Origin of the sequence: Lentzea albidocapillata (genome assembly GCF_000719115.1) — a bacterium.
GTDB classification, from domain to species: domain Bacteria; phylum Actinomycetota; class Actinomycetes; order Mycobacteriales; family Pseudonocardiaceae; genus Lentzea; species Lentzea albidocapillata.
This window is the reverse complement of record NZ_JOEA01000012.1, coordinates 1-55,561: the sequence shown is the minus strand read 5'-3', so window position 1 is coordinate 55,561 and position 55,561 is coordinate 1. Positions and strand designations below refer to the sequence as shown.

Sequence of the window (55,561 nt, the reverse complement as noted above, 5' to 3'; positions counted from 1 at the left end):
CGCTGACCGGGTTCATCTCGACGTCGACGGCGAGCAGGTAGTTGCAGCCCTCCGCGGAGTGCCCGAGAACCTCGTCGAGGAAGTACTGCGCGGCGCACCGCTTGCCCTGCAGGCGGCCCTGCATGTCCACGATCGCGACCAGGACGGTGTCGATCTCACCGGCGTCCACGGCCTCGCGCAACTCCTCGACGGTCAGCATCCCGCGTTCCTCCAAAGGTATGTCTGCGAGCCATTGGCTGCACCATCTTGACACCACCGGGTGACGAGCGCCACCCTCAACCACTGCTTAAAGGACTATTAGGAGTCCATATGGCCAAGCATGTCGAGTACGAGAAGGTAGGCAGCGACTACCTGGAGCACCGTCAGCTCAAGCGTGGCGCAGCGGGCTGGGTCCTGCTGGCCGGGCTGGGTGTCTCGTACGTGATCTCCGGCGACTTCGCCGGGTGGAACTTCGGCCTCGCCCAGGGTGGCTGGGGCGGGATGCTGGTCGCCACGATCCTGATGGCGACGATGTACACCTGCATGGTGTTCGGTCTCGCCGAACTGGCGTCAGCGCTCCCTGTGGCGGGCGCGGGCTACGGTTTCGCGAGGCGCGCGCTCGGCCCGTTGGGCGGGTACGCCACAGGTATCGCCATTCTCATCGAGTACGCCATCGCTCCCGCGGCGATCTCGGTGTTCATCGGCGACTACGTCAAAGCTCTCGGTCTGCTGGACGCCACGTGGCCCGTGTACCTGGTGTGCTACATCGTGTTCGTCGGCATCCACCTCTACGGCGTCGGCGAGGCGCTGCGGGTGATGTTCGTGATCACCGGTGTCGCGGTCGTGGCCCTGGTCGCGTTCGTGGCGGGCATGATCCCGAAGTTCGACTCCGCGAAGCTGTTCGACATCGGCGACGGCTCGTTCCTGCCGATGGGCGTGACAGGGGCGTGGGGCGCGATCGTGTTCGCGATCTGGTTCTTCCTCGCGGTGGAGGGCGTGCCACTCGCCGCCGAGGAAGCGCGCGATCCGAAGCGGGACATGCCTCGCGGCATCATCGGCGCGATGGTCGTGCTGCTGGTGTTCGCGGCGGCCATCCTGCTCGTCGCGCCCGGCGGTGCGGGCTCGAAGGCACTGCAGGCGTCCGGAAACCCGTTGCCCGAGGCCGTGCGCGCGGCCTACGGCGGCGACACGTTCCTGGCGCAGCTGGTCAACTACGTCGGCCTCGCGGGTCTGGTCGCGTCGTTCTTCTCGATCATCTACGCGTACTCGCGGCAGCTGTTCGCGTTGTCGCGCGCGGGATACCTGCCGCGCTGGCTGTCGAAGACCGGCAAGCGCAAGACGCCCTATCTGGCTTTGATCGTGCCCGGCACCATCGGGTTCGCACTGGCCACGATCATGAAGTCGGTCGACCCGGTGACGGGCGGCGCGCGGCTCATCAACATCGCGGTGTTCGGTGCGGCCCTGTCGTACGTGCTGATGATGGTGTCGCACATCGTTCTGCGTAAGACGGCGCCGGACCTGCCTCGCCCGTACCGGACTCCTGGCGGTGTGGTGACCACGAGCGTGGCGCTGGTTCTGGCCGTGGCCGCGGTCATCGCGACGTTCTTCGTAGACGAGATCGCTGCTGCTGTGACGGCGGGCATCGTGTTGGTCGCCGTTGCGTACTACTGGTTCTACAGTCGCCATCACCTGGTCGCGAACGCTCCGGAGGAGGAGTTCGCGGCGATCGCGAAGGCGGAGGCCGAGCTCGACTGAGCAGGCGAGCGTTGATCATCGGCGGCACGGGCCTCATCGGCCGTGCCGCCGCTCGGCGTCTGCGGGGCCCCTAACGAGGTACGGCATCCCCCTAACGGGTGACCTTCGGCCCCTAAGGAGTTCAGCCGCCCGAAGTATGGGGATCACACCCGATGTCAGGGGGATGTTGATCTCAATACGGTTCCTGCGATATCCCTCGACCCGCCGTAGGAGCTCCACTCCCATGATGCAGCAGGACATTCAGCCGGCCACCCCGCAGCAGCCCGTTCAGCCCGCCGCGCCCGCCGCGCCCGAGGCGACCGCCCCGGCGGCTCCGGTGGCCGTGCCGCAGGAGGCCGAGCCGGCCACGCTGCAGGAGTTCGCCCTGAACCTCCTGAACGACCCGACGGCCATGTCGGCGTTCGACCTCGACCCCGAAGGCGTCCTCAGCGCCTGCGGTCTGAGCGACATCACCCCCGCTGACGTCCAGGAGATCCTCCCGCTGGTGCTCGACGCCGCCTCGATCGCGGACGTCGACGGCCTCTCGTCCTACAGCGCCCTCACGGGCCTCGCGAACCTCGACGCCGCCAACGGCTTCGCCGGCGACCTGTCCGGCCACTGCGACGTGTCGAACACCCTCGACGGCGTCCCTGGCCTCGGCGACGTGGCCGGCCTGGGCAACGTCACGGACCTCGGCAACGTCACGGACCTCGGCAACGTCACCGACCTGTCCGGTGTCACGGGTCTCGCCGACACCGGCGACGTCCTCGGCACGGTGACCGGGGCGGCCGGTGTGGCGGACGTCAACGGCGTCCTCGGCACCGTCACCGGCGTGACCGACGTCGTCTCCGTCGACGGCGTGCCCGGCGTGCTCGACGCCGTCACCACCGACGTCACGACCGTCACCGACGTGGTCCACGAGGTCGTCCCGGACGTCGCGCCGGTCAGCGGCGTGCACGACACCGTCCACAGCGTCGTCGACGGCACCGTCGGCAACGTGCTCGGTGGCGTCACCGACCTGGACCCGCTCGACGGCGTCGGCGGCCTGACCGAAGGCCTCGGCCTCGGTCTCTGATCTGACAGCCCGACCTCGTTTCGAGCAGCTCGTGGCAGGATCGGTCACGTGAGTGACATTCAACGTGTAGGAGTCGTCGGTTCCGGCCTCATGGGCTCCGGAATCGCCGAGGTGAGTGCTCGCGCGGGCCTCGACGTCATCGTCGTCGAGGTCAACGCGAGCGCGGCCGAGGCAGCGCAGGGGCGGATCGCCACCTCGCTCGCCAGGGGCGTCAAGTCCGGCAAGCTCAGCGAGGAGGACCGGGAAGCCGCCATCGGGCGCATCCGGTTCACCACCGACATCGGTGACTTCGCCGACCGGCAGTTCGTGGTCGAGGCGGTCGCCGAGAACGAGCAGATCAAGACCGACGTCTTCACCGCGCTCGACAAGGTCGTGAAGGACGACGACGCGATCTTCGCGTCCAACACGTCGTCCATCCCGATCATGAAGCTCGGCATGGCCACCGGTCGCCCGGAGCAGGTCATCGGCGTGCACTTCTTCAACCCGGTGCCGGTCCTGAAGCTCGTGGAGATCGTGCCGTCGCTGCTGACCGGCGCCACCACGCAGGACCGCGCGGAGCAGTTCGTGCGCGAGACCCTGCACAAGGAGGTCATCCGCTCGCAGGACCGCGCCGGTTTCGTGGTCAACGCGCTGCTGATCCCCTACCTGCTCTCGTCGATCCGCATGCTGGAGTCCGGCTTCGCCTCGGCCGACGACATCGACAACGGCATGGTGCTCGGCTGCGCCCACCCGATGGGCCCGCTGCGCCTCACCGACCTGATCGGCCTCGACACCACGAAGGCCATCGCCGAGTCGATGTACGACGAGTTCAAGGAACCGCTGTTCTCGCCGCCGCCGCTGCTGCTGCGCATGGTGGACGCGGGCCTGCTGGGCAAGAAGTCGGGCCGCGGTTTCCACAACTACGCGAAATGACGCGACGGCCCGCTCCTCGGAGCGGGCCTTCTCACTAGACGGCGGCCAGCCGGTTCATCGTGTGCAGGATCAGCTCGACCAGCACCGACTTCGACGACTCCCGGTCCCGCGCGTCGCACAGCACCACCGGGATCGCCTCGTCCAGGTCGAGCGCGTGCCGCACCTCGTCCACCGTGTACAGCTGCGACCCGTCGAAGCAGTTCACGGCGACGACGAACGGGATCGCCCGGTGCTCGAAGAAGTCGATCGAGGGGAACGACGAGTCGAGCCGGCGCGTGTCCACCAGGACCACGGCGCCGATCGCACCGGTCGCCAGTTCGTCCCACATGAACCAGAACCGGTTCTGGCCGGGCGTGCCGAACAGGTACAGCACCACCTTGGTGTTGATGGTGATGCGACCGAAGTCGAGGGCGACGGTGGTCGTGTCCTTGCCTTCGATGCCGGCGAGGTCGTCGACGTGCACACCGGCCTCGGTGAGCAGTTCCTCGGTCCGCAGCGGCGGGATCTCGGACACCGACGCGACCATCGTGGTCTTGCCGGTGCCGAACCCGCCGGCGATGACGATCTTGACCGCGGTCGGCACGGTCAGCTGGCCATCAGATCCCACGAACACCATCCAGTACGGCCTGCAGGAGATTCCGGTCGGGAATCTTGGGGGACGAGTTCTGCACGAGCACGTCACCACGCTCGATGAGGTCCGACAGCAGGACCTTCACCACGATGAGCGGCACGTCGAGGTAGGCGGCGACCTCGGCGATCGAGAGCGGGCGTGCGCACAGGGCCATGATCTCGCGATGTTCGACCGTCAGCGACGTCTGGTCGGACGTAAACGAGGAAGCTCGGACCTGCGTCACGAGGTGTAGGTCAGGCGCGTTCGGCCGGGTGCGGCCGCGCACCATCGCGTAGGGCCGCACCAGCGGCCCCGCGGCCTCGTCGTACCACCAGTCCTCGCGCGAGGTCATCAGCGCGACTCACGCGCCGAGGGCACTGTCGCGGTCTCCGCGCGCGGAGCCGACGAGAGGTACGTACCGACGCGCTTCACCAGCATGTTCATCTCGTACGCAATCATGCCCATGTCCGCATCTTCCTCGCCCAGCACGGCCAGGCAAGCCCCGTGACCCGCGGCGGTCACGAAGAGGTACGCGTGTTCCATCTCCACGATGGTCTGCCGGACGGCGCCACCGCCGAAATGCCGTCCGGTGCCGCGGGCGAGCGACTGGAACGCCGACGCCATCGCGGACAGGTGCTCCGAGTCGTCGCGGGACAGCCCGGCCGAACGGCCGAGCAGGAGTCCGTCCGCCGACAGCACGACCGCGTGGCGGGCGCCGACCACTCGCTGGATCAGGTCCTCCAGCAACCAGTTCAGTTCGCCGTGCTGGCTTGCGTTGTGCTTCATGACGAGGGGGCTCCTTCTGATCTCCAGTCATCGGTCAGCCGGGCGTCGCGGGTACCGCGCTGGAACGCGGCGAAACCGTCACGGGCCCGCTCTGCCGACCTTTCGCCGGTCACCGGCTCGGCGTGCGGCGGCTCCTCCGAGGACTGCATGAGCTGCGGCGCGAGGTTCTGCCGCTTCTTCCTGCGGGGAAGGGGTGCCTTCCCGTCCTGGGCCGGAGGTGCCGCGGAGGTTGGTTCTTCCACCGATGCGTCCGGTGCGGACACGGCCGCTGGGGCAACTGTGCTCATATCAGGTTCTACGAGCGCCTTCAGCCCTGCGTTCAGTGCCGCGCGCACTTCGGGATTCACCTTCACGGGAAAGCTCGGGTGTTCCTCGACGTGCCCGTGGTACGTGTCGTGGAACGACCGCACCGGCATCTGCGTGGTCTCGGTGATGTCGCCCGCGGTGTTGTGCGGGGCGACGATGTTCGGCGGCAGCACGCACAACGCGACAGTGCCGCCGTTGGGCGAGTCGCGCAACTCCACCTTGATGCCCCGCCGTGCGGCCAGCCGGGCGACGACGAACAGTCCCAGCCTGGACTCGCCGCGGAACGCCATCGTCTCGAAGTCGGGCGGGTTGGAGAGCTTCGCGTTGGCCTGGAGGCGCTCCTCCTGCGTCATGCCGAGGCCGTGGTCCTCGATCTCCACCACGAGGCCGTGCGGCGCGGCGCTGGAGTGGATGACGACCTCGGAGCGCGGTGACGAGAACGCCGTCGCGTTGTCGACGAGCTCGGCGAGCAGGTGGATGGTGTCGGCGACGGCCACGCCCGCCAGCGCGCGGTCGGGCACCGGGTTGACCCTGACCCGGACGTACTGCTCGGTCTCGGCGACGGCGGAGCGAATGACGTCGCTCAGCCGCACGGGCTTGCGCCACTGCCTGCCGGGCTGCTCGCCGGCGAGGATGATCAGGTTCTCCGCGTTGCGGCGGGCGCGGGTCGCCAGGTGGTCGAGCTGGAAGAGCTGGTCGAGCTGTTCGGGGTGCTCCTCCTCGCGTTCCAGCTTGTCGAGGATCTTGAGCTGCCGGTGCACGAGCCCCTGGTTGCGGTGCGCGATGTCGAGGAAGACCCGGTTCACGCCCTCGCGCGCCTGCGTCTCCTTCACCGCCGCCGCGACCGCCGTGTACTGGGCGGCGTTGAACGCGTCCGCGACCTGGCCGATCTCGTCGTTGCCGTAGTCCAGCGGCGGCATGTCGCGGTGCACGTCCACCTGCTCGCCGCCGCGCAGCCGCGCCACGATGTGCGGCAGCCGTTCCTGCGCGAGCCGCAGCGTGTCCTCCCGCAGCGACGCCAGCCGCATGACCAGGGCCTTCGACACGAGCCGGTTCGAGATGCGCAACGCCAGCACGATGCCGACGACGACGGCGAGCAACGCGATCAGGCTGCCGATCAGCACCGCGGCGACCCGGCTGTCGGCCTTGTCTACGCCGAGGTCGGCGGCGTTGCGGGCCTGCGTGACCGCGAGGCCGACGAGGTTGTCGTGCACGGGGCTGGCCACGCCGCGCCACTGCACGTCGGTGACGGTCGCGTCGCCGTTGATGATCCGGCCCTCGAGGTCGAGCAGCGTCCGGTACTCGGTGCTGCCACGCAACGAGTCGTACTGCGCGCGCGGCTGCTCCAGCGCGAACGGGATCGTGGAGTCGAGGCCCGAGTGGTAGGCACCGGTCAGCCGGGCGAACTCGACGCGTTCGGGCGCGGTGAACGTGCCGTTGAGCAGCCCGCGCGACCCGATCGTGGCACCACGCGAGAGCCAGTCGGCGGTCTGGAAGATCGTGACGGCCTGGACGCCTGCCTGGCTCGCCTCCGAGTCGGGCACGAGCCGCGCCTGCCGGGACAGCAGCGCGACGCCCGAGTCGAGGAGGCCGTTGTAGTAGTCGTAGAGCGCCTGCGGGTTCGCCGACCCCGAGTCGACGCGCGAACGCTGCTGCGGCAGTTCGTCCAGCACGGAGTTGAGCGCGTTGATCCGGTCGGCGGTGTCCTGCGGCGCGCTCTCGGAGAGTTCCGTGAACGCGTCCCGCATCTTGCGCACCGCTTCGTCGGTGATGCTGCGCTGGCGCCCCAGCCCGCCCCGGTCGACGCCCTCGGCGTTGCTGAGGACCTCCAGGGTCAGCTGGCGTTCCTTCTGCAGGCCGGCGAGCGCCTCGACGGACGGGATCGACGCGCCCTTCACCCCGGCCGCGACCGACCGCAGGTAGAAACCGTCAAAAAGGGTGTAAGAGGAGAAAACGGCCCACATGACCAGCAGCACCACGCTGGGAACGACCACGACACCGGCCAGCCGCGACCGAATGGTCCGGTAGTTGGTCGGTGTGTAACCGCTCTTCTCGTTCACAGCGCTCACGGTCTCCTGTGTCCCACGGCCAGCGCTGGGGCTACCTGAGTAACTCCTTCGGCTGTAATCAGGTTACGGCGAGAGATCATCGTTACCCAATGACAGCGATCACACGCAGTACGCGGTTGGCAGGCTACCCAGTCGAGTGAGTGGAGCAACACCCGGTACGAGGGTTCTCACAAGGCAAGAACCCCCGTACGGGCTAGTTCTGCCGTTCCGTTCTACGGCCGCTCGACCGCGACGACGGTGTAGGTCGTCTCGGGCGTCGGAGGCGTGCTGAACCGGGCATTCGGCAGGTAGAGGCGCTTGCCGAACGCGGCGACCGTCGTGGGAACGTCGAACCGCGCGTCCGTGCGTTCCGCCGCAAGCGTCGCGCCATCACGGCTGAGCGTGTAGCGCGCGACTTTGTTCAGCCGGTTTTGCACCACGTACAACTGACGTCCCTCACGCAACAGACCGTCGCCATTGGTCAGTGTTTGACCGTTCAAATTGATCTCGGTCGATTTCCCGCTCCGGGGATCGATCCTGAACAGCTTTCCGGTGTTGCTCTGCACGACGATCAGGCCGCCTTCGAGCCCGGTGACGATGCCGTTGAGGTTCGTCGCGCCGGGGGTGACGACGAGGTCGCCGGTCAGTGCGAGCGTGCGATGCGGTTTCAGGCTCAGCGGCACCTCGTAGAGCACCGCCTTGCGCGAGTCGGTGAACCACGCCGCCTTCTCGGTGAGCACGACGTCGTTGACGAACGTGTCCGCGGTCGCGAACTGGAACGTCGCCAGCAACTTGCCGGAACGCGTGTCGTAGACCCGTGCGTCGCCACCGACACCACCGGCGACCCACAGCCGTTTGCGGTCATCGACCTTCATACCGAGCGACGGCGTGCCCGGCCCCTTGGCGAGCACCTTGCCGTTGCCGGTGCGCAGGTCCGCCGCGTAGATCGACCCGTCGGCCCGCGACCCGAAGTAGGCCGTCGTGCCGCTGATCGCGATGCCTTCCGGTTGCCACCCGTTGGGCAGGGAGAACTCCGTGGGGAAGTGTGTGAACGCGCCTGCGGTGGCCGGCGCCGTGGCGGTGAGCGTGACGCCCAGGACCGCCGCGAGCAGGACACCGAATCTGCGGTACATGCCGCCTCCTTGCCAGAGGGGATATCTCGGATTGAGGTGCTCCCTGATCCTTCCCCCGCTGGGCGGCGAGCAGGAGTTTTCTCAGGAACCCGACATCTCTACAGGTCAGCGGCGGCCTCGGCGATGAGCTCCAGCGACTCACCGGTGCCCAGCGCGATCTTCTGCAGCCCCGCGAACCGCTGCGCGCACTCCTCGGTCAGCCCCGGCTCCTCGACGTACTCGCCCCTGATGAACGTCTCCAGGTACGCCACGTCGTTGTGCTGCCGGTGCGGGAACCCGAGCAACGTGAACGGCGACCCCATCGCCGGGTACGCCCCCGCGTCGCGCGGCACGACCTGCACGCTCACCGTCTCGTGCTCGCTGACCTCCATCAGGTGCAGCAGCTGTGCCTTCATCACCCGCAGGCCGCCGATCACGTGCCGCAGCACCGCTTCCGGGAACACGGCCTGCACCGTCAGCGGGTCCCTGTCGTTCAGGCGCGCCGACCACGCCTCCCGCACCATCGCGAGCCGTGCCGTCCGCACCGGGTCGTCGGACTGCAGGACGGCGTTCGCGTAACCGGGGAGCTGGAACACCGGCGGAACCAGATCCGTCGTGAACACCCGCAGCGACGTCGCCTCGAAAACCAGGTTCACGAAATCCGCCGCCGGGTCGAAAAGCGGCCCGTTGTTCACCGAGCGCGTGCGCACCTGTTCCGCGTACTGCGCGCGCAACACCACGGCCTGCCATTCCGGGGTGGGCACCTTGTAGACGTAGCCGAGCGCCATGACGTCCACGGGCGCCGACGGCTGCACCGCGTTCTCCATCATGGACAGCTTGGCGCTACTGAAGCCCACGCGCTGGCCCGCCTCGGTGAGGCTCAGCTCGCGCTCGTCGCGCCACCCGGCCAGCTGCCGCCCGATGGCGCGTTCGAGAGTCGTGGCCCGGAAATCCTTCGGCATGACGCGAAGGATATGACTGATTCGGATTCCCGAAAGGGACGGGTCGGTGTGGATAACCGTTCAACGCCAACAAAGTTCGTTCAACGGAGCGCTTTGCGTTAAACGGCCGTGGACCCTATTTACTATTGATAGCGCTTTGCGCGCGCATGGGCACGCACGAGGTCATGAAACCGAAACCCGTCGTCCCCCACCTCGGTCAGCAGCGACTTCTCCACCAGGTCGTCCAGCGCGTCCTCGACGTCGCACTCGGACTCCCCCGCGATCGCCGCCGCCATCGGTACGCCGAACGTGTCCGGCTCCCACGCGCAGAGCCGATAGAGCCGCGCCTGCCGTTCGGGAAGCTCCACATAGGACCGGTCGAGCAACGGCCCGAGCCGGCCGTCGTCGGTGAGCGAGCCGACGGCGATCTCGTGTGCCTGCGGCAGGTTCAGCCTGACCCGGCTGGTCACGAGCACCGTGCCCGACGGGGGCAGCAGCGGCGTCACCTGCTCGGCCGAGTCCGCGTTGTCCAGCAACAGGGTGAACTGCCGGCGCAGCACGAGACTGCGGAACACGGCACGTTCGTCCTCGGGCTCGGCGCTCAGCCCGAACGCCCGCAGCACGCGCCCCAGGTCGTGCGCGGCCAGATCGAGGTACAGCTGGTCGCCGGATCCCCTCTCCCGCAACCACTTCAGCGCCAGCGCGGTCTTCCCCGTCCCGCCCGCGCCGTACAGCACCGTCACCCCTGCCCTGATGCTCGCGAGCTCCGCGTCCCTGCCGACGAAGTGCCGCGGCGGCGCGGGTGGCCGGAATCTCGGCGGTACGTCGTTCCTGCCCCTGATCACTCCTGTGGCCCTGACAGCCAGCACGTCACTCATCAACCCGTACCTCCCCGACACGTTGAAGCTACGGGCTTTCCTCGTCTTACATCAGACGGCCATCGAGTGATCGCAGGTGAGTGCCGCGCCCGTGCTCGACGTCGACGACCGCACCTGCCGGCCGTTGATGATGATCTTGCAGGTGAGCTCGCCGTGCACTCCTTCGAGCCGCACGACGACCCGTCCCTTGCGCTTGCCCATGCGCTCGAACGGCAGATCGGGGTTGCGCAGCGTGCGTTCCTCCTCGCCGGGGAACGTGTAGGTGAGCCGATCGGTCGTGCCCGTTCCCTCGACCACCACACGGATGCTGGGCGCTGCCGCACAGCCGGTGATCCCGGCCAGCAGCAGGCCCACGAGTAAGGCGGCGGTCTTCATGCCCCGAACAGTAGGAAGCGGAGGAGTGTCCGAGCATCAGCCTGAAGGCTCAGGCGGTATCAGCCATCAGACTGACAAGCCGAGATCCCTCAGTCGTTCCTCGACCCGCAACCGCTCGATCTCGCGGTCCATCCCTTCGGGCAGGGTGAGCAACCGGTGCTCGACACCCAGCGCGTCGCACGCCTGCACGAGCAGCGCGTCGTACGCCTGACGCGCACCGATCTTCTTGGCCGCCGACGCGCCGGGCTCGAACCGGGCCCGCACCCGGCGCACACGACGAAGGTCGGCCGCGATTCGTTCGATCGGCCGATGGTCGGGCACCAGCCCAAGCTACCCCGCCTGCAAGGCCAGGAAGAGGTCCACGCGTGCCTCGAACTCCGCGAGGTCGACGCCGAGCAGTTCCTCCACGCGCCCCATCCGGTACCGCAACGTGTTCACGTGGACGTGCAGCTTGCCGGCCGCCGCCGTCCACGAGCCGGAGCAGTCCAGGAAGACCTTCAACGTGCCCACGAGATCCGAACCGTGCTCGGCGTCGTAGTCCAAGACGGGCCCGAGGAGCCGACGGCGCAACGAAGTGCGCAACTCCTCCGGCACGCCCGCGAGCAGCAGTTGGTGCAGCGCGATCTCCTCGCCCGCCACCACACACGTGCGGCCGCCACGGCGCTCTCCCAGCCGGCGCGCGTGCGTGGCTTCCTCTGCGGCGCCGCGCAGGCCGCGCGACGTGACGGGTGAGCTGATGCCGACGAGCACGCGGGAAGAGCCGAGGCCCGGTTCCATCACGCGCATCGCCTCACGGAGGTCGTCGGGCTGTGCGTCGCCGGCCACGGCCACCGCGTAGACGGCGTCGCCGACGGGGGTCACGAGCGCCTGGGGCAGTGCCTCCTCCAGCACGGCCGCCGCGAGGTCGGCGCGCTGGTCGGACGTCACCGCGCTGATCACCCGCAGCTGGGCGCGTTCCAGACCGGCCGCCGCGAGCCGTGACTCCAGGTCGGCCGAGCCGCTCAGCACCGCGGAGACCAGAGGTGCGGCGGTACGGTTCTCGATCTGCCTGCCCTGCGCCTCGCGCAGCCTCTCCAGCGCGACCAGTGACGCGAGCTCGGCGGCGGCCTCCGGTTGCACGGAACCGCCCACGACGAGAATCCAGCTGGTGAGCCGGTTGCCGCCGCGTTCGGAGACGGGCACGAGGGTGACGCCCTTGACCGTCTTCGGGAGGCGGTCGGCCTGCAGGAACTCCTTGACCAGCACGAGCCGGTCCGGCAGTTCGCCGCCCGCGACGACCCGGCCCGCCGTGGACAGCACCCAGCACGAGGCGCCGAGTTCGTGGCCGCCGGCGAGCAGCAGCGCGGGGAGGCCCGAACCCTCCGCTACGACGCTCAGCAGGCGGCGGTGGCGGGAAAGCCCCACCAGCTCCATCGAGACGCGTTCGGTGATGGTCGCGAACGAGAGGTCGATGGGAACTTCGAGCAGCGGCACGTGGTGGCGGACGCAGGCGTCGACGAGGTCTGCGGGCAGCGCGCGGTTCTCGGTCTCGGATGCGGCGAGGCCGGCGACGCGGGCCGCGGCGAGCGAGTGGACGAACGTCTCGGAGTCCTGCGGGCCGTGGTGCCAGAGCAGGCCGGACAGCACGAGCTCCCCTCCGGACAGGTACCGGCTGGGGTCGGGCAGCTCCGTTCCGTACACGCGCGTGACGGTGCGGTCGAGCTGGTCTTCACCGGTGTGCAGGCTCAGGCGCAGTTCCGGCATCTGCAGCAACGTCCGCAGGAGCAACATGACAGGTCACTTTCGTCCATTCGTGTTTGTAGGAAAGCACAAATTCACGGTCTGTAGGAGCCTGGCGATTCATGTAACGCGGCCGTAGCTCAAGGACACAGTGGGTCTGTGTACTGGCTCACAACCAGATGGGAGGGCGAGTGACGATCTCCACGCACGTGCTGGACGCGGCGCGCGGCAGGCCGTTCGCCGGTATCGCCGTGTCGCTGCAGCGCCGCGACGGGACAGAGGTGGCGAACGCCGAGACGAACACCGACGGCCGGATCACCGGATGGGGTGAAGGCCTGGAGGCCGGGGTGTACCGGCTGGTGTTCGACACGGCGGAAGCGGCGCCGTTCTTCCCCGAGGTCGTGCTCACCTTCGACTACTCCGATCCGGCGCAGCACTACCACGTGCCGTTGCTGCTGTCGCCGTTCGCCTACTCCACCTACCGAGGTAGCTGACGATGGACTTCCTTCGACCGGAAACGCTTGCGGAGGCGTTGGAGCTGAAGGCCTCCCGGCCGGACGCCGTGCCGATCGCCGGCGGCACGGACGTCATGGTGGAGCTGAACTACGACCACCGCCGTCCCTCCGCCCTGCTGGACCTGACCCGGATTCCCGAGCTCCAGCAGTGGTCCGACGGGCTGCGGGTCGGCGCTGGTGTGCCGTACGTGCGGATCATCGACGAGCTCGGCGCCGAACTGCCGGGGCTCGCCATGGCCTCCCGGACGGTCGGGTCGCCGCAGATCCGCAACCGCGGCACGGTCGGCGGCAACCTCGGCGCGGCCTCCCCCGCCGGGGACACGCACCCGGTGCTGCTGGCGTCCGACGCGGTCATCGAGGTGGCCTCCGTGCGCGGCACGCGGATGATCCCCGCCGCCGAGTTCTACCTGGGGGTGAAGCGGAACGCGCTGGAGCAGGACGAGCTGATCGTCGCGGTTCACCTGACGCCTGCCAAGGGGCCACAGCAGTTCTCCAAGGTGGGCACGCGCAACGCCATGGTGATCGCGGTGTGCTCGTTCGCGATTTCGCTGTTCCCGCAGGAGAACCGCGTCGGCGCGGCCGTCGGATCCGCCGCACCGACGCCACGGCGGGCGCGGGAGGCCGAGGAGTTTCTCGCCTCGGCGCTGGACTTCAAGGCCCCGAAGCCGTTGCTCGACTCGGTGAAGCGCGAGTTCGGTGAGCTGGTCTCCCGGGCCGCGTCGCCGATCGACGACGTGCGCGGGTCGGCGGCGTATCGCAAGCACGCCCTCGCGGTGATGGCACGCAGGACGCTGGGCTGGGCCTGGCAGGAACTTGTCGCCAAGAACAATGGAAGCGAGGAGCGGCCATGCGCGTGAACGTGACGGTCAACGGCGAGCAGCGTCAGGCCGACGACGTGTGGGAAGGCGAGTCGCTGCTGTTCGTGCTGCGGGAGCGGCTCGGGCTGCCCGGCTCGAAGAACGCCTGCGAGCAGGGCGAGTGCGGCTCCTGCACGGTGTACCTGGACAGCGTGCCGGTGTGCGCGTGCCTGGTCGCGGCCGGGCAGGTGCAGGACAGGGACGTGCGGACGGTCGAGGGGCTGGCCGACGGGGACACCCTGGACCCGGTGCAGGAGGCGTTCGTCGAGGCGGGCGCGGTGCAGTGCGGGTTCTGCACGCCCGGTCTCGTCGTGGCGGCGCACGACCTGCTCGACCGCGTGCCGAAGCCGTCGGATCCGGAGATCCGCGAGGCGCTGGCCGGGAACCTGTGCCGCTGCACGGGGTACGAGAAGATCCTGGACGCCGTGCGACTGGCGGCGTCGCGCCGATGATCGTCCTCGACCGCTGCGCGGTGTCCACTGTGGACGAGTCCGGGACCGAGCACCCGTCCGGGCACGTCGTGATCGACGGCGGACGGATCAAGTCCGTCGGCTCCGGCCCGGCGCCCCGGCCCTACGAGTCGCACACCTACGTCGACGCGTCGTCGTGCCTGGTCACGCCGGGGCTGATCAACACCCACCACCACCTGTACCAGTGGGCGACGCGCGGACTCGCGACCGACGCCACGCTGTTCGAGTGGCTGACCGCGCTGTACCCGGTGTGGCGCGGGCTGGACGACACCGTGACGCACGCGGCGGCGTCGGCAGGGCTCGCCCGGCTGGCGTTGACGGGCTGCACGCTGGCCGCCGACCACCACTACGTCTTCCCGTCCGGTGGCGGCGACGTCTTCGACGCGCTGGTGTCGGCGGGACGCCGGATCGGCATCCGGCTCGAGGCGATCCGCGGGTCGATGGACCGCGGCCAGTCGCACGGCGGACTGCCGCCGGACAACCTGGTCGAGGAGACCGAGGCCGCGCTGATCGCGACCGAGCAGGCGATCGGCGACTACCACTCGACCGCCGACGACGCGCTGGTCCGGGTGGCCGTGGGGCCCTGCTCGCCGTTCTCCGTGTCGCGCGAACTCATGACCGGGGCGGCGTCCCTGGCTCGCCGCCACGGCGTCCGGCTGCACACGCACCTCGCCGAGACGATGGACGAGGAAGAGCAGTGCCTGGCGGAGAACGGGTGCATGCCCACCGAGTACGCCGAGCAACTCGGCTGGCTGGGGCCGGACGTGTGGCTCGCGCACACCGTGCACCTGAACGCCGCCGCGGTGAAGCGGCTCGGGGCGACCTCGACCGGGTCCGCGCACTGCCCGACGTCGAACGGGCGGCTGGGCACCGGGATCGCACCGGTCCGCGACCTGCTGGACGCCGGTGCGCCGGTCGGCCTCGGGGTCGACGGTGCCGCGTCCAATGAGGACGGTGGCCTCGTCGTCGAGCTGCGGTCGGCCCTGTACCAGGCACGGCAGCGCGGCGGACCGGGTGCGATGGACGCCCGCAAGGCGTTGTGGATGGGCACGATGGGCGGCGCGCAGGTGCTGGGCCGCGCGGACTCGCTGGGCTCGATCGAGCCTGGCAAGGTCGCGGACCTCGCCGTGTGGGACCTGTCCGGAATGGACTACGCGGGGATCGCGGACCCGGTGGCGGCACTGGTGCTCGGCACTCCCCCGCCGTTGAAACTGTTGGTCGTGGGCGGTGAGGTCGTGGTGCGGGACGGAGTTCTGCTCACGGCGTCGACCGACGAGCTGGCGCGGGACCTCTCCGCGGCCAGCCTGAAGCTCCAGGAGGCAGCGCGATGACCCTCACTCCCGCCGAACTCACCTCCGCGGTGTCGGGTGGCATCGGGACGTCGCCGCAGCGCCCGGACGGCAACCTGAAGGTGCGCGGCGAGTTCGCCTACTCGTCCGACCTGTGGCACGAGGACATGATCTGGGGCGCGACGCTGCGTTCGCCGCACCCGTACGCGCGCATCACGTCGGTCGACCTGACGGAGGCGTTGAAGGTACCGGGTGTGTACGCGGTGCTGACGCACTCGGACGTACCCGGACGCAACCTGTACGGGCTGGAGCACAAGGACCAGCCGGTGCTGGCCGTGGACGTCGTGCGCTACCAGGGCGAACCGGTCGCGCTGGTCGGCGCCGACCACCCGGAGACGGCGCTACGGGCCATGAAGAAGATCGTCGTGACCTACGACGTGCTCGAACCAGTCGTGGACATGGAGACCGCCGCGGGCGACACCCCGTTGCACCCCGGCGGCAACCTGGTGCGGCACGTGCCGATCCGGCGCGGCTCGCAGGACGTCGAGGCCGACGTCGTGGTGACCGGGCGGTACGAGGTCGGCATGCAGGACCAGGCGTTCCTCGGACCGGAGTCCGGGCTCGCGGTGCCGGCCACCGACGGCTCGGTGGACCTCTACGTCGCGACGCAGTGGCTGCACGTCGACCGAGACCAGATCGCGGCCGCGCTGGGCCTGCCGCAGGAGCAGGTGCGGCTGACGCTGTCCGGTGTCGGCGGCGCGTTCGGTGGCCGCGAGGACCTGTCGATGCAGGTGCACGCGTGCCTGCTGGCCCTGTACACCGGCAAGCCCGTGAAGATGGTCTACAACCGCGAAGAGTCGTTCTACGGGCACGTGCACCGGCACCCCGCCGTGCTGTACTACGAGCACGGCGCCGACCACACCGGCAAGCTCGTCTACGTCCGCACTCACATGTATCTCGACGGTGGTGCCTACGCCTCCTCGACGCCCGCCGTCGTGGCCAACGCGGCGACGCTGGGCGTTGGCCCGTACGAGGTCGACAACGTCACGATCGACGCTTACGGCCTCTACACGAACAACCCGCCGTGCGGCGCCATGCGTGGATTCGGTGCTGTACAGGCAGGCTTCGCCTACGAGTCCCAGATGGACAAGCTGGCGGAGGCGCTGGGCATGTCGCCGGTCGACGTCCGCGTGCGGAACGCGATGACCGAGGGTTCGGTGATGCCGACCGGCCAGGTCGTCGACTCGGCCGCGCCCGTCGCGCAACTGCTGAAGCTGGTGCAGGACAAGCCGTTGCCCGCCGGCACCTCGTCGGACATCCGCGAACTGCCCGGTGGCGTCTCGAACACCACGCACGGCGAGGGCGTCGTCCGTGGCGTCGGCTACGCGGTGGGCATCAAGAACATCTGCTTCTCCGAGGGCTACGACGACTACTCGACCGCGCGCGTCCGGGTCTCGATGGTCAACGGCTCGCTGGCCGCCGCCGTGCACACCGCCGCCTGCGAGGTCGGTCAGGGCCTGGTGACGATCATGCAGCAGATCGTGCGGACCGAACTCGGCATCGAACGCGTGACCGTGCTGCCGATGGACACCACGATCGGCAACGGCGGCTCGACCTCCGCCTCGCGCCAGACGTACGTCACCGGCGGTGCCGTGAAGGCCGCCTGTGCTCTGGTCCGCGATCGTCTGGCCGGGCGCACCGACATCGGCGACGAGGTCATCGACGAGACCACCGAGTGGCGTCACCGCGCGACGGAGGCACTCGATCCCGTTACCGGACAAGGCAATGCGCACGTCCAGTACGGCTTCGCCGCCCACCGCGCCGTGGTCGACGTGGACGTCGACCTCGGCCTGGTGCGCGTGGTGTCACTGGACTGCGCGCAGGACGTGGGCAAGGCGCTCAACCCGCAGGCCGTGATGGGCCAGATCCAGGGCGGTTCCGCCCAGGGCCTCGGCCTCGCGGTGATGGAGGAGATCCAGACGTCCGGCGGCAAGGTGCGCAACCCGTCCTTCACCGACTACCTCATCCCCACCGTGCTCGACATGCCGCCGATGAGCATCGACGTGCTCGAGCTCGCCGATCCCCATGCCCCGTATGGCATCCGGGGCGTCGGCGAACCGCCCACCATCTCGTCGACCCCGGCGATCGTGGCGGCGATCCGCGCGGCCACCGGCCTGGCGCTCACCCGCGTCCCGGTCCGCCCGGAACACCTCACCGGTACCTGACCTGTGCTTGATTTCCCTGGAGTTGTTTGCCGTGAACGCACATCTGCTCGCCACCATCGACCTGGCCACCCAGAACGTGGCCTCCGGCGGGGGCCCGTTCGGCGCGATGATCGTCCGCGACGGCGAGGTGATCGCCACCGGTGTGAACCAGGTGACGCCGAACCTCGACCCTACCGCCCACGCCGAAGTCGTCGCGATTCGCGCGGCCTGCCAGGCGCTCGGTGACTTCCGTTTGACGGGCTGCACCTTGATTTCCTCGTGCGAGCCGTGCCCGCTGTGCCTGTCCGCCGCGCTGTGGGCGCGGGTGGACAAGGTGATCTACGCCGCCGACCGCCACGACGCGGCTGCGGCCGGTTTCGACGACCGGGAATTCTACGAACTCTTCAGCAAGTCCCGTTCGGAGTGGGACCTGCCGGTACATCAGATCTCCACAGGCGAGGACAACGCCCCGTTCACAGCGTGGACGTCCCTCGCAACTCGAATCGACTACTAACGGCTGTGTTTGTTCACGAGCAACCAGTCCATGAGCGGCGTGCCCCCGGAGGAGCGCTGGCCGCGCAATAGAGGGCCACAAGCCTGATCGCTGACCGGAGCTGTCTCAAACGCGTTCCAGCGTTGGAACGCGCCCACCGGCATGGGAAAGGCCGTCCATCAATGACCCAGTTACGGAGCCGAGCGTCGACATCGCCGCTCGACCAGTTCTTCCGCATCACCGAACGCGGCAGCTCGTTGGGCCGTGAGGTGCGTGGTGGCATCACGACGTTCGTCGCGATGTCGTACATCGTGCTGCTGAACCCGTTGATCCTCGGCGCGTCCGCGGACATCACCGGCGCCAAGCTGACCATCGCCGAGATCACCACGGCGACGGCGCTCGCCGCCGGCGTGATGACCGTCCTCATGGGACTCGTCGGCAACGCCCCCCTCGCCATCGCCGCCGGTCTCGGCGTCAACGGCGTGGTGGCCTTCCAGATGGCGCCGACCATGACGTGGGCGCAGGCCTTCGGCCTGGTGGTGCTGGAAGGCGTCTGCATCGTGATCATGGCCGCCTCGGGTGTCCGCGAGCGGATCATCAACGCGATCCCGGAGCCGTTGAAGATCGCGATCACCGTGGGCATCGGGCTCTACATCGCGTTGGTGGGACTGGTCTCCGCCGGTTTCGTGACCCGCACGCCGGACGCGGCGCAGTCGACGGTGCCGGTGCGGATGGGCCTCGACGGCCACCTGAGCGGCTGGCCGATCGCGATCTTCTGCCTGGGCCTGCTGCTGATGATCGTGCTGCTGGCGCGCGGCGTGCCCGGTGCCGTACTGATCAGCATCGTGGTGGCCACCGTCGTCGCCATCGGCGTGAACGCCGCGTTCGACGTCGAGGGCTGGGGTCTCGTGACCCCGTCGCTGCCGTCCTCCGTGGTCAGCTCACCGGACTTCGGCCTGTTCGGCCGGGTGGACCTGTTCGGCGGCTTCGTGTCCGCCGGCGTGATCGCGGCGACGATCTTCCTGTTCACGCTGGTGCTGTCCGGCTTCTTCGACGCCATGGGCACGATCACCTCGGTCTCCGACGAGGCGGGTCTGACCAAGGACGGCAAGGTCGAGGGCATGGGCAAGATCCTCATGGTCGACGGCGCCGGCGCGATCGCCGGTGGCGTCACGGGGTCCGCCCCGAACACCGTGTTCCTGGAGTCGGCCGCGGGCGTTGGCGAAGGCGCCCGGACCGGCCTGGCCTCGGTGGTGACCGGCGGCCTGTTCCTCGTAGCGCTGCTCTTCACGCCGCTGGCGACGGTCGTGCCCGCGCAGGCGGCGGCCCCGGCGCTGGTGGTGATCGGCGGCCTGATGATGACCCAGATCCGCCGGATTCCATGGCAGGACACGGATTTCACGATCCCCGTGTTCCTGACCGTGTCCATCATCCCGTTCACCTACTCGATCACCAACGGCATCGGCGCGGGCCTCGTGTCCTACGTCGTGCTGCGCATCTGCAAGGGCCGCTGGCCGGGCTGGCTGATGACCGGCCTCGCCCTGATGTTCGCCGTGTACTTCGGCGTGGATCTGATCAGCGGCAAGTGACGCGGCGTCCCGGCCGGGCGGCCACCCGGCCGGGACCTGAAAGGAGTGTGCGATGCGTGACCTGGCGTCGACCCTGCTGTCGTGGGACCGGTTCGCGGTCGCGTCGGTGGTGGCCGTGCGGGGCAGTGCGCCGCGCCCGGTCGGCGCCGCGATGGCCGTCGGGCCGTCCGGCGAGGTGATCGGCAGCGTGTCCGGCGGCTGCGTGGAGGCCGAGGTCTACGACCTGGCGTGCCAGGTGCTTTCGACCTCTGAGCCCGTTCTCGCCTCGTTCGGCTACTCCGACGACACGGCGTTCGCGGTCGGCCTCACCTGCGGCGGCTCACTGGACGTGCTGGTGCAGCGCGACTCCCCCGCGTTGCGCGAGGCGCTCTCTGCTTCCGTTGCCGGGCATCCGCTTTCCGTGCGCTTCGAGGCGGAGGGCAGGGTGTTCACCGAGTCATGGATGCCGCCGCCACGCCTGCTGGTGTTCGGCGCCATCGACCACGCCGCCGCGGTGGCCGAGATCGGACGCTTCCTGGGCTATCACGTGACCGTCTGCGACGCACGACCCGTGTTCGCCACTCCCTCCCGTTTCCCCGCAGCACATTCCGTGGTCGTCGACTGGCCGCACCGCTACCTCGCGTCCACCCACACCGACGACTCCACCGCCGTTGTGGTGCTGACGCACGACCCGAAGTTCGACATCCCCGTGCTCGTGGAGGCCCTGTCCCGGCCCCTGGCGTTCGTCGGCGCCCTGGGCTCCCGCCGCACCCACGCCGAACGGCTCACGCGCCTGCGCTCGGAGGGTGTTCCGGAGGCGTCGCTGGCGCGGCTGCGTTCTCCCATCGGCCTCGACCTGGGCGGCCGCAGCCCGGCGGAGACCGCGGTGTCGATCGCGGCCGAACTCGTGGCCGTGCGGCACGGCGGCACCGGCCTCCCACTGACCGCGCTGTCCACCCCCATCCACCGAACCCTGGAGAGTCATGGCACTGATCTTCCTCAACGGCGGCGGCATGCGGGGCGGTCCGCTGCACGCCCAGCTCCAGGGCACGCCGATGGTGTGCCGGGCGCGCAGTGCGCCCAAGTACCGGTACTTCTCGGTGCGGGGGAAGTTCCCCGCGATGCACGAGTCGGGCTCGGCCTCGGTGGCCGGTGAGCTCTACGACCTGCCGCTGAAGGTCCTGCGCGACCACCTGGTGCCCGCCGAACCGGCGGAACTGGAGATCGGCGTCATCGAACTGGAGGACGGCAGCGCCGCGCTGGCGACCGTGCTGCGCGACGCGATGGTCGACCCGTTGCTCCAATCGGGTGACATCCGGGACATCTCGTATCTCGGGGACTGGCGGGAGTTCCTTCATCGCGAGGGGTGAGGGAGTGGCATCGGGGGGTGCCACTGGCAAGGGGGAGTTGCCGCAGGCGGCGGGACCAACCGAAGTGGTCCCGCCGCATGGTCCTTCCACTGGGACATCAACGTCCGCGCCCCCTCAACAGCCCGCGCTCGTACGCCACCGCGACGGCCGCGGCCCGGTCCGACACCCCGAGCTTGGCGTAGACGTGCAGCAGGTGGGTCTTCACCGTGGCCTCGCTGATGAACAACGCCACCGCCACCGCCCGGTTCGTCGACCCCTTGGCGACCAGCGCCAGCACGTCGAGCTCCCGTGTGGACAGCGGTTCCAGCGCGGGCTCGCGCACCTGGCCCAGCAGCCGCGTCGCCACGGCGGGCGACAGCACCGCCTCGCCCGTGTGCGCGGCACGGATGGCGCGTTGCAGTTCGTCGCGCGGGGTGTCCTTCAGCAGGTAGCCGGTGGCACCCGCCTTGATGGCCGGCAGCACGTCGCGGTCCGTGTCGTAGGTGGTGAGCACCAGGACGCGGCACGGGTGGTCGCGCAGCCGTTCGATCGCGGACACGCCGTCCGAGCCCGGCATGCGCAGGTCCATCAGCACCACGTCCGGCGACACGGCCGTGACCACGGCGACGGCCTCGTCGCCGGACGCGGCCTCGCCGACCACCTCGAAGTCGCCGGTGGACAGCATGCCGCGCAGGCCGTCGCGGACGACCGGGTGGTCGTCGACGATGACGAGGCGGATCACGCGGGCACCCGTGCCGAGATCGCCGTGCCCGTGCCCGGTTCGGACTCCACGAACAGCGCGCCGGACAGGCGGTGCACGCGGTGGCGCATCGCGGGCAGGCCGAAGCCGTCGGACGGGACCGCCAGGTCGAAGCCCACTCCGTCGTCACGCACGTCCAGGGTCACCACGTCCTCCATGTACGACAGCGTCAGGCCCACGCGCGACGCCGAGGCGTGCTTCGCCACGTTCGCCAGGGCCTCCTGGGCGGTGCGCAGCAACGCGACCTCCACCTCGGGGTGCGTTTCGCGCACGGCTCCGGTCAGCGTGACCGAGATCGGTACGCCGTTGTGCTTCGACCAGCCCGACGCCACGTCGTCCAGGGCCTCGTGCAGCGCCGCCGAGTCCAGGGCCGGTGGGCGCAGGGCGTACACGGAGCGGCGGGCCTCGGCCAGGTTCTCGCGCGCCAGTTCCGCGGCCACCGCCACGCGGCGTTCCCAGTCGGCACCCGTGGCCGCCGACAGCTGCGTGATGATGCCCGCCAGGCCCTGGGCCAGGGTGTCGTGGATCTCGCCGGCCATGCGGTGGCGTTCGTCCTGCACGCCTGCCTCGTGCGCCTGCACCAGCAACTGCGCGTGCAGCCCCTCGTTCTCGTCGAGGAGTTCCTTGCGCAGCCTGGACTGTTCGGTCGTCACGTGGCCGACGTACGTGAAGGTGCACGCCAGCACCACGAAGACGAGCAGCAGCAACCAGAACGCCGCCTCCTCGCCCGGCGGCGGGTAGCCGCCGAACAACGACAGCGTCGCCAGCCCGGCCGTCAGCGCCACGACGAGGAACATCCAGCGCCCGCGCAGGAGCTCGCTCGCGTAGATGTAGACCGCGTACGACACCGCGCCGAACCAGTGCTCGCGCAGGCCCAGCACCGCGTAGAACACGACCATGCCACCGATGAACACGGCCATGAGCTCCGGGCGCCGGTGCCACGCCGGATGCAGCGTGAACCACCACGCCATCCACACGAAACCGAACGCCACGACGCCGTAGGTGAACCAGCGCTCCGGCACCGACTGCGTGGTGAAGATCGTGTACAGCACCGTCGTCACGGTCAGCACGAAGTACGGGATCACGCGGGCGATCGAGATGAGCCTGCGTTCCCACCTGTCCAACGCGGCCATGTCCACGAACTACTCCCAGCGGAAAGTCTTGGCCGCGACGGTACCTGCCACGAGGCTCACCAGCCCCATGATCGCGAGATGCCTCCAGTCCGGCGCGGTACCGAGCCACGCCTGCTGCAGCGCCTCCACACCGGGAGGCGCGTACGAACCGATCACCTGAATCGCCGAGGGCAGCATGAACCGCGGCAGGTACACGCCACCGAGGAACATCAGCAGCATGAACACCACCGCCGCCCAGCCACCGGCCGTCCGCGCGTTCGGGGCCAGGGCGGCGATCACCAGGCCCAACGCGAACGTGCCCGCGCCTCCCAGCACCACGGCACACGCCAGGCCGAGTGGATGGTGAGGCAGGTCGACGCCGAAAACGACGTACCCCAGGATGATAAGGAGCAGCACCGACAAGATCACCGCGGCGAAGTTGACCACCATCTGCCCGGCCAGCAACCGGGCCGGGTGCATGGGAGTCGTCGACAGCCGTCGCAGCACGCCCTTCTCCCGATAGGTCGCCACGACGGCGGGCAGGCGTTGCAACCCGATGAACACCAACGTGAACACGACGAGCGCCGACACGTAGCTGTCGATGAACCGCTGCCCACCGAAGTTCGCATCAGGCGTCCGCAACGCCGGGATCGCGCCCAGCACCAGCAAGAGCAAGCTGGGGAACAGCACCGCGAACAGCGAGTTCAGCCGATCGCGCAGGAACAACCGCGCCTCGATCTCAATGATCTTCAACATCACGACCCCCGGTCAGTTCGACGTAGGCGTCGTCCAGCGAAACCTGGTCGACGCGGAGCCGGCGTGCCAGGACCTGCCGCCGTGCCAGCAGGGACGTCACCGCGTGCAGCAGGTTCTCCGACCCGCTGACCACGAGCTGCTCCCCCACCGCGGACACCGACGTGACCTCCGGCAACGCCTCCAGCAACGACACGTCCAGCGCGACGGACGGCACGAACCGCACGCACGTGGCACCGTCCACACGCGACACCAGCGCGGAGGGCGTGTCCAGCGCGACGATCCGGCCGTCGCGGAACACCGCCACCCGGTCGCAGAGCCGCTCCGCCTCCTCCATGAAGTGCGTGACCAGCAGGATCGTCACGCCGGCCGACCGCACCTCCTCGATCACCGACCAGGTGTCCCGCCGCGCCTGCGGATCGAGCCCCGTAGTCAGCTCGTCCAGGACCGCGATCCGCGGCGACCCGATCAGCGCCAGCGCGATCGACAACCGCTGCTTCAACCCGCCGGACAGCTGCCCGAACTCCGCCTTCAGGTGCGGCACCAGCCCCAGCCGCGAGGACCAGTCGACCGGCGCCGGGTAGAACGACGAGAACAACGCCAGCGCCTCGCCGACCCGCATCCGTTCCGGCAACTCCGAGGCCTGCAACTGCACCCCGATCGACGCGCGGACGTCAGCCGGTCGCTTGCCCAGCACCGACACGGTCCCCCGGTCCGGCGTCCGCAGCCCCGACACGCACTCGACCGTCGTCGTCTTGCCCGCCCCGTTCGGCCCCAGCACCCCGAAGATCTCGCCCTCGGCCACCTCGAACGACACGGAGTCCACCGCCACGCGGGGCCCGTACCTCTTCCCGAGGTCGTGCACTTCGATGATCGCCATGGCCCCAGCCTCGGCGAACGGCGCGCGAAGATCATCGAACAACGAGCGGGAGCTGGATCAACCGATCGGTGGATGCCGGCGGTTCAGCTGATGGGCTTGTCCAGCCCGTAAACAACCTGGTCGAGCAACGTCCGGATGACGGCCTCGTTGTGCTCGGTGCGACCCGGCGTGATCATCCGCGACGTCGCCTCGACCATCGCGTGCACGAGCATCGCCCGCAACGGCGCGCGTTCCACCCCGGCCGTCCGGAAGACCCCGACCAGCGGCGCCAGCAACCGTTCGTGCTCGGCCCGGATCTGCTCGCGCGACGAGTCCGGCAACGTGTGCGCGGACAACGCCACCACCGCCCCGTGGCTGCCGTCGGTGATGATCGCGAGCTCGGTGCGCAGGTAGGCCTCGATCTTCGCCGGCACGGAGGACGCGCTGTTGACCGCGTCCTCCAGCTTGTCCGCCCACTCCGGCAGCGCGTCGGACACGATCGCGGCGACCAGTTCCTCACGCGACCGGAAGTACTCGTAGAGGCTCGGCCGCGACAACCCGACACGTCGGGCGAGCGACGCGAGCGTCAGCGCCTCCGCTCCCTCGGTCGCCACGATGTCCCGCCCGGCGTCCAGCAGGGCACGCAACCGGTTCGCGCGGTGTTCCGCCACGGTGTCTGCGCTGATCCTCGGCACATCGGAATCGTATCGCGCTTGATTTCCCGACGGGGAGTTGGAATAGTTCCCGACAGAGCGTCGGGATCAGGAGGCCAGCATGTTCATCGCGACCAACCGGATGTTCGTGAACGCGGACATGTCCGAGGAGTTCGAGCGGTACTTCCGCGGCAACATGCGCACCCACCTGCCCGGAGTCCCCGGCCTGCTGCGCAGCACGCTGCTCAAGCCGACCCAGGACGACCAGCCGTACGTCTCGGTCAACGAGTTCGAGTCAGAAGAGGCCTTCCGCGCCTGGGTCGCCTCCGACGCGTTCCGCGAGGCGCACAAGGGCCACCGCACGATCGCACGCCTGGTCACGGGCAACGAGCCGGAGCGGTTCACGCACGCCGAGGACATGGTGCTGCCCCGGCAGCGCACCGAATAGGCGATACTCCCCCGCGTGGGGGACGTCCGCTTCCTTGTGCTCGGCCCGCTCGCGGTCGAGGTGAGCGGGCAGCCGATCGTGCTGCCCGCAGGCCGCGGCCGGGACCTGCTGGCGCTCCTCGTCGCCCGCGCGAACGAGGTCGTCCCCCTCCACGAACTCGGCGACACCCAGGCCCTGCGCAAGGCGATCAGCAGACTGCGGCGGGCGCTGGGCGGCACGGACTTCATCCGCACCTACGAGACCGGCTACCTCGCGCACGTCACCGACTCGGATCTGCTCGACTTCCGCGCGCTGCGCGACCAGGGCCGGCACGCCGAGGCGCTCACGTTGTGGCGCGGCGACCCGTTCGAGGGCATCGACGCGGTCCGCGAGACCGCCGAGGAACTGACCCGCGAACGCAAGGCCGTCGAAGCGCTCGTGCCGGTGCCGCGCCAGGTTCCCGCGCCGCTCGCCCAGTTCGCCGGCCGTGATCGCGAACTCGCCGCGCTGCGCCGCTCCGGCCCGGTCACCCTGCTCAGCGGCGTGGGCGGCGCCGGCAAGACCACCCTCGCGCTGCAGTGGGCGAACCAGGCCCACTTCCCCGCCGGGCAGCTGCACGTGAACCTGCGCGGCTTCGACCCGACCGCGCCGGCACGTCCCGAGGAGGTCATCCGGAGCTTCCTCGGCGCACTCGGCGTACCGCCGGACAGCATGCCGCCGAGCACCGGCGAGCAGGCGCGGCTCTACCGGACGTTGTTGCGCGGCAAGCACATGCTGCTCCTGCTCGACAACGCCCGCGACGCCGGCCAGGTCCGCCCGCTGCTGCCGGACGACCCCGCCTGCCGCGTGGTGATCACCAGCCGCGACCGGATGGACGACCTCGACGGCATCACGAGGGTGCGGATCGACGTGCTGAGCCAGGCCGAGGCGCGACAGGTTCTGGCCCAGCGGATCGGTGCCCGTGCCACCGCCGAGCCCCAGGCCCTGTCGAGGCTCGCCGCACGGTGCGGCGGGCTGCCGCTCGCACTCGCGATCGTGGCCGCCCGCGCCGACCCGCAGCACTCGCTGACCGCGCTCGCCGACGACTTCGCGGACGACGACGTGCTCGACTTCCTCGACACCGGCGAGGAGACGACCAGCGTCCGTTCGGTGTTCGACTGGTCCTACCAACGACTTTCCGGTTCCGCGCAACGGCTCTTCCGGTTGCTGGGTGTCCATCCCGGACCGGACGTGTCCGCGGCGGCCGCCAGGAGCCTCGCGGGCACCACGCCCGCGCTGCCGGAACTCGTCGCCGCCAACCTCGTCACCGAGACCGGCGACGGTCGCTTCGTGCTGCACGACCTGGTCCGTGCGCACGCCCGCGACCTGGTCGACGACCTAGAAGGCCGCGACGCCCTGCGGCGGCTGCTCGACCACTACCTGCACAGCGCCGCCGTGGCAGCCGTCGAGCTGCACCGGTTCATCACCGTGGTCGACATCGGCCTGCCCGCCAAAGGAGTCGTGCCCGAGCTCGTGCACGGCCACGACGAGGCGCGACGGTGGTTCGAGGCCGAGATCGACGTGACGGCGACGCTGTGCGAAGTCGCCGTGGCGACGGGGTTCGACCGGCACGCCTGGCAGTTCGTCTGGAGCATTCGCAACTTCATGGACATCGCCGGCCACTGGCACCACTCGGTCGCGTTGATGTACGACGCGTTGAAGGCAACGCACCGGCTGGGCGACGAGCGGGCCGCCGCACTGCTGCACCAGTTGCTCGCGCACACCGAACACCGGCTCGGTGACATGGCGGCCGCTGAGTCGCATCTCGCCGAAGCGTTGCGGTTGAACGAAAGCACCGGGAACCTCGACGGCCAGATCCGCGTGCACCGCAACTACGCGTTCTACATGGAGGCAGAAGGCGATCTGGTCAGCGCACTGCACTACGCGCGGCGTGCCGTCGAGCTGAGCGAACGGACGGGCGACGTCTCCAGTCTCGCCGGCTCGATGAACCAGGTCGGCTGGTACGTCGGCCGGCTCGGCGACCGCGCGAAGGCTCTCGAACACTGCCGCGCCGCGCTCACCCTGCTGCGCGAGTGCGGCGACCGGCTCGGCGAGGCGAGCACGCTCGACAGCATCGCCTACAACCTGCACCACATCGGCGACTTCCCCGGCGCGATCGAGCACTACCGGGAGTCGCTGGCGGTCTTCACCACGATCGGCGAGCAGTTCGAGATCGCCACCACCCTGGTGAACCTCGGCGACACCCACGCCGCCACCGGCCAGGAGACCGAGGCGCGGCACGCGTGGGAGCAGGCGCTCGAGATCTACGAGCGCCTGGCCCACGCCGATGCCACCAAGGCCCGCGGCCGTCTCACAGCTCTGTCAGCAGCTTCTTCATCCGGTTGATCTCGTCGTCCTGCGTGGCCACGACGTCGTCGGCCATCTCCTCGACCTGGATGTTGGTGCCGGCACCGCGCACGTCCGTAGCCATCTTGATCGCACCCTCGTGGTGCTTGATCATCAGTTCCAGGAACATCCGGTCGAAGTCCTTACCGCGCGCCGCGCCGAGGGCGTTCAGCTGGTCCTGCGTGGCCATGCCCGGCATCGACGCGTGATCCCCGTGCGTGCCAATCGCGTTGAACGTGCGCTGCCACTGCTTCATGGCGCCGATCTCCGGTTCCTGGCTGAACCGGATGCGGTCGGCGAGGCCCTTCACCGTCTCGTTCTGCGCGCGGTCGGGGGCGAACCTCGTCATGGCGAGCGCCTGCTCGTGGTGGACGATCATCATCGCCACGTACTCGCGGTCGGCGTCGTTCGGCGGCGGCGGGATCACGCCGCTCACGTCCGAAGGCGCGATGGTCGGCGCCGACCCGCCAGGCGTGTCGGGCGCGATGACCGGAGCTGCATCCGGCTCCGATGTACAGCCTGCCAGCAGGGCGAATGCCGCCACGATGACCAGAACCCCAGAGCGCATGCGTCGCACAATACCCTCCGAAAGACGCTGGCCTTTAGCAAGGCGAAGGGGTCATACTCCCCCACACCAACCCGTACTGAGGGGGTAAAGCTGTGACTTCACGCGCAACGGCCCGGCGGCGCAGAGCGCCGTTGGCGGTGCTGGGGGCGCTCGCGCTGACGCTGTCGACGTTGACCGCGCCCGCGTACGCCGAGCCCGACCTGCCGGCGGACGGCAAGGGACTGAGCGAGGCTCAGCTCGAGTCGCAGGCGGAGGGCGTCAACGGCATCCCGGGCGTCGACGAGATCAGCCGCAGCCGCAACATGGTCCCCGTCGCCCACCTGGACAAGCAGGCTCCGCTCAACTCGACGCAGACCGACATCGCGTTCCAGGACAACTACGCGTTCGTCGGCAACTACGACGGCTTCGTCATCTACGACATCCGCAACCCGAAGAAGCCGACGATCAAGAGCCAGGTCCTGTGTCCCGGCTCGCAGAACGACATCTCGGTGTACGGGAACCTGCTGTTCCTGTCGACCGACTCGTCGCGCAGTGACAACTCCTGCAGCAGCGTGTCCCAGTCCGCGACGATCAAGGAGTCGTGGGAGGGCGTCAAGGTCTTCGACATCAGCGACAAGAGCGCGCCGCGCTACGTCGCCGCCGTCGAGACCGCCTGTGGTTCGCACACCCACACGATGGTGCCGAGCAAGAACAAGAAGGACGTGTACCTCTACGTCTCTTCCTACTCGCCCAACGCCACGTTCCCGGACTGCCAGCCGCCGCACGACAAGATCTCCATCGTCAAGGTGCCGGTGAAGAACCCGGCCGCGGCCTCGCTGCTGAAGACCCCGGTCCTCTTCCCGGACGGCGGCAACAAGGGTGTCCCCGGCACCATCGAGACCGGCTACACCTCGGCCACCTCGGGTTGCCACGACATCACCGTCTACCCGCAGATGGACCTCGCGGCCGGCGCCTGCATGGGTGACGGAGTCCTCTGGGACATCTCCGACCGCGAGAACCTGGTCGAGATCAACCGCGTGCAGGACGACAAGAACTTCGCGTTCTGGCACTCCGCGACCTTCAACAACAACGGCACCAAGGTCGTCTTCACCGACGAGCTCGGTGGCGGCGGCGCCGCGACCTGCAACGAGAAGATCGGCCCGACGCGTGGTGCCAACGGCATCTACGACATCGTGGGCAAGGGCAAGGACCGCAAGCTGGTCTTCAAGTCCTACTACAAGATCCCGCGCATGCAGGGCGACACGGAGAACTGCGTCGCGCACAACGGTTCGCTGATCCCGGTGCCCGGCAAGGACATCATGGTGCAGTCCTGGTACCAGGGCGGCATCTCGGTGTGGGACTTCACGAACTCGGCCAAGCCGCGTGAGATCGGCTTCTTCGAGCGCGGCCCGATGCCGAACGGCATGGGTGGCGGCACCTGGTCGACCTACTGGTACAACGGCTACATCTACTCCTCGGAGATGGGCCGCGGCTTCGACGTCATCGACATGCGCGACCCGCGCACGTTCGTGGCGAAGCTGTTCCGCACGGACGAGCTGAACGTGCAGACCCAGGGGAACTTCTACCGCGGGTAGTAGCTCCCTCTCAGATCAGCGCGGCTGCCGGCGTTCGGCAGCCGCGCTGACTGCTGTCAGGACCAGGGTCACCGCGACACCACCGAAGACCGCCCAGACCGGGGAGCCGACGTCCATCGCCCACGCGGCGACGACGGCCGTGAGCCCGTAGCCCGCGCCCGTCACGGCGTACATCATCGAGAACCCGGCCGCGTGCGCGCCGACGGGAAGCCGTTCGCGCAACGCGAGACTGCGCGTCACCAGCACACCGGACTGGAACAGCCCGGCGGCGAGCAACGCGCCCGCGATGCCCGGCAGGTTCGGGAACAACGCCAGCGCGCCGACGCACGTCGCCGTGACGACGAGCAGCACCAAACCCTGTGCGCGCAACGATCCCGGCCACGGCCGCAGCCCGTACAGCACCGCACCCAGCGCGCTGCACGCCGCGAAACCCATGAGCAGCGGTCCGATCCAGCCGATCCCGATCCCCCGGTACTCCAGCAACGCCGGCAGCACCAGCTCCGCGACCGCCAGCTGCGCCAGCGCCGCCGCACTCACGAGGTAGATCGGCCAGGCCGACGCCACCACACGAGGTTTCGCCGTGCCGGACCGCGACGTCACGTGCCCGCGCGGCAGGATGAACACCAGCCACGCCGCCACGACGACCAGCGACACGGACACGACGACGGGCGCCCGGTGGTCGACGCTCAGCGCCAGCACCGTCACCAGCGCGGGCGCCACCGCCCACACCACCTGCGTGATCATGGCGTCGAAGCCCATCGCCTTGGGCACCAACGCGTCCGGCACCAGCCCGAGCAGCATCGCCCGCAGCCCGCCGGGCGTGGTCGACGGCCCGGCACCCGCGACGAACGCCGCGATCGCCAGCACCGTCACGTTCTGCGTCAGCGCCAGCGTCGTGAACGCCCCCGCGCCGACGAGCAGGCCGACCGACAGCTGCCCGCGCATCCGCGAGGGGTCGAGGAACAGCCCGAGCAACGCGGCGCCGAGGATCTCGCCCAGCACGTAGACGGCGACCAGCGACGCGGCCAGCACGTACCCGCCGGGCAGTCCCCTGGTCAGGAACACCATCATCAGCGGCGTCATCGACATCGGCAGCTTCGCGGCGACCGTCACGACGGCGCACGCCAGCACGTCCCGGTTCGCGAGGTCGCGGTACCCGGCAGCGGAGATCGTCATCTACTCGCCCAGCTCCTGGAACAACGTCAGCTGCAGCCCGGCCGGCGCCGCCAGGCGGGCGTTCAGCGAGTTCCACGGCGTGCGAGTCGGTTCCGCGATCACCTCGGCCCCGGCGGCTTCCAGCGCACGGGTGGTCACGGCGGAGTCCCCCACCTCGAAGGCCACCCGCACGTGCCCCGCGACGCGCCTGCCGACCTCGACCTCGTCGATGAACGCCGCGTGCGGCGGGTCGGTGATCTCCAGCGTCGCCCGCCCGGCTTCGAGGATCGTGACCCTGCCGCCGTCGGACGTGAACGCCGCCCGTTGCTCAAGCCCCAGCACGTCTCGGTAGAAACGCAGGGCCTCGTCGTAGTCGTCAGCGGTGACGACCAAGCGGAGTTCACGGACACCGGTCATGGCGACGATCATCGCACCACCGGTGTCAGAACGAGGCGAACCCGCCGAACTCCCCGCCCTGACAGGCCATGCGGGACTACACCTCGACGCGCTGAGCCTGCCCGAGCAGCCGCGTCACGACCGCCAGGACCAGCGAGAGCCCGGCGGTCACGTGGATCGGCGCCGGTCCGAACGTCGCCGCCAGCACCGCCGCCGACCCGATCGGCAGCAGGTACTTACGCATCCCCGCCTTCCCGGGACAGTCCTGCACGTACCAGACGCACAGGAAGAACACGGCCAGCGGCACCGTCGTGAACGCGGCGACCGTCATGCCCGGCGCGTGCGAGATGTGCAGGTCGTAGTCGACCGAAGCCGCGAGACCGGCGCCGAGTGCCGCGATCGAGCCGAGGATGAACAGATGCGCGTACCCCCACAGGAACGCCTTCTTCAGGTTGTGGAGGTGGGCCGGCGCCTCGAAGTAGATCCACCACACCGAGAACACGATGACGAGCGAGGCGGCGGCGAGCGAGATGAGGTTGACGCCGCTGTCGAAGCCCTTCTGGAACGCGAGCGTGGCCGCCAGGATCGACTCGCCGAGCACGATCAGCGTGAACAGGCCGTGCCGCTCCGCGATGTGGTGCGGATGCCAGGTCGTCGCGGTCGTCCGCTCGGCCCAGGCCGGCACCAGCAACTCGGCGAGCATGCCGAGCACCCACAGCCCGACCGCGAGGCTCGGCGGTACGAAGAGCCACAGCACCCACAGCACCTGCATGACCGCGATGCCGCCCGCGTACCGGTGCGCGCACGCCTTGTGCGACGGGTTGTCGCGCGCGGCACGCAGCCAGTGCGTGACCATCGCGAGCCTGATGACCACGTAGCCGCCGACGACGATCCGGTAGTCCTGGTGCTCGAAGACGGCGGGGATGCCCGCCGCGATCACCAGGACACCGGCGATCTGGACCATCGTGATGATCCGGTGCAGCGTGTCGTCGTTGTCGAACGCGCTGGAGAACCAGGTGAAGTTCAGCCACGGCAGCCACAGCGCGAAGAACGCCATGCAGAACGCCAGCAGGCCGGCCCCCGCGTGGTTCTCGGACACGGCGTGGTGCAACGAGGCGGCGGCCTGGGCGACCGCCACCACGAAGCTCAGGTCGAACAGCAGCTCCAACGGTGTCGCGACCCGGTGGGTCTCCGCCGTGTCGCGCGCGAGGAGCTTCTTGATCATCCCGCTACCACCATGATCCTTGATTCGCTGAGGTCGAGCGCGACCCGCGTACCCGGCTGGTACGCGGCGGCGGTGTTGGAGGGCTGGTCGATGCGCAGCACCTGCTCCCCCACCCTGACCGAGATCCGCGTGACCGGCCCGAGGAACGACTGGGTCAGCACGTCGCCCACGATCTTGCCATTGGTGTCGCCGTGGTGCGCGGAAACGCCGATGTCCTCCGGACGCACGATGACACGAACGTCGCTGCCGGACGGCTGGTCGTGCGACGCGGCGACGGTCACGCCGTTCACCACGACGGTCTGGCCCTCGGCCTTGGCCTCCACCGAGTTCGTGACGCCGACGAACTGCGCCACGAAAGCCGTCTTCGGTTCGCGGTAGACGACGGACGGGGTGTCGAGCTGCTCCAGCCGGCCGTGCGACATCACGCCGACCCGGTCGGAGACGGCGAGCGCCTCCTCCTGGTCGTGCGTGACGAACAGCGTCGTCATGCCGAGCTCCGTCTGGATGCGACGGATCTCGTCCCGCAGGTTCACGCGGACCTTGGCGTCCAGCGCGGACAGCGGCTCGTCCAGCAGCAGCACGCGCGGCTGGATCGCGAGAGCACGCGCCAGTGCGACGCGCTGCTGCTGACCACCCGACATCTGGTGCGGGTACCGGCCACCGAGATGGGTGAGACCGACCAGTTCGAGCAGTTCGCCGGCCTTCTTGGCGTCGGCCTTGCGCATCTTCAGGCCGAACGCGACGTTCTGCGCCGCGGTCATGTTCGGGAAGAGGCTGTAGGCCTGGAAGACCATGCCCATGTCCCGCTTGTTGGCCGGCACCTTCGTGATGTCCTTGCCGCCCACGGTGACCGTGCCCGAGTCGGACGTCTCGAAGCCCGCGACGATGCGCAGCGCCGTCGTCTTGCCGCAGCCCGACGGACCCAGCAGCGACACCAGCTCACCCTCGGCCAGTTCCAGGTCGAGGCCGTCCAGCGCGACATTGCCGCCGAAGGACTTGCGCAGTCCCTTGAGTTCCAGATGACCCATGTCTTACTCCTCGACCACGGTCTGACGGCGCCGTTGGCCGACGTAGGAAAGTGCGAACAGAAGGACGAACGCGAAGATCAGGCTCAGCAGCGACACCGCGATGGACACACCCGCGTTGCGCTTGCCCAGCAGGTTGACCTGCACCTGCAGCGTGTCGAAGTTGAGCAGCGACGCGATGGTGAACTCGCCGAGCACCAGGGCGACCGACAGCAGCGAAGCACCGATCAGTGCGACGCGGATGTTCGGCACGACGACCTTCCACAGCACCGTGAACCACGATGCGCCGAGGCTGCGCGCGGCTTCGGCCAGCGTCTTCAGGTCGATGGCGGCGAGTCCGGCGTCGATCGCGCGGTAGGCGAACGGCAGCACCAGGATCGTGTACGCGAACGTCAGCGTCAGCGCTGAGTCGCCGACGAAGTAGTTCACCCACGCGTAGAGCGGCGCCATGCCGACCACGAGCACGATGGCGGGAATCGCCAGCGGCAGCAGGCACAGGAACTCCACGAGCCGCTGCAACTGCGGAAGCCGCAACCGGATCCACGCCATCGTCGGCACGAGCAGCACCAGCATCAGCACCGCGGAGGTGACCGACAGCAGCAGCGAGTTGACGAGAGCTTCCATCAGCCCTTCGTCGTCGACGATGGACGTCCACGACTCGAGGCTGCGCGTGTCGTTCTTGCCACGCGTGGAGAACTCCGCCATCGCGATCAACGGCAGGATGAAGTAGACGCCGAGGACCAGCAGGATGATCGTGCGCAGGACGCGCTGTTTCACTAGCGAACCCACTTGGCCACCCTCTTCTGCAGCAGCACGTTCACGCCCATCGCGATGCTGACCACGATCACCATGCCGAGGCCGAGCGCCTTGCCGAGGTTCTCCTGGCCGAGCACGACCTCGCCGGTGAGGAACCCGCGGATCTGCAGCGGCACGATCGGGCTGCCCTGAGAGACGATCGCGGCGGCTGTGGCGTAGGCGCTGAAAGCGTTGGCGAACAACAGGAGCAGCGCGCCGAGGAACGGCGGCGTCAGGATCGGGCCGCCGACGTGGCGCCAGTACGTCCAGCTCGTGCCGCCGAGGCTCGCGTTGGCCTCGCGCCACTGCGGGCGCAGGCCGTCGAGCGCGGGCAGGAACACGATCACCATCAGCGGGATCTGGAAGAACGTGTAGACGAGCGTCAGGCCGGGCAGTTCGAACAGCCACGCGCTGCCGGCGAAGAGGTCGATGCCAACGTTGTCACGCAGGAACTTCGTGACGAGACCCTCGAAGCCGACCGTCGCGAGGAACGCGAACGCCAGCGGCACGCCACCGAACTGGGCGAGCACACCGCTGCCCGCGATGACGGTCCGGCGCAGCATCCCGTCGGGGTTGCCGACCGCGATCGCCCACGTGAGCAACGCGCCGAAGATCGCGCCGATGACCGCGGTGAGCGCGGAGAGTTCGATGCTGCGCACGAAGGCGTCGAAGACGACGCCCGTGAACAGGCTCGTGAGGTTGTCGAGCGTGAACGCGCCGTTCGAGTCCTGGAAGGCACCGAACAGCACGAGCACCGTGGGGTAGACGAGGAAGGTGCCGACGAACGCCAGGAACGGCACCGCGACGAGCCAGGCGGCCACAGATGGCCGACCGGCGGCCCCACCCCTGGGGGTGGAGCCGCCGGGCTTTGCCGCCGCTACAGGAGCGACTGCGGTCATCCGATGGCCTGGGCCCAGGTCGCGGTCAGGACGGCCTTGGCCTTGTCGGCCTGGGCCTGCGTCTGGAACACCTGCTTGCCGTCGGTCTTGGGCAGCTTCTCCTTCGCGGCCTTGTCCGCCTTGTCGCCCATCTTGTCCAGGCGCACCGGGCGGGACATGCCCTTCAGGTAGAGGTTCTGGCCCTCGTCGGAGTAGAGGAACTCCTGCCACAGGCGGGCGGCCGCGGGGTGCGGCGCGTCCTTGCTGATGGCCTGGTTGTAGTACCCGCCGATCTGGGCGTCGGCCGGGACGACGACCTTCCAGTCGAGCTTGCCCTTGAGCTTGTCGGTCTGGGCGGCGTTCGTGTAGTCCCAGTCGATGACGACGGGCGTCTGACCGGACTCGATCGTCGCGGGCGACGGGTCGACCGGCTGGAAGTTGCCGGCCTGCTTGAGCTGCTTGAAGAACTCGACACCGGGGGCGATGTCGTCGGCGCTGCCGCCGTTGCCCAGCGCCGCCATGACGACACCGGAGAACGCGGCACCGGCCTGCGTCGGGTCGCCGTTGAGCGCGACCTTGCCCTTGTACTCGGGCTTGAGCAGGTCCTTCACGCTCGTCGGCGCCGGCACCTTCGCGGCGTCGTAGCCGATCGACATGAAGCCGCCGTAGTCGCCGTAGTACGCGCCGTCCGCGTCCTTGAGCTCCGCGGCGATGTCGTCCCACGTGCTGACCTTGTACGGGGCGAACATGTCCTTGTTGGCCAGCGCCACGTTCAGACCGAGGTCGAACACGTCGGGCGCGCGGTCGTTGCCCTTGAGCTGCTTGGCGGCGTTGATCTCTTCCTGGCTCGAGGCGTCCGGCTGCGCGGAGTCGACCTTGATGCCGTACTTGGCCTCGAAGGCCTTGATGATCTCGCCGTAGTTCGCCCAGTCCGGGGGCAGCGCGATGACGTTGAGCTTGCCCTCCTTCTTGGCGGCCTCGACCAGCTTGTCCATGCCACCGAGCTCACTCGCCGACTTCGCGGTTCCGGCGGCACCAGCCGGCGTCTCCTTGGCGGGCGGGGCGCCACAGGCGGCCACCGCCAGCACCAGCGCACCGACGCCGATCAACTTCGTCGTGACGTTCCCTCGCTTCAGCACCAGCGGAGGATTGGCTCGGGATGCTTTCGTTGTCAAGCCAGCCGCGCCGGTTGAGACCTTCTCGACTCCAACCGTGAATTCTCGGCGGCCTACGGGTTGCCGCTGAATGCTTTCCGTACCTCGCCCAGGTGTTGTGCCGAGATCCCGGTACCGGGATCGACGTGGATCAGCGCGGTGGTCAGATGCCGTCGCTTGTGGACGAACTGCTCGCGTCGCGCGGCGTGCAGGCCGAAGTCGTCATCGAACCAGGCGAGAGGCCTTTCGTAGGCGTACCGGGCGACCGCGGGGTACTTCCAGCCGGTCTCGTCGTGGAACTCGACCACCTTGAGCGGCGGCAGCCCCAGACGTGGCCCTATCTCGGTGTTCGCCCGGTGCAGCCACGTCGTGGCCCACGCGAGTTCGGCGCCGGTGTCCTCCGCCAGCTGTCTCAATTGGATGCCGTGCTCCGGGTCGAGCCAGACGCGGAGTCTGCGGCGCCAGCCGACCTTGATCTCGAACAGCCGGTAGTTGTCCGGCTTGGGATTCGCGGCCCACGGGTTGAGCGGACCATCGACGTCGAGCAGGACCAGTGGACGCATCCGTCCAGCATCCCCCGACAGCAGCCGTGTGGTCGAAAACGCGGGTTGCTGTTCGTATAAGGGGCATGTTCACCGACGAGGAGATCGCCTACCTGCGCGAACAGCCCCTGGCCCGCCTCGCGACCGTCAACGAGGACGGCCAGCCCGACGTGGTGCCGCTGGCGTTCGAGTACGACGGCACGCACATCTGGGTCGGCGGTGCGGGTGACCAGGTCAGGAGCACCCGCAAGTTCCGCAACATCACCGCCGGCCGCCGCCGGGTGTCGCTCGTGGTCGACGACCTGGTCTCGTTCACCCCGTTCGTCGCGAGGGCCATCCGGATCTACGGCATCGCCGACGATCCGGCCGAACGCACCGGCATCGTCGGCCCTGGCGTCTACAGCCGGATCACGCCGACCCGCGTCTGGGCGTGGAACATGGCGGGCGAACCGGTGGGCGAGGCCTGGTACGAGCCTCGCCGGTCATGAGGCCCTGCGCGCCGAGCACACCGCCGCGCTGCCCCACCGGGCGCCGTAGAGCAGTCCGGGCAGCAGCCGCCGGAACCGCAGGTGGATCTCCCCCGCCCGGTCCACCGCCTGCTGCGACCCGGCCGGCTCGGCATCGGACCGCTGCACCAGCACGCCGTCGAACGCCCGCACGAGCCGCTTGCGGTCGTGCTCGAACCGCACGCGCAGGTCGAACACCTCGCACGGCCGTTCGGGCACGTGCAGCACGCACGGGTGCATGGCGTCGCGGTGTGACATGCGGTAGCGGATCGCGAAGTCGTGGATATCGCCGCGCACCAGCGGTTCGGCCGGGACCAGCGTGAAGCCGGGACGGCCACCGTCGCCGCGCTCCCGCAGCGTGCCGCCGTAGAGCAGGTGCACGTCCACGTCGCGCCGGCGGACCGGGAAGACCGAGGTGAAGTCCAGCGAGTCGACGCCGTCCTGGTCGACGACGACCTGGTAGCGCTCCAGCACCTCCGGCTGGCCCTGGTCCAGCGCCACGGCGACGCTGAGCTCCGCGGTGTGCCAGCCGCCGCCCGTGCGCGGCGACGTCGTGGCGGCGAGTTCGGCCAGCTGCTCCACGGCCTCGTCCACGCGACGGCGCACGGTGCGGGAGTCGCGGTCGATCCGCGCCGCCACCCAGGTGACGCGCTCCTGGTAGAGCGGCTGCCGGACGTCGGCGATGAGGCCGAACGCCGCCCGCGCGGCGAGTTGCAGGTCCTCCGGGAGCTGCTCGACCAGTTCGGTCAGCCGGGTGACGAGTTTCTGCTTCGCGGCGACCGAGCCGTCCGCGCTGGTGATCCCGCAGGCGGTGGCCAGCGACGGGCCGATCTTGTCCGCGATCCGTCCGGCGTGCACGCCTCGTCCTTTACGAAGGGTCTTCAGCTCACGGACCAGGTTCTTCAACATCTCCGCTCTCCTCCCCTTGCTCGCTCACGTGCGGCGGGGTCAGGTTGCGGCGGGCGTGTGGACGAGAAGTGGACACGCCGTGGATCGGTCAGACGTGCTCCGGTCGCAGGACGGTCCGTGCCACCGACGAGGCCAGTGCGATGCCCAGGCGCACACCGTCGCTTCCGAGGAAGACTCGCGAGCTGCCGATGCGGCCGAGCGCCCGCTGGTCGACCGCTCCGAGTCCGAACGCGACCATCTCCGGCCACAGCGTGGTGGCGGTGAGCCTCGCGAGGGACGCGGGCCACGCCGGATCGGTCGCCCTGCCGTCGGAGACGAAGAACAGCAGCGGTCTTCGCACCTGGACCCGCTGCCTCTTGAGGCGGCGCACGTCGCGTTCGATGATCGTGCGCACGAGGGTGAACGCGGAACCGAAGTCAGAACCCGACTCCTCGCGCGGCGTGATCTCCTCGGCCGGCTCGAGCGCGGGCAGCAACGGCCGCACGACCAGCGGGCTCTCCGCGAAGACGACCACGCAGAGCCGGATCTGGGCCGTGGCGTGCCGATCCGCGTGCACCACCCCACGGAACTCGCGCATCCCGGCGTTGACCTCGTCGATGTGGTCGCTCATCGAGAACGACACGTCGCACACGAGATAGCACGGCAACACATCGAGAACCATCCGACTTCCCCCTCAGCGCGATGCCTGGTGCGGACACCGTTACCGGATCGCGTTGATCAAACGTGGACAAAAAGCTGATTCACTGACACGCCACCGGGGCTTTGGGCGACATTCCACCCAGATGGCAGCTCGTGCACCGGGAGGACCGCGTGGAATTTCATATGCTGGGTCCGTTGGAATGTTGGCACGGCAGCACTTCCGTGTCCCTGGGAGACCAGCAACAACGCTTCATCCTCGTCGTTCTTCTCCTGCACGCGAACAAGCCCGTGTCACCCGAACGGCTCACAGAGACCGTGTGGCCTGACAACCCCGAGCGCAGAACGCTGGTCCGCGGTTACATCAACAAGCTGCGCAAGGCGTTCGAACCCACCGACGCCGCGATCGAGACGACACCCACCGGTTACGTACTGCGCGTCGACGAGAACCAGATCGACACCGTGCGCTTCGACCGGTTGCGTGAGGAAGCCGCACAAGCCTTGCGGAACAACGACCAGCGCAAGGCCGTCGACCTGCTGCGCACCGCGGTCGACCTGTGGCATGGGAGGTTCCTGGAGGACATCGACATCGACCGGGTCGGCGGCGCCGCGGTGATCTCACCGGCCGAGAGCTTCGCCGACGCGCTGGGTGACGTCGCCGAACTGGAACTGCTCGTAGGTGACCACCGCTCGGCGCGCGATCGCATGCGCCGCGCCCTGCCGAAAGACCCCGCCAACCAGAGGTACGCCGAACTCCTCATGCGCGCGCTGATCGCGGGCGCTGACGGCGTGGGTGCCATCCGGGTCTACAAGAACGCCTGCACAGCGCTCGCGGAAGCCGGTTACGAGCCCGGGTCGGCGCTGCGCAAGCTCGCGGCGCGGGCCGAGCACGGTGAGCCGGTCAGTTCGCTGCCATCTCGCCCCGGCGGGTTCACCGGCCGGTCCACCGAACTGGAGACGATCGAGGCGGCCGCCGCGGGCACCGGTGAGCGACGCGCGGTGTGGATCAGCGGCGCGCTCGGCGTCGGCAAGACAGGCCTGGCCGTCGAGGCGGCACACCGGCTGCGTCCCCGGTTCCCGGACGGCCAGCTCCTGTTGCGGCTCAACGGGTTCACCCCGAACGTGGCACCGATGTCCGTATCGGACGCGCTGAGCCAGCTGCTCACCGAACTGGGCGTGCCGGCCGAGCAGATCCCGGACACGGTGGGCCGCAAGGCATCGCTCTACCAGACCCAGCTCTACGGCACGAAAACGCTGGTGGTGCTGGACAACGCGGCGTCACCCGAGCAGATCCGGCCGCTGCTGCCCGAAGCGCGCGACTGCTTCGCCGTCGTCACGAGCCGCAGAATGGGCGAGCCGGACATCAGCGAACACGTGCGGCTGGCCCCGATGCCCGCGGATGACGCCTCCGCGCTGTTCCGGCGGCTGACCGGCCCGTTCCGGGTGCGCGGCAGGGCGGCGGACATCGCGGGCCTGGTGAAGCGCTGCGGGTACCTGCCGGTGTCGATCACGGTCGCGGCGGCGTTGCTGCGCAGGCACGACCGGTGGTCGCTCGACCACCTGCTCGGCCTGATGGACGAGGAGGGACCGCTGCGGGAAGACGCCGCGGTGCTGGCGTCCTACCGGCAACTCGACGACCGGCAGCAGGAGCTCTTCCGGCTCTTCGGCCACCTCCCGGGACCGGACGTCGACCTCGTCGGGGCCGCGGCCCTCGCAGGCCTCGACATCGCCGTCACCCGCAAGCTGCTCGACGACCTGCACGAGGTCTGCCTGCTGGAGGAGGTCGCGCCGAACCGGTACCAGATGCTCGACCCGATCAAGGAGTTCGCCGCTCTCGAACCTCCGCCCGCGGGCGCCCTGGTGCGCCTGCTCGACTTCTACCTCGTGTCGCTGAGCAGCGCGGTGAGCGCGGCCTACCCGTTCGACCACACCGTCCAGCCGCCGGTGGACCGCACGAGTCCGCTCGGTCTGCGGTTCACCCGCCAGGACGAGGCGCTGGCGTGGATCACCTCCGAGCGCGACAACCTGATGGCCGCCATCAGGTGCTCAGGCCCGGACCACGCTTGGCGGCTGGCCGCACTGATCTGGCGGCACTTCAACACGGCGAACCGGTTCGAGGACTGGATCGAGGCCGTCGACTCCGTTCGCGCGGAGGACGACCACGGCCAGGCGCACGTGCTGCTGCGCCTCTCCACCGCTCACGACCGGCTCGGCAGGCACAGCGAGGCGTTCGAGTTCGCCGAACAGGCACTGAAGAGGTGGTCCCGGCTCGGCGACGTGGCGGGCGAGGCGGCGACGCTGTGCGCGCTCGCCCTGTCCGCGATGCAACTCGGCGCCCACGACGAGGCGGTGCGGTGCTTCGAAGCCGCGCTCGCGAAGTACGAGCAGTGCGGGGACCTCCGGGGCCGCGCCCACGCGCTCAGCATGCTGGGCTACCTCAACGAACAGCACGGCAGGTACGACATCGCGGTGCGGCAGCACGACGACGCCGTACGGATCTTGCGGGAGATCGGCCACCTGCAGGGACTGGCACACGCGTTGAACAACCGCGGCGCGAACCGGCAACACCTCGGGATGTTCGAAGAGGCCATCCCCGACCACCTGGAGGCGCACGAGATCGCGGTCGAACTCGGCGACGACTGCGTGGCCGCCTACGCGTTGACCAACATCGCCGACGCCCACCGGCTCGCCGGCCGGCTGGGCGAAGCACTGCACCACCACGAACTGGCCTCCGCCGCCGCGGCGGGACTGGCGGACGCCGACCTGCGCGCGAGGCTCTTCCACGACCGGGCCGCCACGGCACGCGACGGCGGCGATCTGGCCGGCGCGTTGCGCCTCTACCAGGCGTTGCTGGACGTGGCCACCGGCACGGGCAACCGCACGCACCAGTCGCACGGCGAAATCGGTGTGGCGCGGACGATGCACGCACTGGGCAGGCATTCCGGCGCGGTGGCGCACTGGAACGCGGCCGAGGCCGTGTTCGCCGAGCTCGACCAGCCGGAGGCGCAGCAGGTGCGGGCCGAGCGTGCGGCGATGACCTGTGCGTGCGGTCAGCGGTGAGACAGGAGCCGTTTCAGGTCGGGGTAGACCTCTCGCACCGCGGCGTGGTTGTGCCACCTGCCCAGGGTTCTGGCCAGTTGCCGCAGATCCGTCCGGACGGTCGCCGAGTCGACGTGCGCCGCGTCGTCGATCGTGGCGGCGAGCGTCCGGCAGCTCTGGTCGACGTCACCGGACAACGCCTGGGCGAGCGCCTTGCGCGTGCCGAAGCGGGCCCTGGTGCGGCGCGACGTGACGGGCACGAGCGCGAGCTGCCGGTCCAGCACGACGGCGGCCTCGACGTTGAGCCCGAGGTCGCTCAACGCCCATCCCCTGGCCAGTTCCAGTGGATCGGGCGCGCTCGGGCCGAGCGCCGGATAAGGGCTGTCCGGCTGCTCGGAGTCCATCAGGCGCACGGCACGGTCGAACGCGCTTTCGGTGGCGTAGCGGTCTCCGGCGAGTGCGTGTCCCTGTGCTTCGCGTCGTGCGGCCAGCGCGAGGACTCGTGAACCGGCGTTGCAGATCCACTGCGCCTGCTGGGCGAGGTTGATCGTGCTCCGGGCGTCCTGCCGGTAGAACGCGATGCCCGCCTCCCGCACGAACGAGTAGCTCGCGATGTCCGGGTCCCCGGCCGCGCGCGACAGTTCAGAGGCCTGCCTGGTCCACCACAGCGCCGCCTGCTCGTCACCGGCCTCCTGACTCATCCAGCCCGTGTACTCGGAGAGGCGCGCGGCGAGCCTCAGCAACCCGGTGCCGATCGGCCCGGTATTCTCCCGCGCCATCCCGTGCACGGTGTGCTGCAACGCTTTCAGCGGCTCGATGATCACCATCGGGCTGGTGCGCAGACCCAGCGCCCGCAGGTTCTCGAACGAGGTGCGCATCCCCGCGACCACCTGGGCGTCCGGGGCCGGCCGGAGCCCGCTGCCGGCGAGCGCGCCGACACCGAGCATCGTGCCCGCCACCAGAACCTGACGGCGGGCGAGCGCCGGGGTGCCGTGCATCGCGGCCTCGATCAGCCGCCCACCCACGCCGAGCACGCCGTCGCACAGGCGGGCCACCGTCGGCGTCGGCGGTTTCAGGTCGTTCTCGATCTTACTCAGATAGCCCTTGCTGTAATGAATCAACTTCGCCAGCTGCCCCATCGACAGCCCTGCGGCGACGCGGTGTTCACGCAGCAACTCACCAAAACTTCCGGCCACGATTGCCTCCCGCTCCGGCGTCAGCCGAGTACATCACCAGAATCTGCCCGACGCAATCGCCCCGGCCATGACAAAAAATGGCCAGGGCGCATTTGCGGCTATGTCATCCGTGCCACGGGTTGCCGCCGCCGTTCTGGGTTTCGGTGGTGGTCGTGGTGGTGGGAGGCGGCGGCGGGGTGTCGTCCGCGTTCGCCGTGCCGACACCGGAAACGGCGGCGGCGACGGCGAGCGCGGTCACCAGGGTGGCGGTACCGGCGACGAAAGTGGACACGATCTTGGACATGACGAATCCTCCGAAGGAAATCGCAATTGATTTCGGGATTTCGCCCGCCGTTCTGCGGGCTACTTCGAGGATTCATCTTCGGAATTCGTGATAACAGGTGTTTCCCGTTGCCCACCGAGGTGGTCAACACGTCCACTCCTCATCCACTTCTGGTCAACACGCGGCCTGGATGCTGCGCGCACCCGGCCGACGTGCGGCCATCACCCGAGGAGGTTGGAGTGACCGAATCCGCGACCTACGACATCGCCGTGTCGTTCGCCGAAGAGCAGCGCGCCGTGGTCGGCGAGGTGGTCGAGGCATGCCGGCAACGTGGCCTGACCGTGCTGGAGGGCAACGACCTGTCCGAGGCCCGAGTGCGTTTCTTCGTGCCGTTCGTGTCCAGTGTGGACGAACTGGCGGTGAACGGTGACGAGCACGTGCTGCCGGTGCTGACAGGCGACGCCCCCGCGCCGTCGTCGTTCCTGCGCACGGACGACGGGCTGGTGGACGCACTCGTCAGCCGGGTGGAGGCGGCCGAGACCGCAGGCAGGGAACGGGTGTCCGTCGCCGAGATGGCGACCACGGCCGAGACCGAACAGCCCGCCACCAGCCCTCTGCGTTCCCTGGCCGAACAGTTCGCCGCCGCGGGTGCCAAGCGCGATCTCGCCGGCACCCTGCACCTCGGCGACACCACGATCGCCGTCCGCGTCGAACGTGCGGGCGACACCGTGTACGCGGTGGAGGTTCGCGACGAGACCGTGAACTTCGTCGTCCTGGGCGGCACCACCGAGCTGCTCTCGACGCTGCACCAGCGGATCGAGGACATGCTGGCCTCGTGACGCGAAAAAGGGCGGTGCCCCCGTCGGGGACACCGCCCTTTCTCACTGCCTGCCGGCTCGCTCGACCACTTCCTCGAGCCGCAACGGGCTCGGCGGGTGATGACTCAGGCACAACGGCGCCCGCATCCGCCGGAACCCGAACGTGTCCCCGGTGACGTAGAACTGCCCCCGCTCCAGCCGGGAGATGTCCGCGATCGAACTCCCCTTGGCCCGCGCCATGTCCGTGGCCGCGGCGATCTGCGCCGGGCTGTTCAACCGCCCGAAGAACTGCGTGGTCGCGTTACCGGTGACCTGGTTGTGCACACCCTTCGGCGCCTGGGTGGCGAGCAACAACCCCAGCCCGTACTTGCGGGCCTGCGACGCCAGCAGGATCGTCGTCTGCGTGCTGGCCGTCGCCTGACCGGACGGCGCGATCGTCTGCGCCTCGTCCATGACCATCAGTCCGCCGAGCGGCCGGTCGACGGCGGGGTTCCGCTTGATCCAGGCGAACACCTCCAGCTGCAACTGGCTGATGAACCCCTGCCGTTGCTCGTCGGACGGCAACCCGACGAAGCTGATCACGGAGATCCGCGCCTTCTTGCCCAGCGCCGGCTCGAGCAGCACACCGGGATCCGTGGGCTCCCCCTGCCCGGCCAGCAGAGGGTCGTTGACCATCGCGGCCCGCAACGTCTCCGCGAGATCAGCCGCCGTGGCCGCCGCGGAGTGCAACTTGCTGACACCCTCCGGCAACTCCGCCAGCAGGTCGACGAACCCGTTCAGATCCCGCCTGTCGTGACGCGCGTAGTACCGCAAGGCCTCCTTGAGCACAGCCCGCCCCCGAACAGCGAACTTCGTCCCGTTCGCAATCCGCGCATGGGGCAACAGCCGGGCCACAGCGGCCTCGACCGCCGCCCCGAACTCGTCCTCGTCCCCGCGCACCAGTGCAAAATCGGGCAGGGGATGAAAACTCAACGGCCGCCCACCGGACCGCCCGGGCGTCCACACGACGACCTCGGTGCCGGCGAGGTACTCGGCGGCCCTGGCCTCGTCCCCGGCCCGCCACTCCCCCGGCACCTCTGGCCAGGCATCGCCCAGCCGCGCCAGGTCGTTGTTGGGGTCCAGCACGATCGCCGAAACCCCTTGCAGCGCACACTCTTCGACGATCCGGCGCAACAGCACCGTCTTGCCGCTACCGGACCCGGCGAACACGATCGCGTGCTTGCGCAACGACTCCAGCTCGATCCGGATCTCCCCGTCCATCCCGAGCACGATCGCGCCCTCACCCTGCTCCGGCCGTGATTGCTGCGGCTGGGACTTCGTCACCTCGGACCGCGGCGGAGGACGTGTCTCCTGGTGCCCGCTCCTGGTCCCACTCCTCGCCGGGTCGGGCAGGATCTTCCGCAGGAACGTGTTGCCGCTGGCGGGTTTCCGCGCCACCAGCCACGTGAGCAACTGGTGCGACTGCGACGCCCACATCTCCTTGAGCGCGATGAACGTGCGCAGGTCGTCGTCCGACACGTCGACCCTCTTGCCGCCGCGCTGCACGAACTCCGCGACCTCACCCTTCGTCTTCGCCCCGGTCCAGCCGCCGGACCCCTTGCGGATCAGGACGAGGTGCCTGCCGCGCCCGTCCTCGGCCGCCGCCCTGGCGTTGCGGAACTTGCGCAGCACCTTGTTGCCGTGACTGCTGGCGATGAGCCGGAAGACCCAGCGCTCCTCGACGTCCCGCTCCTCGTCCACCGTGTGCCGCAGGCTCGCGTGCAGGCTCTTGTCCGAGGCCTGGGGCTCGGGATACCACGCCAGGTCGTCGTTGCCGATCTCGGTGACCCACGACCTCAGCCCTGCCAGCAGCAACGCCGGCATCACGTCGTCCTCGTTCTGCGACCTGACCTCGGCGGCGGCGAGCGCGGCCTTCTCCCGCAGTCTCGCGAACTTGGCATCGAGCTCGACGAGGTAGTCGGGCTCAGAACCTGCCTTCGGCGTGAACGGCACAGTCGGTGCGGGCGTCGCCTCCTGTTCTGGCTCCTGGAACGAGCGGAGTTCACGGATCTCGCCGTGCAGACAGGCCTCCGCATGGGAGTGCAGGCGCTTGAGCAGCGTGCGCGGGGTCTCGTCCTGCCAGTGGTCGCCGAAGGCTTCCTCTGCCACCGGCCAGGTCGGGTGAGGAGGCGTGATCCCCTTGCTCCCGTAGATCACGGTGAGCCACTTCTCGACCAGAGCTCTTGCGATCGAGGGGTCGGTGACAGCACCGAGGATCGGTGTCAGGGTGAACCGGTCGCCGACCGTGTCACTGGCCGCCTTGCGCAGTTTGATCCACGTGGTGGGCAGGCACGCGACGATCGTCAGCGTCCGCAGGGTGATCTCGCGCAGCTGCATCAACCCGTCCGAGATGAGCGCGAGCTCGCTGACCTCCTCAGGGCTGAGGTCGTCCTCGATGAGGTCCTGGGTCTTGTTGATCACGGTGTCCAGCTGGTCGATCGCGACCACGCAGGGGCCCGTCATGGCCAGCACGCGCGAGATGTCCCGCACCACGTACCGCGCCGACTTCGTCCTGGTCAGCAGGCCCCATCGGCGGTACTCGCCGGCATCGTCGTCCAGCCCTTCGAGATAGCTCTGGCCGATCAACGAATGCGTGGACGCGTACAACACCAATGCACGGATCACGGCGTTGCAGTCGGTCGCGATCCGGGCGTCCACCTTGCGCAGACCGTTGATGAGGGCGTCCAGATGCTCGGGCGTCAGCGGTGCCTCGTTCACGATCGCCTTGGTGACCTCATCGGACACATCAGCGCCACGGCACAACTCCCGCAACAGCACGATGAGCTGGAGTTCCCCGCGGTCATCGGTTCTGAGCAGTTCGCTGCGCATGGCTTCGGCGACGTCGTCCCAGAACATCGCCGCCGAGCTCACCTCGATCAGGAAGAAGTAGCCGCCGGTCTCCTGCACCATGCTGCGCACCGTGCCGAGCAGGTGGGTTTTGCCGACACCCTTGCGTCCCTGCAGGATGAGGCCGATGGGGTTGGAACCGGTGCTGTCCCTGGCATCCGCGATCGCGGTCCGGATCCGATGTTCCGCCCTGGTGTGCAGGCCGTCGACGTGGGACGGCGATGTGCGCCAGACGTCGTCCGGGGTCTCGGCGGAGTTGAACCGCAATGCAGCCAACGCTTCTCGCAGCTGTGCGGTCACGACTCCTCCATCGCCACTAGGTGCAGGTCCTCGCTGCCGACCCGCAACGCCGCGGCGTGGTCTTCCGCGGTGAGCACCTTCGTGTTGGACTCGGGTGCCAGGTGGACGGTCCCGGTCTTCATCATCTTCACCAGCGTCGCGTCGACCTCGCCCTTCTCCGCGCCGTTGAGCCGGGGCCGGATGCGGGCGAGCCGGATCCAGTCCTGCGGCTCGGTGGCCAGTTCCTCGTAGGTGGAACGGATCAACGACTCCAGATCCCGGGACCGGATCACGTCGATGAGCGTCCCGCACGCCTCGTGGTGCAGGATGAACTTCTTCAGCAGCCCGAACGTGACTCGCGCGTGCGAGGTCGATCTCGGCGGCAACTCTCCCTTGACGAGGTCCTGCAGGCACCAGGCGATGCCTTCGTTGGTGATCTCGTGAACCATCGGCTTCACGGTTTCATCGGTCTGGATGAAACCGGCCTTGTTCAACTTCTCGCGACCGGGCTTGGTGAGCTTGACCTGGTCGCCCAGCTCCGTGTTGCGCACCGGCCGGTTCTCCAGCATCAGCACGGTCAACGCCGCACGCTCCGGGGCGCCAAACTTCTCCGGCATCACGCCGCCTCTCTCAGTCGGTGAACGCGTTGAGTCGTCGATCGATCCGGGCGAGCAGCTCTCCCACCGCGGCTCGCAGTTCAGGTGGCATCGGAGCCTGGGCGCCGTTGCCGCGCACCTTGCTGATGAACGCAAGGTCGGCCGAGTGATCCAGCAGCAGCTCCATGGCGCCGCCGTCGAGCGCCGCCGTCATGCCGTGGACCGTTTCCTGGACAAGCGCGAAACGGCCGGCGTAGGGCATCTCGTCCGGAAGACCGCGCAACGCGGTCGCAGCCGTTATCAGCGCCTCGTGGTTCGGTTCGTGCCCAGGAGTCCCCTGGATGAGGGTGTGGAGCTGCCGCGCGACCAGTTCCGGGCGCGGGCCGAGCTCCAGATGCCGCAGGTTGCGCAGAAAACCGGGTAGCCGATCTCGATCCGTGTTCCTCGTCAGCACACAGAACAGCTGCCGTTGATCGCCTTCCGGCCCGATGGTGTGCCGCAGGAAGCGCTCCGCCTCGGTGATCTGCCACCGGCTCGCCTCACCGTCCACCAGGAGGCACAGGTGCTCCGCCGGCTCACCGGCCTGCTCGAGGATCTCCGGGTCGCCGGACACCGAACGCTCGGTCCGCACCCCGAGCGCGTTCAGTTCGCTGATGAGTTCCTCGGTGGCCTTCAACAGCGTCCGGGGGCTCGATACCAGCAGATCGAGGTCGAAGTCCCGGTGGTGGTTACGTGCGGCCGCGACGTAGGCGTCGCGGTTGTCCTCCAGCACGTCTGTCCGGTCGAACCCCTGCGCGATCACCGCGGCGATGGTTTCCAGCGCGTACGAGATCTGGTCGGGCGACGGGACGAGTTCGTCCAGCACCGGCAGCTGCTCACCGAAACTCCAGTAGGAGACGTACGGGACCGTGAGATGCCGCAGCATGAGGTCTTCGGGAACGCTCTTGACGAGCCAGTTCTCGAACAGCGGGGCGACCACCGCGGCGCACTTGCGCTGCCACTTGTCCGCGCGCTCGTACTCGACCCGGTTGTCCAGTCGGGACAGCACGGGGAGCACGGTGTGCCGGGGCCGGTCGTAGGGCATCCGGTCTCTCGCGGCGTCGGCGCGCCGGGCGATGTCCACGACGTCGTCGAGGTTCTGGTCGTTGGCGGTGAAGACGACGACCAGGCGGTCCGGCAGGTGAGCCGTGCAGATGCCCGCGATGTCGGAGATGCCTGTCCTGCTGTCGATCAGCACGAAGTCGTGGTCGGCGGTCCAGCGAGCGCGACACACCTCGAGAAAGCTCGCGAACCCCTTCTCGTACAGCTTCTCCCAGTCGATCGCCTGCATCCGCCGCATGTAGGAGCGGTCCATCTTCCCCGCAGCCAGCAACTCGAGCGTGCCGCTGCCTTCCACGTCGACTTTCAGCGCGTGGGCGGCGGGTTCATTCGCGCCGGCGAGGAAATCGTCCGCGAGATCGATCACGCCTCCTTTCGGTGCTTCCGGCAGCACCGGCGCGAAGTAGTGGTGCAGGCCGGGAGCTTCCAGGTCCCAGTCGATCGTGAGGACCCGATAGCCCCAGCGCGCGAGCAAGACAGCGATGTTGGCCATGGTGAAACTGCGCCCGACGCCGCCCTTGTACGAGTAGAAGGTGATGACGGTCCCGGCCATGGTCAGAACCTCGGTATCTGGGGTGGCGGCATGAGCGGAGGATCCGGCGGGTCGATATCAGGCCAGTCCGGCTGCCAGGGCGGTGCCTGCCTGGCGAGCTGGACGAGATCAGCCGCGAGGTCGTTCACCCGCGTGTGGAATCGCAGGTATTTCCGGCTTTGCTGATACACGGGGTCCGGGTGCGCCACGTCCTTGAAATCCACCCACGATCTCTCCTTTTCCTCCAGCGGAAAGTTCTCGGAGTCGGAGTAGAGGATCGGATAGATCAGCCCCTGAGGGACCTGGAGGCTGGCGAAGCCGAGCATCTCCTCCCTGGCCCGCATGCTCTTCTGCTCGGCCATGCACCAGCGCGACCCGTAGTACTGAGGCGTGAGGAGCTGGATCATGATCTTGCTGTGCCGCAGGGCGTCCTGCAGGCTCGACGGCCAGTGCACGCCGCGCTCCATCGTGCGGTCGACGTACACCGTCGGAGTCGGCGCGTACTGATCAGCCAGACATTCCTTGAGTTTGCTCAGGAAGTGGTTGAGCAACCATCTCTGCACACTGCCGTATCGGCAGTAACTGATGAAGAAATCGTACTTGTAGGACACAGCGCATAACAGTAGGTGCGCCACCCGCGTCGATAAAAGACAAAAAAGTGGGCATTTTCAGCCCTTCTGACCAATAATTGGACAAAAAGTGGGCGGACGCGGCGTTGCCGTGAAAAGCAGGAAGCCCTCGATCATGTTCGATCGAGGGCTTCCTGTGATGAGTGGACGATACAGGGATTGAACCTGTGACCCCTACCGTGTCAAGGTAGTGCTCTCCCGCTGAGCTAATCGTCCGAGCGGATGACGAGACTCGAACTCGCGACCCTCACCTTGGCAAGGTGATGCGCTACCAACTGCGCTACATCCGCGTGCGCCCCGGTTTCCCGTGGTGCGAGAGGAACTTTATCCGACGGTCCCCCGAAGCTCCAAATCGGCTGATCTTCAGGGTGACGGGCCCGCTGACAGGCCCGCGAAACGACAGCGGGGCCAGGTGCGCTGTGCACCTGGCCCCGCTGTCTATCCAGAATGGACGATACAGGGATTGAACCTGTGACCCCTACCGTGTCAAGGTAGTGCTCTCCCGCTGAGCTAATCGTCCGAGGCGGAGACGGGAATCGAACCCGTGTACAGGGCTTTGCAGGCCCTTGCCTAAGCCACTCGGCCACTCCGCCAGGAGCATGACCCCACGGCAAGTACACCGTGGAACCACAGAGCGGATGACGAGACTCGAACTCGCGACCCTCACCTTGGCAAGGTGATGCGCTACCAACTGCGCTACATCCGCGTACACCACTGACTTCATGATGTTGAAACGAAGCTTATACGAGGGGTTCAAGCGAGTTTCACCGGGGTGCCCGCTTCGCCATCGCGGACCCCCTACCTCGGGTTATTCAGCTCAGGTCGTTCGAGATGAGGTGCGTGAGCGCCTCATCGACGTTGACCCAGAGGTGCTCGTTGCCCGGCACGACGACGTCATAGGTCCGATCGAGGAAGTCGGCGAGTTCCTGGGCGGACGCCTCGAACATGGCGTGCCCGGAAGGCGAGCTCAGCTCGATCACGACGACCTCGGGGTCGTCGGCGGCGGGGCGGATCCGGACGTCACCGTCGCCGGCGTCGGCGATGAGTCCGTCTGCGAGCAGGTCGCGGGCGTACACCCACTCGACCCAACCGGCGCGGCCGGTCCGGAACGCGGCAACGACCGCGTACGGGTCCTTCGTGTCGTATCGAAGCTCCACCTGAACCGGGACCGCAGGGGTCCTCGGTGCCAGCAGGTCGAAGACCGCTGTCGAGCGGAGCGTCACGTGATCGTTGCGCATCGTCGTTACCCTCTTCTCCCTTCCCGGTCAATGAAACGACCGAGCACCTTAGTTGTGACGTGCATGTGGCGAGGAACGCTCGCGAATCGGGTGCAGATCACCCCATCGGGTCAGTCTGACTCCGTAACGCGACCGTATGCACGCGCTCCGTGGCCTCCTCGCTCGTCAGCCGGCGTTCAGCGACTCCCATCTTGCTGGGTCTAACCTGAACCCGGTACCGGCTGTTGCGCGAATGTTGGACGTGAGGACATCTCTGGTGGCTGACTCGCCCGGCCCAACCGTTGCGTCGAGCGACGGCCGGCCGACCGATTTCGAGCTCGTGCAAAGACTCGCACAGGGCGATCGGTCGGCGTTCGGTGAGCTGTACGACAGGTACGGCACACCAGCATATTCGCTGGCCAGGCGCATCTGCGTGGACCCGGAACTGGCCGAGGACGTCGTCCAGGAAGCCTTCCTCGCGCTCTGGCGGCACCCCGCCAGGTTCGACCCCGCCCGCGGAAGTTTCGGCACCTGGTTGATGACTTTGGTGCACCACCGCGCGGTGGACGCCGTACGTAAAGAGAACACCCAGCGTCGTCGGACTGTTCCCCTCACCGACGACATCTCCCCTCCTGCCGAAGGCTCCGACCACGCAGCGTTGGTCAGCGTGGTGAGCGCCGAGGTCAGAGCGGCCCTGCACACGCTGCCGGAAGAACAGCGCCAAGTAATAGCGCTCGCCTATCTCGGCGGCTACACGCAGTGCGAGGTGGCAAAGTTGACAGGCATCCCGCTGGGGACTGTGAAATCGCGCACGTTCGCGGCGATCAGACGCCTGAGAGGCACGTTGGGGAACTTGTGGGCCGGCGAGACCGGCGAGACGACAGGAGTTCACCGGTGAACGGCGACCTGTGCGCTCACGAGGAGCTCGCCGTCGGCTGGGCGATGCACTCCTTGGAGCCAGACGACGAAGCAGTGGCCCGCGACCACGTGCCGACCTGCGACACGTGCCAGCGCACCGTGCAGGCGACGCAGGAGGTGCTGGCGGGCATCGGCGGCGCGGTCCCCCAGGAACAACCACCGCCCCGCCTGCGCGCGAAGCTGATGGAACAGATCGAGCACATCCCCCAGGAAGTGCCCGCCGCCCAGCACACCCCGCGCCACGCGGCGCCGATCCCACTGCGCCCGCAACACCGCCGCCGCACCGGCCGCGTCCTGCTGGCCGCCGCGGCAGCGTTGGCCGTACTGGCAGGCGCCGGCTATCTGGGCGTGCGCGTGAACCAGCTCTCGGACCAGGTAACGGCCTCCGAGGCTCGCACCAACGACCTGAACAAGGCCCTCTCCCTGGCCGCAGACCCCGCCACGAACAGGGCGATCCTGCGCACGGGCTCAGGCGACGAGGTGGCCGTAGTCCTCTCGAACCCGACCTCGGGCGCCGTGCTGCCGAGCAACCTCAAGCCGAACGACTCGGGTCACGTTTACGTAGTTTGGGGCGCAAGCACCAAAGCGCCGGTACCGTTGGCGGTGTTCGACGTACGAGCCGGTTCGACCGACCCGCAACTGCTGGCCTGGTCCTCCGACGCGCACAAGCACACGACCTTCGCGGTGTCGCTCGAACCAGGCCGCCAAGCACCACCGAAACCCTCGGAAGTGCTAGCGGGAGGCCAGGTTGCACCCGCCTGAATCCCAACAGGATGATCGACACATGACGAAGCCCGACGTGAAGCCCGAAGAACACAAGGGCTGGCGCCACTGGTTCCACCGGAACCCGGCACTGAACCTGGCCTACCGAATCGGCGTGGGCGTGATCGGCGGCCTGGTCCTGATCGCGGGCATCATCATGATCCCGTACCCCGGCCCAGGCTGGCTCGTGGTCTTCGCGGGCCTCGCCATCCTCGCCACGGAGTTCGAGTGGGCAGGCCGAGTCCTCAAGTTCGCGAAGCGCTACTACGACCGCTGGGTCGTATGGCTCAAGCGCCAGCCGTCCTGGGTCCGCGGCCTGGTGATGGCGGGCGTCTGCGCCATCGTCCTCGTAACCTGCTACTTCCTCAACGTGTTCGCGCTGGTAGGCGGCTGGTTCGGCCTCGAGTGGAGCTGGTTGCAGAGCCCGATTTTTGGTTCTCGTTGATGATGTTGTAGGCTATGGCCACACCGCGCGAGCGGTACAGCACAACAACAGAACACGGGCGTTTAGCTCAGCGGGAGAGCGCTTCGTTCACACCGAAGAGGTCACTGGTTCGATCCCAGTATCGCCCATACAACCCGAAAGCCTCTGACCTGCGAAGGTCGGGGGCTTTCGGGTTTCTCGGGCACTCGCAGACCCCTCGTTCCGGGGCCTCGGTAGTAAAAGTGGTAGTAAACCGGCGTCGTTCCACGTCAGAGCAGCCCCTTCGCCGACGGCGGCAGGAACAGACCAATCACTGCCTCGGCAGCGTCGCGGTCGAGGTCCTCGATGTCCGCTGAGTAGGTGTCGAGGGTGAACGCCACGGTCGCGTGACCCAGCCGAGAGCTGACGATCTTCGGGTGCACACCGGCTCTCAGCGAGATCGTCGCGTAGGTGTGCCGGATGTCGTGAAACCGAATCTTCGGCAACTGCAGCAGATCGACCAGCTTGTTGAACTCCTCCGTGATGGTGTCCGGGTAGATCGGCCGTCCGTCGTCCCAGCAGAACATCAACCCGTGGTCACGATAAGCGTCACCCCAGTCCTGCTTCTGCTTCTCCAGTTGCTGGAAGTGCGAGGCAAGGACCCCTACGGTGAAACTGTCTAGCGCGAGCAGCCGACGGCTCTTCTGACTCTTGCCCGACCCTTTCACCGCCTTTCCACCGGCGATGACTCGCGTGGTGGCAGCCATGCGGACGACCTTCTTCGTCAGATCGAATGCGGCGATCTCCGCACCGCACAACTCCGAACGGCGGACACCGGTCGATGCCTCAAGGACCCACAACGCATACCAGCGGTGATGCCGCACGTACTCGAGGAAACGCATCATCTGTTCGGGAGACCAGGTGCTGTGGTTCCGCCTCGGGACCGATGGGGCCTTCACACTCCGGATCGGATTGAGGCTGATGTACTTCCACAACACCGCCACACTCATCGCAGAGCTGAGCATGATGTGCACGCTCTTGACGGTCTTCGGCGCAAGCCCCGACACATGGGGCTTCGGATTCCGACCGACCTCGTAGCGCCGCACGGCACGGCGCGCAGCGGCGTAGGTCACACCTACCTTGTCGGCGATCTCCCGCGGTCGAATCTCACGATCCGCAGCGCATGCTTCCTTCCACAGCTCGTACATCTCACCGTTGGTGTTGCGCTTCTGACGCCCATCAGTGAGCAGGTAGTCGTAGAGCGCAGCCACCATCGACGGCACGAAGTCCTGCATTGTGAACGCTCAAGTTATTCCCGGGGCCTGCGCTCAAGTAATTCCGCAGGTGGTGGGTCCTGGTGATGTTCTACCCGGTGGTCTTGTTCTTGTCGCTGG

The 55,561-nt window shown here is 68.4% G+C and carries 55 protein-coding genes, 6 tRNA genes and 1 pseudogene (1 of these 62 cut by a window edge); 22 read left to right on the top strand and 40 right to left on the bottom strand.

The genetic code is table 11. The features are described from left to right. Positions 1-199: the 5' portion of a glutamine synthetase family protein gene (locus IG04_RS0119120; protein WP_030478026.1), read on the bottom strand. 1,142 nt of this gene lie to the left of the window's left edge; 199 of the gene's 1,341 nt are visible here — the first part of the coding sequence; it begins with the start codon at positions 197-199; the stop codon falls past the left edge of the window. Positions 200-309: 110 nt separating this feature from the next. Between IG04_RS0119120 and eat the strand changes: the two genes are divergently transcribed. The 3 genes from eat to IG04_RS0119105 all read left to right on the top strand — a co-directional run bounded on the left by eat (position 310) and on the right by IG04_RS0119105 (position 3,700). Then, entirely contained in the window at positions 310-1,734 is a 1,425-nt protein-coding gene (eat, locus tag IG04_RS0119115) for an ethanolamine permease (RefSeq protein WP_030478025.1), read from the top strand. A gap of 223 nt (positions 1,735-1,957) precedes the next feature. Continuing rightward, a complete protein-coding gene (locus IG04_RS48635) occupies positions 1,958-2,788 on the top strand; it encodes an IniB N-terminal domain-containing protein (protein ID WP_030478024.1) in 831 nt (276 codons plus the stop codon). A gap of 48 nt (positions 2,789-2,836) precedes the next feature. Continuing rightward, positions 2,837-3,700: a 3-hydroxybutyryl-CoA dehydrogenase gene (locus IG04_RS0119105; RefSeq protein ID WP_030478023.1), complete on the top strand. Its 864-nt coding sequence runs from the start codon at positions 2,837-2,839 to the stop codon at positions 3,698-3,700. A 34-nt stretch (positions 3,701-3,734) separates the two neighbouring features. On the opposite strand, the gene IG04_RS0119100 is transcribed toward IG04_RS0119105, so the two are convergent. From IG04_RS0119100 to IG04_RS0119055, 10 genes are all read right to left on the bottom strand, one after another. Then, positions 3,735-4,316 carry a GTP-binding protein gene (locus IG04_RS0119100; RefSeq protein WP_030478022.1) on the bottom strand — a complete coding sequence of 194 codons (582 nt, stop codon included), beginning with the start codon at positions 4,314-4,316 and terminating at the stop codon, positions 3,735-3,737. Beyond that, positions 4,297-4,662, bottom strand: a complete 366-nt coding sequence (locus IG04_RS0119095) for a DUF742 domain-containing protein (protein WP_030478021.1) — start codon at positions 4,660-4,662, stop codon at positions 4,297-4,299. The genes IG04_RS0119100 and IG04_RS0119095 overlap by 20 nt, the downstream gene beginning before the upstream one ends. Beyond that, the gene (locus IG04_RS0119090) at positions 4,662-5,096 is read right to left on the bottom strand and encodes a roadblock/LC7 domain-containing protein (protein ID WP_030478020.1); all 435 of its coding nucleotides are present in this window, start codon (positions 5,094-5,096) and stop codon (positions 4,662-4,664) included. The genes IG04_RS0119095 and IG04_RS0119090 overlap by 1 nt, the downstream gene beginning before the upstream one ends. Then, positions 5,093-7,462, bottom strand: coding sequence for a sensor histidine kinase (locus IG04_RS0119085; protein ID WP_030478019.1), 2,370 nt, complete (start codon positions 7,460-7,462; stop codon positions 5,093-5,095). The genes IG04_RS0119090 and IG04_RS0119085 overlap by 4 nt, the downstream gene beginning before the upstream one ends. 221 nt (positions 7,463-7,683) lie before the next feature. After that, positions 7,684-8,583, bottom strand: a complete 900-nt coding sequence (locus IG04_RS0119080) for an SMP-30/gluconolactonase/LRE family protein (RefSeq protein ID WP_030478018.1) — start codon at positions 8,581-8,583, stop codon at positions 7,684-7,686. Between the two features lie 98 nt (positions 8,584-8,681). Continuing rightward, positions 8,682-9,524, bottom strand: coding sequence for a helix-turn-helix domain-containing protein (locus IG04_RS44080; protein WP_030478017.1), 843 nt, complete (start codon positions 9,522-9,524; stop codon positions 8,682-8,684). A 122-nt stretch (positions 9,525-9,646) separates the two neighbouring features. After that, positions 9,647-10,381, bottom strand: coding sequence for a hypothetical protein (locus IG04_RS0119070; RefSeq protein WP_144065670.1), 735 nt, complete (start codon positions 10,379-10,381; stop codon positions 9,647-9,649). 51 nt (positions 10,382-10,432) lie between these two features. Continuing rightward, positions 10,433-10,756, bottom strand: coding sequence for a hypothetical protein (locus IG04_RS0119065; protein WP_144065669.1), 324 nt, complete (start codon positions 10,754-10,756; stop codon positions 10,433-10,435). 66 nt (positions 10,757-10,822) lie between these two features. Then, a complete protein-coding gene (locus IG04_RS0119060) occupies positions 10,823-11,077 on the bottom strand; it encodes a hypothetical protein (RefSeq protein WP_144065668.1) in 255 nt (84 codons plus the stop codon). A 9-nt stretch (positions 11,078-11,086) separates the two neighbouring features. Next, positions 11,087-12,526, bottom strand: coding sequence for a PucR family transcriptional regulator (locus tag IG04_RS0119055; protein ID WP_030478013.1), 1,440 nt, complete (start codon positions 12,524-12,526; stop codon positions 11,087-11,089). Positions 12,527-12,654: 128 nt separating this feature from the next. Between IG04_RS0119055 and uraH the strand changes: the two genes are divergently transcribed. From uraH to IG04_RS47210, 9 genes and pseudogenes are all read left to right on the top strand, one after another. Further along, a complete protein-coding gene (gene uraH, locus IG04_RS0119050; protein ID WP_036015170.1) occupies positions 12,655-12,969 on the top strand; it encodes a hydroxyisourate hydrolase in 315 nt (104 codons plus the stop codon). Positions 12,970-12,971: 2 nt separating this feature from the next. Further along, positions 12,972-13,847 (top strand): FAD binding domain-containing protein, encoded by an 876-nt coding sequence (locus IG04_RS0119045; RefSeq protein WP_030478011.1) that lies wholly within the window; start codon positions 12,972-12,974, stop codon positions 13,845-13,847. Next, entirely contained in the window at positions 13,838-14,299 is a 462-nt protein-coding gene (locus IG04_RS0119040; RefSeq protein ID WP_030478010.1) for a (2Fe-2S)-binding protein, read from the top strand. Before IG04_RS0119045 ends, IG04_RS0119040 begins: the two co-directional genes overlap by 10 nt. Next, entirely contained in the window at positions 14,296-15,648 is a 1,353-nt protein-coding gene (locus IG04_RS0119035; protein ID WP_030478009.1) for an 8-oxoguanine deaminase, read from the top strand. The genes IG04_RS0119040 and IG04_RS0119035 overlap by 4 nt, the downstream gene beginning before the upstream one ends. Next, on the top strand, positions 15,645-17,831 hold the full coding sequence (locus IG04_RS0119030; protein WP_030478008.1) for a molybdopterin cofactor-binding domain-containing protein: 2,187 nt from the start codon (positions 15,645-15,647) through the stop codon (positions 17,829-17,831). Before IG04_RS0119035 ends, IG04_RS0119030 begins: the two co-directional genes overlap by 4 nt. A 31-nt stretch (positions 17,832-17,862) precedes the next feature. Next, the gene (locus IG04_RS46560; RefSeq protein ID WP_245816682.1) at positions 17,863-18,324 is read left to right on the top strand and encodes a nucleoside deaminase; all 462 of its coding nucleotides are present in this window, start codon (positions 17,863-17,865) and stop codon (positions 18,322-18,324) included. 161 nt (positions 18,325-18,485) lie between these two features. Further along, entirely contained in the window at positions 18,486-19,892 is a 1,407-nt protein-coding gene (locus IG04_RS0119020) for an NCS2 family permease (RefSeq protein WP_030478006.1), read from the top strand. 52 nt (positions 19,893-19,944) lie between these two features. Beyond that, the gene (locus IG04_RS45405; RefSeq protein ID WP_084402117.1) at positions 19,945-21,027 is read left to right on the top strand and encodes an XdhC family protein; all 1,083 of its coding nucleotides are present in this window, start codon (positions 19,945-19,947) and stop codon (positions 21,025-21,027) included. After that, positions 20,924-21,241 (top strand): annotated as a pseudogene (locus IG04_RS47210) (allophanate hydrolase-related protein); the annotation flags it as partial. The gene IG04_RS45405 and the pseudogene IG04_RS47210, both read left to right, overlap by 104 nt. A gap of 97 nt (positions 21,242-21,338) precedes the next feature. Here IG04_RS47210 and IG04_RS0119005 read toward each other — a convergent pair. The 5 genes from IG04_RS0119005 to IG04_RS0118985 all read right to left on the bottom strand — a co-directional run bounded on the left by IG04_RS0119005 (position 21,339) and on the right by IG04_RS0118985 (position 25,399). After that, positions 21,339-21,962 carry a response regulator gene (locus IG04_RS0119005; protein ID WP_030478003.1) on the bottom strand — a complete coding sequence of 208 codons (624 nt, stop codon included), beginning with the start codon at positions 21,960-21,962 and terminating at the stop codon, positions 21,339-21,341. After that, positions 21,959-23,113, bottom strand: a complete 1,155-nt coding sequence (locus IG04_RS0119000) for a sensor histidine kinase (protein WP_030478002.1) — start codon at positions 23,111-23,113, stop codon at positions 21,959-21,961. Before IG04_RS0119000 ends, IG04_RS0119005 begins: the two co-directional genes overlap by 4 nt. Positions 23,114-23,122: 9 nt before the next feature. Next, positions 23,123-23,848 (bottom strand): ABC transporter permease, encoded by a 726-nt coding sequence (locus tag IG04_RS0118995; RefSeq protein ID WP_030478001.1) that lies wholly within the window; start codon positions 23,846-23,848, stop codon positions 23,123-23,125. Next, positions 23,832-24,725, bottom strand: coding sequence for an ABC transporter ATP-binding protein (locus tag IG04_RS0118990; protein ID WP_030478000.1), 894 nt, complete (start codon positions 24,723-24,725; stop codon positions 23,832-23,834). The genes IG04_RS0118995 and IG04_RS0118990 overlap by 17 nt, the downstream gene beginning before the upstream one ends. Before the next feature lie 83 nt (positions 24,726-24,808). Next, a complete protein-coding gene (locus tag IG04_RS0118985; protein WP_051770204.1) occupies positions 24,809-25,399 on the bottom strand; it encodes a TetR/AcrR family transcriptional regulator in 591 nt (196 codons plus the stop codon). A 79-nt stretch (positions 25,400-25,478) separates the two neighbouring features. Here IG04_RS0118985 and IG04_RS0118980 point away from each other — a divergent pair, with 79 nt between their 5' ends. Together IG04_RS0118980 and IG04_RS0118975 are read left to right on the top strand one after the other, a co-directional pair. Next, on the top strand, positions 25,479-25,805 hold the full coding sequence (locus IG04_RS0118980) for an antibiotic biosynthesis monooxygenase family protein (protein ID WP_030477998.1): 327 nt from the start codon (positions 25,479-25,481) through the stop codon (positions 25,803-25,805). Positions 25,806-25,820: 15 nt separating this feature from the next. Continuing rightward, positions 25,821-28,169, top strand: coding sequence for an ATP-binding protein (locus tag IG04_RS0118975; protein ID WP_051770203.1), 2,349 nt, complete (start codon positions 25,821-25,823; stop codon positions 28,167-28,169). Here the strand turns inward: IG04_RS0118975 and IG04_RS0118970 are convergent. Beyond that, positions 28,135-28,737 (bottom strand): DUF305 domain-containing protein, encoded by a 603-nt coding sequence (locus IG04_RS0118970; protein WP_030477996.1) that lies wholly within the window; start codon positions 28,735-28,737, stop codon positions 28,135-28,137. The genes IG04_RS0118975 and IG04_RS0118970 overlap by 35 nt on opposite strands. Positions 28,738-28,829: 92 nt before the next feature. Here IG04_RS0118970 and IG04_RS0118965 point away from each other — a divergent pair, with 92 nt between their 5' ends. Continuing rightward, on the top strand, positions 28,830-30,311 hold the full coding sequence (locus IG04_RS0118965; RefSeq protein WP_030477995.1) for an LVIVD repeat-containing protein: 1,482 nt from the start codon (positions 28,830-28,832) through the stop codon (positions 30,309-30,311). 15 nt (positions 30,312-30,326) lie between these two features. Here IG04_RS0118965 and IG04_RS0118960 read toward each other — a convergent pair whose 3' ends face one another. From IG04_RS0118960 to IG04_RS0118925, 8 genes are all read right to left on the bottom strand, one after another. Next, positions 30,327-31,487: an MFS transporter gene (locus IG04_RS0118960; RefSeq protein WP_030477994.1), complete on the bottom strand. Its 1,161-nt coding sequence runs from the start codon at positions 31,485-31,487 to the stop codon at positions 30,327-30,329. Beyond that, complete coding sequence (locus IG04_RS0118955; RefSeq protein ID WP_030477993.1) at positions 31,488-31,895, bottom strand: VOC family protein; 408 nt, start codon at positions 31,893-31,895, stop codon at positions 31,488-31,490. A gap of 64 nt (positions 31,896-31,959) precedes the next feature. Further along, the gene (locus tag IG04_RS0118950) at positions 31,960-33,087 is read right to left on the bottom strand and encodes a low temperature requirement protein A (protein ID WP_030477992.1); all 1,128 of its coding nucleotides are present in this window, start codon (positions 33,085-33,087) and stop codon (positions 31,960-31,962) included. Beyond that, on the bottom strand, positions 33,084-34,115 hold the full coding sequence (locus tag IG04_RS0118945) for an ABC transporter ATP-binding protein (protein WP_030477991.1): 1,032 nt from the start codon (positions 34,113-34,115) through the stop codon (positions 33,084-33,086). The genes IG04_RS0118950 and IG04_RS0118945 overlap by 4 nt, the downstream gene beginning before the upstream one ends. Positions 34,116-34,118: 3 nt before the next feature. After that, the gene (locus IG04_RS0118940; protein ID WP_030477990.1) at positions 34,119-34,901 is read right to left on the bottom strand and encodes an ABC transporter permease; all 783 of its coding nucleotides are present in this window, start codon (positions 34,899-34,901) and stop codon (positions 34,119-34,121) included. Then, positions 34,889-35,728 carry an ABC transporter permease gene (locus IG04_RS0118935; protein WP_036015164.1) on the bottom strand — a complete coding sequence of 280 codons (840 nt, stop codon included), beginning with the start codon at positions 35,726-35,728 and terminating at the stop codon, positions 34,889-34,891. The genes IG04_RS0118940 and IG04_RS0118935 overlap by 13 nt, the downstream gene beginning before the upstream one ends. Before the next feature lie 74 nt (positions 35,729-35,802). Then, the gene (locus IG04_RS0118930; RefSeq protein ID WP_245816681.1) at positions 35,803-36,924 is read right to left on the bottom strand and encodes an ABC transporter substrate-binding protein; all 1,122 of its coding nucleotides are present in this window, start codon (positions 36,922-36,924) and stop codon (positions 35,803-35,805) included. An 89-nt stretch (positions 36,925-37,013) separates the two neighbouring features. Continuing rightward, the gene (locus IG04_RS0118925) at positions 37,014-37,502 is read right to left on the bottom strand and encodes an HAD domain-containing protein (protein WP_051770201.1); all 489 of its coding nucleotides are present in this window, start codon (positions 37,500-37,502) and stop codon (positions 37,014-37,016) included. A gap of 65 nt (positions 37,503-37,567) precedes the next feature. Between IG04_RS0118925 and IG04_RS0118920 the strand changes: the two genes are divergently transcribed. Continuing rightward, positions 37,568-37,969, top strand: a complete 402-nt coding sequence (locus tag IG04_RS0118920; RefSeq protein ID WP_030477986.1) for a PPOX class F420-dependent oxidoreductase — start codon at positions 37,568-37,570, stop codon at positions 37,967-37,969. Here IG04_RS0118920 and IG04_RS42690 read toward each other — a convergent pair. Continuing rightward, entirely contained in the window at positions 37,964-38,896 is a 933-nt protein-coding gene (locus IG04_RS42690) for a hypothetical protein (protein WP_030477985.1), read from the bottom strand. The two genes, IG04_RS0118920 and IG04_RS42690, sit on opposite strands and share 6 nt — an antisense overlap. A gap of 88 nt (positions 38,897-38,984) precedes the next feature. Then, positions 38,985-39,557: a vWA domain-containing protein gene (locus tag IG04_RS0118910; RefSeq protein ID WP_030477984.1), complete on the bottom strand. Its 573-nt coding sequence runs from the start codon at positions 39,555-39,557 to the stop codon at positions 38,985-38,987. 200 nt (positions 39,558-39,757) lie between these two features. Here IG04_RS0118910 and IG04_RS0118905 point away from each other — a divergent pair, with 200 nt between their 5' ends. Then, complete coding sequence (locus IG04_RS0118905; protein ID WP_245816680.1) at positions 39,758-42,592, top strand: AfsR/SARP family transcriptional regulator; 2,835 nt, start codon at positions 39,758-39,760, stop codon at positions 42,590-42,592. Here IG04_RS0118905 and IG04_RS0118900 read toward each other — a convergent pair. Together IG04_RS0118900 and IG04_RS0118895 are read right to left on the bottom strand one after the other, a co-directional pair. After that, complete coding sequence (locus tag IG04_RS0118900) at positions 42,583-43,767, bottom strand: helix-turn-helix domain-containing protein (protein ID WP_030477982.1); 1,185 nt, start codon at positions 43,765-43,767, stop codon at positions 42,583-42,585. The genes IG04_RS0118905 and IG04_RS0118900 overlap by 10 nt on opposite strands. A 103-nt stretch (positions 43,768-43,870) precedes the next feature. Continuing rightward, on the bottom strand, positions 43,871-44,050 hold the full coding sequence (locus IG04_RS0118895; RefSeq protein WP_030477981.1) for a hypothetical protein: 180 nt from the start codon (positions 44,048-44,050) through the stop codon (positions 43,871-43,873). Between the two features lie 218 nt (positions 44,051-44,268). Between IG04_RS0118895 and IG04_RS0118890 the strand changes: the two genes are divergently transcribed. Beyond that, positions 44,269-44,868: a hypothetical protein gene (locus IG04_RS0118890; protein ID WP_051770199.1), complete on the top strand. Its 600-nt coding sequence runs from the start codon at positions 44,269-44,271 to the stop codon at positions 44,866-44,868. A gap of 42 nt (positions 44,869-44,910) precedes the next feature. Here the strand turns inward: IG04_RS0118890 and IG04_RS0118885 are convergent, their stop codons facing one another. From IG04_RS0118885 to IG04_RS0118840, 10 genes are all read right to left on the bottom strand, one after another. After that, a complete protein-coding gene (locus IG04_RS0118885) occupies positions 44,911-48,033 on the bottom strand; it encodes an ATP-binding protein (protein WP_030477979.1) in 3,123 nt (1,040 codons plus the stop codon). Beyond that, positions 48,030-48,629: a hypothetical protein gene (locus IG04_RS0118880; protein ID WP_030477978.1), complete on the bottom strand. Its 600-nt coding sequence runs from the start codon at positions 48,627-48,629 to the stop codon at positions 48,030-48,032. The genes IG04_RS0118885 and IG04_RS0118880 overlap by 4 nt, the downstream gene beginning before the upstream one ends. A gap of 13 nt (positions 48,630-48,642) precedes the next feature. After that, positions 48,643-50,259 carry a tyrosine-protein kinase family protein gene (locus tag IG04_RS0118875; protein WP_030477977.1) on the bottom strand — a complete coding sequence of 539 codons (1,617 nt, stop codon included), beginning with the start codon at positions 50,257-50,259 and terminating at the stop codon, positions 48,643-48,645. Between the two features lie 2 nt (positions 50,260-50,261). Further along, positions 50,262-50,849 (bottom strand): TIR domain-containing protein, encoded by a 588-nt coding sequence (locus tag IG04_RS0118870; RefSeq protein ID WP_030477976.1) that lies wholly within the window; start codon positions 50,847-50,849, stop codon positions 50,262-50,264. Positions 50,850-51,011: 162 nt separating this feature from the next. After that, positions 51,012-51,083 (bottom strand) — tRNA-Val (locus IG04_RS0118865). Between the two features lies 1 nt (position 51,084). Beyond that, a tRNA-Gly gene (locus tag IG04_RS0118860) sits at positions 51,085-51,157 on the bottom strand. Positions 51,158-51,315: 158 nt separating this feature from the next. Beyond that, positions 51,316-51,387: transfer RNA gene (locus tag IG04_RS0118855), tRNA-Val, on the bottom strand. A gap of 1 nt (position 51,388) precedes the next feature. Next, positions 51,389-51,460, bottom strand: a tRNA-Cys gene (locus tag IG04_RS0118850). 40 nt (positions 51,461-51,500) lie between these two features. Then, positions 51,501-51,573, bottom strand: a tRNA-Gly gene (locus IG04_RS0118845). Between the two features lie 106 nt (positions 51,574-51,679). Next, a complete protein-coding gene (locus IG04_RS0118840) occupies positions 51,680-52,105 on the bottom strand; it encodes an SsgA family sporulation/cell division regulator (protein ID WP_030477975.1) in 426 nt (141 codons plus the stop codon). A 136-nt stretch (positions 52,106-52,241) separates the two neighbouring features. On the opposite strand from IG04_RS0118840, the gene IG04_RS0118835 reads away from it, so the two are divergent. The 4 genes from IG04_RS0118835 (at position 52,242) to IG04_RS0118820 (ending at position 54,337) form a co-directional block, all read left to right on the top strand. Continuing rightward, positions 52,242-52,982, top strand: coding sequence for an RNA polymerase sigma factor (locus tag IG04_RS0118835; protein WP_338043548.1), 741 nt, complete (start codon positions 52,242-52,244; stop codon positions 52,980-52,982). Then, entirely contained in the window at positions 52,979-53,764 is a 786-nt protein-coding gene (locus tag IG04_RS0118830; RefSeq protein WP_030477973.1) for an anti-sigma factor, read from the top strand. The genes IG04_RS0118835 and IG04_RS0118830 overlap by 4 nt, the downstream gene beginning before the upstream one ends. A gap of 22 nt (positions 53,765-53,786) precedes the next feature. After that, on the top strand, positions 53,787-54,209 hold the full coding sequence (locus tag IG04_RS0118825; RefSeq protein WP_030477972.1) for a TIGR02611 family protein: 423 nt from the start codon (positions 53,787-53,789) through the stop codon (positions 54,207-54,209). A 56-nt stretch (positions 54,210-54,265) separates the two neighbouring features. Further along, positions 54,266-54,337, top strand: a tRNA-Val gene (locus IG04_RS0118820). A 120-nt stretch (positions 54,338-54,457) separates the two neighbouring features. Here IG04_RS0118820 and IG04_RS0118815 read toward each other — a convergent pair. Next, positions 54,458-55,462, bottom strand: a complete 1,005-nt coding sequence (locus IG04_RS0118815; protein ID WP_051770197.1) for a tyrosine-type recombinase/integrase — start codon at positions 55,460-55,462, stop codon at positions 54,458-54,460. Positions 55,463-55,561: the final 99 nt, after the last annotated feature.

What these genes read in the sequence shown, in the direction of transcription:
- IG04_RS0118920 (WP_030477986.1), top strand. Translation starts at nt 37,568, where the DNA reads ATGTTCACCGACGAGGAGATCGCCTACCTGCGCGAACAGCCCCTGGCC.
- IG04_RS48635 (WP_030478024.1), top strand. Translation starts at nt 1,958, where the DNA reads ATGATGCAGCAGGACATTCAGCCGGCCACCCCGCAGCAGCCCGTTCAG.
- IG04_RS0119090 (WP_030478020.1), bottom strand. Translation starts at nt 5,096, where the DNA reads ATGAAGCACAACGCAAGCCAGCACGGCGAACTGAACTGGTTGCTGGAG.
- IG04_RS0119000 (WP_030478002.1), bottom strand. Translation starts at nt 23,113, where the DNA reads ATGGCCGCGTTGGACAGGTGGGAACGCAGGCTCATCTCGATCGCCCGC.
- IG04_RS0119020 (WP_030478006.1), top strand. Translation starts at nt 18,486, where the DNA reads ATGACCCAGTTACGGAGCCGAGCGTCGACATCGCCGCTCGACCAGTTC.
- IG04_RS0118835 (WP_338043548.1), top strand. Translation starts at nt 52,242, where the DNA reads ATGCACGCGCTCCGTGGCCTCCTCGCTCGTCAGCCGGCGTTCAGCGAC.
- IG04_RS0118925 (WP_051770201.1), bottom strand. Translation starts at nt 37,502, where the DNA reads ATGCGTCCACTGGTCCTGCTCGACGTCGATGGTCCGCTCAACCCGTGG.
- IG04_RS0119080 (WP_030478018.1), bottom strand. Translation starts at nt 8,583, where the DNA reads ATGTACCGCAGATTCGGTGTCCTGCTCGCGGCGGTCCTGGGCGTCACG.
- IG04_RS42690 (WP_030477985.1), bottom strand. Translation starts at nt 38,896, where the DNA reads ATGTTGAAGAACCTGGTCCGTGAGCTGAAGACCCTTCGTAAAGGACGA.
- uraH (WP_036015170.1), top strand. Translation starts at nt 12,655, where the DNA reads ATGGGAGGGCGAGTGACGATCTCCACGCACGTGCTGGACGCGGCGCGC.
- IG04_RS0118950 (WP_030477992.1), bottom strand. Translation starts at nt 33,087, where the DNA reads ATGATCAAGAAGCTCCTCGCGCGCGACACGGCGGAGACCCACCGGGTC.
- IG04_RS0118960 (WP_030477994.1), bottom strand. Translation starts at nt 31,487, where the DNA reads ATGACGATCTCCGCTGCCGGGTACCGCGACCTCGCGAACCGGGACGTG.
- IG04_RS0118945 (WP_030477991.1), bottom strand. Translation starts at nt 34,115, where the DNA reads ATGGGTCATCTGGAACTCAAGGGACTGCGCAAGTCCTTCGGCGGCAAT.
- IG04_RS0119095 (WP_030478021.1), bottom strand. Translation starts at nt 4,662, where the DNA reads ATGACCTCGCGCGAGGACTGGTGGTACGACGAGGCCGCGGGGCCGCTG.
- IG04_RS0119035 (WP_030478009.1), top strand. Translation starts at nt 14,296, where the DNA reads ATGATCGTCCTCGACCGCTGCGCGGTGTCCACTGTGGACGAGTCCGGG.
- eat (WP_030478025.1), top strand. Translation starts at nt 310, where the DNA reads ATGGCCAAGCATGTCGAGTACGAGAAGGTAGGCAGCGACTACCTGGAG.
- IG04_RS0118875 (WP_030477977.1), bottom strand. Translation starts at nt 50,259, where the DNA reads ATGGCCGGGACCGTCATCACCTTCTACTCGTACAAGGGCGGCGTCGGG.
- IG04_RS0118970 (WP_030477996.1), bottom strand. Translation starts at nt 28,737, where the DNA reads ATGCGCTCTGGGGTTCTGGTCATCGTGGCGGCATTCGCCCTGCTGGCA.
- IG04_RS0118825 (WP_030477972.1), top strand. Translation starts at nt 53,787, where the DNA reads ATGACGAAGCCCGACGTGAAGCCCGAAGAACACAAGGGCTGGCGCCAC.
- IG04_RS0118840 (WP_030477975.1), bottom strand. Translation starts at nt 52,105, where the DNA reads ATGCGCAACGATCACGTGACGCTCCGCTCGACAGCGGTCTTCGACCTG.
- IG04_RS0119100 (WP_030478022.1), bottom strand. Translation starts at nt 4,316, where the DNA reads ATGGTGTTCGTGGGATCTGATGGCCAGCTGACCGTGCCGACCGCGGTC.
- IG04_RS0118990 (WP_030478000.1), bottom strand. Translation starts at nt 24,725, where the DNA reads ATGGCGATCATCGAAGTGCACGACCTCGGGAAGAGGTACGGGCCCCGC.
- IG04_RS0119065 (WP_144065669.1), bottom strand. Translation starts at nt 10,756, where the DNA reads ATGAAGACCGCCGCCTTACTCGTGGGCCTGCTGCTGGCCGGGATCACC.
- IG04_RS0119030 (WP_030478008.1), top strand. Translation starts at nt 15,645, where the DNA reads ATGACCCTCACTCCCGCCGAACTCACCTCCGCGGTGTCGGGTGGCATC.
- IG04_RS0118955 (WP_030477993.1), bottom strand. Translation starts at nt 31,895, where the DNA reads ATGATCGTCGCCATGACCGGTGTCCGTGAACTCCGCTTGGTCGTCACC.
- IG04_RS0118895 (WP_030477981.1), bottom strand. Translation starts at nt 44,050, where the DNA reads ATGTCCAAGATCGTGTCCACTTTCGTCGCCGGTACCGCCACCCTGGTG.
- IG04_RS45405 (WP_084402117.1), top strand. Translation starts at nt 19,945, where the DNA reads ATGCGTGACCTGGCGTCGACCCTGCTGTCGTGGGACCGGTTCGCGGTC.
- IG04_RS0119055 (WP_030478013.1), bottom strand. Translation starts at nt 12,526, where the DNA reads ATGTTGCTCCTGCGGACGTTGCTGCAGATGCCGGAACTGCGCCTGAGC.
- IG04_RS44080 (WP_030478017.1), bottom strand. Translation starts at nt 9,524, where the DNA reads ATGCCGAAGGATTTCCGGGCCACGACTCTCGAACGCGCCATCGGGCGG.
- IG04_RS0119070 (WP_144065670.1), bottom strand. Translation starts at nt 10,381, where the DNA reads ATGAGTGACGTGCTGGCTGTCAGGGCCACAGGAGTGATCAGGGGCAGG.
- IG04_RS0119045 (WP_030478011.1), top strand. Translation starts at nt 12,972, where the DNA reads ATGGACTTCCTTCGACCGGAAACGCTTGCGGAGGCGTTGGAGCTGAAG.
- IG04_RS0118980 (WP_030477998.1), top strand. Translation starts at nt 25,479, where the DNA reads ATGTTCATCGCGACCAACCGGATGTTCGTGAACGCGGACATGTCCGAG.
- IG04_RS0118910 (WP_030477984.1), bottom strand. Translation starts at nt 39,557, where the DNA reads ATGGTTCTCGATGTGTTGCCGTGCTATCTCGTGTGCGACGTGTCGTTC.
- IG04_RS0119040 (WP_030478010.1), top strand. Translation starts at nt 13,838, where the DNA reads ATGCGCGTGAACGTGACGGTCAACGGCGAGCAGCGTCAGGCCGACGAC.
- IG04_RS0118995 (WP_030478001.1), bottom strand. Translation starts at nt 23,848, where the DNA reads ATGTTGAAGATCATTGAGATCGAGGCGCGGTTGTTCCTGCGCGATCGG.
- IG04_RS0118815 (WP_051770197.1), bottom strand. Translation starts at nt 55,462, where the DNA reads ATGCAGGACTTCGTGCCGTCGATGGTGGCTGCGCTCTACGACTACCTG.
- IG04_RS0118880 (WP_030477978.1), bottom strand. Translation starts at nt 48,629, where the DNA reads ATGCCGGAGAAGTTTGGCGCCCCGGAGCGTGCGGCGTTGACCGTGCTG.